This is a genomic window from Bacillus sp. J33, assembly GCF_000518885.1.
In the GTDB taxonomy this organism is placed as follows: domain Bacteria; phylum Bacillota; class Bacilli; order Bacillales; family Cytobacillaceae; genus Cytobacillus.
Map to the genome: position 1 here is coordinate 1 of NZ_JAEL01000031.1, position 54,090 is coordinate 54,090.

General features: G+C 41.8%; 45 protein-coding genes and 1 other annotated feature. Of the genes, 12 read left to right on the forward strand and 33 right to left on the reverse strand.

What is annotated here, in order from left to right; all coding sequences use genetic code 11:
- Positions 1–466 precede the first annotated feature (466 nt).
- Positions 467–1,726, reverse strand: a complete 1,260-nt coding sequence (gene tyrS, locus L634_RS0111155; RefSeq protein ID WP_026582523.1) for a tyrosine--tRNA ligase — start codon at positions 1,724–1,726, stop codon at positions 467–469.
- A gap of 85 nt (positions 1,727–1,811) precedes the next feature.
- Positions 1,812–2,037, reverse strand: a binding site (T-box leader).
- Between the two features lie 465 nt (positions 2,038–2,502).
- On the opposite strand from tyrS, the gene L634_RS0111160 reads away from it, so the two are divergent.
- The gene (locus tag L634_RS0111160; RefSeq protein WP_026582524.1) at positions 2,503–5,412 is read left to right on the forward strand and encodes a transglycosylase domain-containing protein; all 2,910 of its coding nucleotides are present in this window, start codon (positions 2,503–2,505) and stop codon (positions 5,410–5,412) included.
- 344 nt (positions 5,413–5,756) lie between these two features.
- Here the strand turns inward: L634_RS0111160 and acsA are convergent, their stop codons facing one another.
- Positions 5,757–7,475, reverse strand: a complete 1,719-nt coding sequence (gene acsA, locus L634_RS0111165) for an acetate--CoA ligase (protein ID WP_026582525.1) — start codon at positions 7,473–7,475, stop codon at positions 5,757–5,759.
- 224 nt (positions 7,476–7,699) lie between these two features.
- Here acsA and L634_RS0111170 point away from each other — a divergent pair, with 224 nt between their 5' ends.
- From L634_RS0111170 to L634_RS0111180, 3 genes are all read left to right on the forward strand, one after another.
- Positions 7,700–8,332, forward strand: a complete 633-nt coding sequence (locus L634_RS0111170; RefSeq protein WP_026582526.1) for a GNAT family N-acetyltransferase — start codon at positions 7,700–7,702, stop codon at positions 8,330–8,332.
- A gap of 247 nt (positions 8,333–8,579) precedes the next feature.
- Positions 8,580–9,227 carry an acetoin utilization AcuB family protein gene (locus L634_RS0111175; protein WP_026582527.1) on the forward strand — a complete coding sequence of 216 codons (648 nt, stop codon included), beginning with the start codon at positions 8,580–8,582 and terminating at the stop codon, positions 9,225–9,227.
- The gene (locus L634_RS0111180) at positions 9,224–10,396 is read left to right on the forward strand and encodes an acetoin utilization protein AcuC (protein WP_026582528.1); all 1,173 of its coding nucleotides are present in this window, start codon (positions 9,224–9,226) and stop codon (positions 10,394–10,396) included. Before L634_RS0111175 ends, L634_RS0111180 begins: the two co-directional genes overlap by 4 nt.
- A 193-nt stretch (positions 10,397–10,589) precedes the next feature.
- Here L634_RS0111180 and motS read toward each other — a convergent pair whose 3' ends face one another.
- The 4 genes from motS to L634_RS0111205 all read right to left on the reverse strand — a co-directional run bounded on the left by motS (position 10,590) and on the right by L634_RS0111205 (position 15,055).
- Positions 10,590–11,324: a flagellar motor protein MotS gene (motS, locus tag L634_RS0111185; RefSeq protein WP_026582529.1), complete on the reverse strand. Its 735-nt coding sequence runs from the start codon at positions 11,322–11,324 to the stop codon at positions 10,590–10,592.
- The gene (motP, locus tag L634_RS0111190; RefSeq protein WP_026582530.1) at positions 11,314–12,132 is read right to left on the reverse strand and encodes a flagellar motor protein MotP; all 819 of its coding nucleotides are present in this window, start codon (positions 12,130–12,132) and stop codon (positions 11,314–11,316) included. Before motP ends, motS begins: the two co-directional genes overlap by 11 nt.
- A gap of 149 nt (positions 12,133–12,281) precedes the next feature.
- The gene (gene ccpA, locus L634_RS0111195; protein WP_026582531.1) at positions 12,282–13,280 is read right to left on the reverse strand and encodes a catabolite control protein A; all 999 of its coding nucleotides are present in this window, start codon (positions 13,278–13,280) and stop codon (positions 12,282–12,284) included.
- Between the two features lie 698 nt (positions 13,281–13,978).
- On the reverse strand, positions 13,979–15,055 hold the full coding sequence (locus L634_RS0111205) for a bifunctional 3-deoxy-7-phosphoheptulonate synthase/chorismate mutase (protein WP_026582532.1): 1,077 nt from the start codon (positions 15,053–15,055) through the stop codon (positions 13,979–13,981).
- 271 nt (positions 15,056–15,326) lie between these two features.
- Between L634_RS0111205 and pilM the strand changes: the two genes are divergently transcribed.
- Positions 15,327–17,507, forward strand: a complete 2,181-nt coding sequence (pilM, locus tag L634_RS0111210) for a pilus assembly protein PilM (protein WP_026582533.1) — start codon at positions 15,327–15,329, stop codon at positions 17,505–17,507.
- Between the two features lie 29 nt (positions 17,508–17,536).
- Here the strand turns inward: pilM and ytxJ are convergent, their stop codons facing one another.
- The 3 genes from ytxJ to L634_RS0111225 all read right to left on the reverse strand — a co-directional run bounded on the left by ytxJ (position 17,537) and on the right by L634_RS0111225 (position 18,961).
- Positions 17,537–17,866 (reverse strand): bacillithiol system redox-active protein YtxJ, encoded by a 330-nt coding sequence (ytxJ, locus tag L634_RS0111215; protein WP_026582534.1) that lies wholly within the window; start codon positions 17,864–17,866, stop codon positions 17,537–17,539.
- Positions 17,867–17,937: 71 nt separating this feature from the next.
- Positions 17,938–18,453: a YtxH domain-containing protein gene (locus L634_RS0111220; protein ID WP_026582535.1), complete on the reverse strand. Its 516-nt coding sequence runs from the start codon at positions 18,451–18,453 to the stop codon at positions 17,938–17,940.
- 22 nt (positions 18,454–18,475) lie between these two features.
- Positions 18,476–18,961: a DUF948 domain-containing protein gene (locus tag L634_RS0111225; RefSeq protein WP_026582536.1), complete on the reverse strand. Its 486-nt coding sequence runs from the start codon at positions 18,959–18,961 to the stop codon at positions 18,476–18,478.
- 333 nt (positions 18,962–19,294) lie between these two features.
- On the opposite strand from L634_RS0111225, the gene L634_RS0111230 reads away from it, so the two are divergent.
- Complete coding sequence (locus L634_RS0111230; protein ID WP_026582537.1) at positions 19,295–20,410, forward strand: aminopeptidase; 1,116 nt, start codon at positions 19,295–19,297, stop codon at positions 20,408–20,410.
- 555 nt (positions 20,411–20,965) lie between these two features.
- Here L634_RS0111230 and murC read toward each other — a convergent pair.
- The 8 genes from murC to L634_RS0111275 all read right to left on the reverse strand — a co-directional run bounded on the left by murC (position 20,966) and on the right by L634_RS0111275 (position 31,738).
- A complete protein-coding gene (gene murC / locus L634_RS0111240; RefSeq protein ID WP_026582539.1) occupies positions 20,966–22,261 on the reverse strand; it encodes a UDP-N-acetylmuramate--L-alanine ligase in 1,296 nt (431 codons plus the stop codon).
- 430 nt (positions 22,262–22,691) lie between these two features.
- A complete protein-coding gene (locus tag L634_RS0111245; protein ID WP_026582540.1) occupies positions 22,692–23,357 on the reverse strand; it encodes a hypothetical protein in 666 nt (221 codons plus the stop codon).
- A gap of 39 nt (positions 23,358–23,396) precedes the next feature.
- On the reverse strand, positions 23,397–24,494 hold the full coding sequence (locus L634_RS0111250; protein ID WP_026582541.1) for a nicotinate phosphoribosyltransferase: 1,098 nt from the start codon (positions 24,492–24,494) through the stop codon (positions 23,397–23,399).
- Positions 24,495–24,662: 168 nt separating this feature from the next.
- Positions 24,663–28,061: a DNA translocase FtsK gene (locus tag L634_RS33830; RefSeq protein WP_034262539.1), complete on the reverse strand. Its 3,399-nt coding sequence runs from the start codon at positions 28,059–28,061 to the stop codon at positions 24,663–24,665.
- Between the two features lie 428 nt (positions 28,062–28,489).
- Entirely contained in the window at positions 28,490–29,290 is an 801-nt protein-coding gene (locus L634_RS0111260) for a DUF1444 domain-containing protein (protein WP_034262542.1), read from the reverse strand.
- Positions 29,291–29,461: 171 nt separating this feature from the next.
- Complete coding sequence (locus L634_RS0111265; RefSeq protein WP_026582543.1) at positions 29,462–29,779, reverse strand: thioredoxin family protein; 318 nt, start codon at positions 29,777–29,779, stop codon at positions 29,462–29,464.
- On the reverse strand, positions 29,776–30,798 hold the full coding sequence (locus L634_RS0111270) for a PTS transporter subunit IIC (protein WP_026582544.1): 1,023 nt from the start codon (positions 30,796–30,798) through the stop codon (positions 29,776–29,778). Before L634_RS0111270 ends, L634_RS0111265 begins: the two co-directional genes overlap by 4 nt.
- A 427-nt stretch (positions 30,799–31,225) precedes the next feature.
- Entirely contained in the window at positions 31,226–31,738 is a 513-nt protein-coding gene (locus L634_RS0111275; RefSeq protein ID WP_026582545.1) for a hypothetical protein, read from the reverse strand.
- A gap of 161 nt (positions 31,739–31,899) precedes the next feature.
- Between L634_RS0111275 and L634_RS0111280 the strand changes: the two genes are divergently transcribed.
- Complete coding sequence (locus L634_RS0111280; protein WP_026582546.1) at positions 31,900–32,346, forward strand: YtoQ family protein; 447 nt, start codon at positions 31,900–31,902, stop codon at positions 32,344–32,346.
- Between the two features lie 21 nt (positions 32,347–32,367).
- Here L634_RS0111280 and L634_RS0111285 read toward each other — a convergent pair whose 3' ends face one another.
- Positions 32,368–32,880, reverse strand: a complete 513-nt coding sequence (locus L634_RS0111285) for a DUF84 family protein (protein ID WP_026582547.1) — start codon at positions 32,878–32,880, stop codon at positions 32,368–32,370.
- Between the two features lie 164 nt (positions 32,881–33,044).
- Entirely contained in the window at positions 33,045–34,118 is a 1,074-nt protein-coding gene (locus L634_RS0111290) for a M42 family metallopeptidase (RefSeq protein WP_026582548.1), read from the reverse strand.
- 500 nt (positions 34,119–34,618) lie between these two features.
- On the opposite strand from L634_RS0111290, the gene L634_RS0111300 reads away from it, so the two are divergent.
- Positions 34,619–34,933, forward strand: a complete 315-nt coding sequence (locus L634_RS0111300) for a PepSY domain-containing protein (RefSeq protein WP_026582550.1) — start codon at positions 34,619–34,621, stop codon at positions 34,931–34,933.
- Positions 34,934–34,955: 22 nt separating this feature from the next.
- On the opposite strand, the gene L634_RS0111305 is transcribed toward L634_RS0111300, so the two are convergent.
- Positions 34,956–35,801, reverse strand: a complete 846-nt coding sequence (locus tag L634_RS0111305; RefSeq protein WP_026582551.1) for a YtnP family quorum-quenching lactonase — start codon at positions 35,799–35,801, stop codon at positions 34,956–34,958.
- 113 nt (positions 35,802–35,914) lie between these two features.
- On the reverse strand, positions 35,915–36,553 hold the full coding sequence (gene trmB, locus L634_RS0111310; RefSeq protein ID WP_026582552.1) for a tRNA (guanosine(46)-N7)-methyltransferase TrmB: 639 nt from the start codon (positions 36,551–36,553) through the stop codon (positions 35,915–35,917).
- A 211-nt stretch (positions 36,554–36,764) separates the two neighbouring features.
- Between trmB and L634_RS0111315 the strand changes: the two genes are divergently transcribed.
- Positions 36,765–37,043, forward strand: coding sequence for a YtzH-like family protein (locus L634_RS0111315; protein WP_026582553.1), 279 nt, complete (start codon positions 36,765–36,767; stop codon positions 37,041–37,043).
- Positions 37,044–37,045: 2 nt separating this feature from the next.
- Here the strand turns inward: L634_RS0111315 and L634_RS0111320 are convergent, their stop codons facing one another.
- From L634_RS0111320 to thpR, 5 genes are all read right to left on the reverse strand, one after another.
- Positions 37,046–37,819, reverse strand: coding sequence for a phosphotransferase family protein (locus tag L634_RS0111320; protein ID WP_026582554.1), 774 nt, complete (start codon positions 37,817–37,819; stop codon positions 37,046–37,048).
- Between the two features lie 468 nt (positions 37,820–38,287).
- Positions 38,288–40,441, reverse strand: a complete 2,154-nt coding sequence (gene pulA, locus L634_RS0111325) for a type I pullulanase (RefSeq protein ID WP_026582555.1) — start codon at positions 40,439–40,441, stop codon at positions 38,288–38,290.
- Positions 40,442–40,457: 16 nt separating this feature from the next.
- Positions 40,458–41,396 (reverse strand): diacylglycerol/lipid kinase family protein, encoded by a 939-nt coding sequence (locus tag L634_RS0111330; RefSeq protein WP_026582556.1) that lies wholly within the window; start codon positions 41,394–41,396, stop codon positions 40,458–40,460.
- A 33-nt stretch (positions 41,397–41,429) separates the two neighbouring features.
- The gene (locus L634_RS0111335) at positions 41,430–42,404 is read right to left on the reverse strand and encodes an NERD domain-containing protein (protein WP_026582557.1); all 975 of its coding nucleotides are present in this window, start codon (positions 42,402–42,404) and stop codon (positions 41,430–41,432) included.
- A gap of 303 nt (positions 42,405–42,707) precedes the next feature.
- On the reverse strand, positions 42,708–43,286 hold the full coding sequence (thpR, locus tag L634_RS0111345) for an RNA 2',3'-cyclic phosphodiesterase (protein ID WP_026582558.1): 579 nt from the start codon (positions 43,284–43,286) through the stop codon (positions 42,708–42,710).
- A 480-nt stretch (positions 43,287–43,766) separates the two neighbouring features.
- On the opposite strand from thpR, the gene cysK reads away from it, so the two are divergent.
- Positions 43,767–44,699, forward strand: a complete 933-nt coding sequence (gene cysK, locus L634_RS0111350) for a cysteine synthase A (protein ID WP_026582559.1) — start codon at positions 43,767–43,769, stop codon at positions 44,697–44,699.
- Between the two features lie 56 nt (positions 44,700–44,755).
- On the opposite strand, the gene dat is transcribed toward cysK, so the two are convergent.
- From dat to L634_RS0111380, 6 genes are all read right to left on the reverse strand, one after another.
- Positions 44,756–45,625: a D-amino-acid transaminase gene (gene dat, locus L634_RS0111355; protein WP_026582560.1), complete on the reverse strand. Its 870-nt coding sequence runs from the start codon at positions 45,623–45,625 to the stop codon at positions 44,756–44,758.
- An 89-nt stretch (positions 45,626–45,714) separates the two neighbouring features.
- A complete protein-coding gene (gene pepV, locus L634_RS0111360) occupies positions 45,715–47,133 on the reverse strand; it encodes a dipeptidase PepV (RefSeq protein ID WP_026582561.1) in 1,419 nt (472 codons plus the stop codon).
- A 15-nt stretch (positions 47,134–47,148) separates the two neighbouring features.
- Positions 47,149–48,117, reverse strand: a complete 969-nt coding sequence (locus tag L634_RS0111365) for a potassium channel family protein (protein ID WP_232233754.1) — start codon at positions 48,115–48,117, stop codon at positions 47,149–47,151.
- A gap of 387 nt (positions 48,118–48,504) precedes the next feature.
- Positions 48,505–49,683, reverse strand: a complete 1,179-nt coding sequence (locus tag L634_RS0111370; RefSeq protein WP_026582563.1) for an ABC transporter permease — start codon at positions 49,681–49,683, stop codon at positions 48,505–48,507.
- A complete protein-coding gene (locus tag L634_RS0111375; RefSeq protein ID WP_026582564.1) occupies positions 49,673–50,389 on the reverse strand; it encodes an ABC transporter ATP-binding protein in 717 nt (238 codons plus the stop codon). Before L634_RS0111375 ends, L634_RS0111370 begins: the two co-directional genes overlap by 11 nt.
- Before the next feature lie 302 nt (positions 50,390–50,691).
- The gene (locus L634_RS0111380; protein WP_026582565.1) at positions 50,692–51,966 is read right to left on the reverse strand and encodes a M48 family metallopeptidase; all 1,275 of its coding nucleotides are present in this window, start codon (positions 51,964–51,966) and stop codon (positions 50,692–50,694) included.
- 461 nt (positions 51,967–52,427) lie between these two features.
- Between L634_RS0111380 and L634_RS0111385 the strand changes: the two genes are divergently transcribed.
- Positions 52,428–52,649, forward strand: coding sequence for a DeoR family transcriptional regulator (locus L634_RS0111385; RefSeq protein ID WP_026041817.1), 222 nt, complete (start codon positions 52,428–52,430; stop codon positions 52,647–52,649).
- 64 nt (positions 52,650–52,713) lie between these two features.
- Here the strand turns inward: L634_RS0111385 and L634_RS0111390 are convergent, their stop codons facing one another.
- Positions 52,714–53,430 carry a pseudouridine synthase gene (locus L634_RS0111390; RefSeq protein ID WP_026582566.1) on the reverse strand — a complete coding sequence of 239 codons (717 nt, stop codon included), beginning with the start codon at positions 53,428–53,430 and terminating at the stop codon, positions 52,714–52,716.
- 449 nt (positions 53,431–53,879) lie between these two features.
- Here L634_RS0111390 and L634_RS0111400 point away from each other — a divergent pair.
- Positions 53,880–54,090: HTH domain-containing protein (locus L634_RS0111400; protein ID WP_026582567.1), on the forward strand; the 211-nt coding region annotated here is incomplete at its 3' end.

A 54,090-nucleotide genomic window follows, 5' to 3' on the forward strand; every position in this document is an offset into this window, starting at 1 on the left:
TTGAAAACTGCCGATACATCGGCAGTTTTTTTGTTTTGTTAAGGGAATCGATGAAGCTGATTTTCAAATGTTGAATTTCAGAATAGGATTCCTAAGCGGACTTTTATATTGTTGGAAACATTATCGGTATCCGCGGAATAACTGCCATTTTTGATCTCCGGGACATTTTTTCATCGTTAATCAGCCGGGTTAACTACCTTTTTGATCTCCAGGACATTTTTTCGTCGTTAATCAGCCGGGTTAACTACCTTTTTGATCTCCAGGACATTTTTTCGTCGTTAATCAGCCGGGTTAACTACCTTTTTGATCTACGGGGCATTTTTTCGTCGTTAATCAGCCGGGTTAACTACCTTTTTGATCTGCGGGGCATTTTTTCGTCATTAATCAAGCGGGTTCAGAAACCGGATTATTCCCTGCAAAGCTGCGAATAAGCACAAAAGCCCTCCTTTAACCGGAGGGCTTTATATTAATACTTAATTAAGAAATATTTCTTTTTTCCGCGGCGAATGACCGTAAATTGACCCTCAATCTTATCTTTTTCAGAAAGAGTATAGTCAAGTTCCGTTACACGCTCTCCATTTACAGAAACGGCGCCGTTCGTAACATCTTCACGGGCCTGGCGTTTTGATGGTGAAATTTTGGCAGCAACCAGCAGTTCGACAATACCGATTTCGCCGCCCTCTGAATGCTCATAAGAAGGAACATCCTTAAAGCCTTGCTGAATCTCTGAAGCAGAAAGATTTTTTATATCTCCGCTGAATAGCGCAGCCGTAATTTTAATAGCTTGCTCTAAAGCCTCATCGCCATGTATCAAGCGTGTCATTTCTTCAGCAAGTGCTTTCTGGGCTTTTCGAAGGTGCGGTTCTTCCTGAACAGCTTTTTCTAGATCTTCAATCTCTTCACGGGAAAGGAATGTAAAATATTTCAAGTATTTGATCACATCAGCATCAGCTGTATTGATCCAGAATTGGTAGAACTCATATGGAGACGTTTTTTCAGGGTCCAGCCAAATGGCTCCGCTTTCCGTTTTGCCAAATTTAGTTCCATCTGCTTTCGTAACAAGCGGAATTGTCAGGCCGTATGCTTTAGAACCTTCCGGCGCCATTTTTCGAATCAGCTCAAGGCCCGTTGTAATATTGCCCCACTGGTCGCTGCCGCCAATTTGCATCTTGCAGTTATGGTTCTCGTATAAATGAAGGAAATCCATTGCCTGTAAAATGGTGTAAGTGAATTCAGTAAAGGATATACCGGTTTCCAATCTGGAAGAAATCGTATCTTTCGCAAGCATGTAATTGACTCCCACATGCTTTCCGTAATCACGGAGGAAGGTTACGATGTCCATAGAACCTGCCCAATCATAGTTATTGACCATGATGGCTCCATTTTCACTATCAAAATCAAAGATTCTTTTAAGCTGGTTCTGAATGCAGTCCACATTATGCTGAACAGCCTCTAGTGTCTGCAGCTTGCGCTCTTCGCTTTTGCCGCTTGGGTCTCCAATAAGACCAGTAGCTCCGCCAACAAGTACAATTGGACGGTGGCCTTCCTTTTGAAAGCGCCTTAATGTTAAAAATGGCAGCAGATGCCCGATATGCATACTGTCCGCAGTCGGATCTACACCGCAGTACAAAGAAATTTTCTCTTTTTCAAGAGTATTCTCGATCCCTTCTTCATCTGTCTGCTGGTAGACGATCCCTCTCCATTGCAATTCTTCCAATAAATTCATCGATAATTCCTCCTAAATGAAGTCACAATTTTCTCAAGGCATAAATGGGTACGGTTCCAGCATACAAAAAACGCCCCTGCATATATGCAGGGACGCATGATTATATTGCGCGGTACCACCCAAATTGAGGACAAATGCCCTCCACTCTTTAAAGATAACGGAATATCCGTTCACTGCTATAACTGCTCCTGCAGGTTGACAATGAAAGCTCAGGGAGGTAATTCATCCTTCTATTTGTACCGGCTCGCAGCGTCCGCCGGCTTTCTGAAACAGGGATAGAAGCATTACTGGGTTCCCGTCAATGCCTATATTATTTTTGAGTCAGATTTCATGTTTCTTGCGTTTATGACTAAGATAAAACATTTTTATCATAAAAATTAGCACAATGTCAAATGTCTGTTCAAAAAAAGGATATTTAAGATAAATGGCGAACCCTGTCATTTAATATGTCGCAATATCGCGATTAACGGGCAGTAACTTCGGAAAAGGCCTTTGACAGTTTTACCAGGAATAGTTTTTTCCGAACTAACTGTCCGTAAAAGCCCGATTGGTTCAGCTAACCAACAGCGGAAAACACGCTGTTGGAAGTTTCACTTTATCGCAGGTTAACGGGCAGTAACTTCGGAGAAAGAACTTTAGAAGTTGTACCAGGTACAGTTTTTCCGAACTAACTGCCCGTAAAAGCCCGATTGGTTCAGCTAACCAACAGCGGAAAACACGCTGTTGGAAGTTTCACTTTATGCTATAATAGATTTGATTTTAGGGGGATTGATACGATGAAAGAAAAGTTTCAATTATTTATTGATAAATTGAGGCAAACTTCGGGCCTTTTCGGCAATAAAAAAGCAGCAAAAGGGGCGAGCATTACCTACCAGGTCGTCTGGAATCTAACCCTGCTGTTTATCATCTTGGCAGTAATTGGCGGAGCTTTTGCTGGCGGCTTGGGAGCAGGCTACTTTGCCTCACTTGTAAAGGATGAGCCGATCCGTTCCTATGCAAGCATGAAGAAAGATATTTACGACTATGAAGAAACATCGGAAATATATTTTGCCAATGATGTGTATTTAGGGAAGCTTAGAACCGATCTTGAACGTGAGGAAGTTAAGCTTGAGGATGTTTCTGAACACTTAATTAACGCAGTTGTGGCTACGGAAGATGAATACTTCTACGAACATGATGGTGTGGTGCCAAAGGCCATTATGCGTGCCCTGTTCCAGGAAGTAACTAATTCATCCGTTCAATCCGGCGGAAGTACACTGACACAGCAGTTGATTAAGAACCAAATCTTAACAAATGAAGTTTCATTTGAGCGAAAAGCAAAGGAAATTCTCCTGGCATTGCGTCTTGAAAAATTCTTTGATAAAAAAGAAATTCTAGAAGCCTATTTAAATGTTTCAACCTTTGGAAGAAATGCTTCCGGCCGAAATATCGCCGGTGTTGAAGCAGCTGCCAATGGCATTTTTGGGGTAAGTGCAAAAGAATTAACCCTGCCGCAGGCTGCTTTCATAGCGGGACTTCCCCAGAGCCCTTTCGGATATACCCCTTTTACAAGGGAAGGTACCGTTAAGGAAAATTTGGAACCGGGATTTTCAAGAATGAAAACGGTTCTTAAAAGAATGTATGATGACGGAAAGATTGACCAAAAGCAATACGAGGAAGCATTAGCATACGATCTGACAAAGGATTTTACAACACCTTCTGAAAGCCCGTTAGAAAAATATCCATACTTAACGTTTGAAATTGAGGAACGCGCAGTAAACATCATGACCAAGATTCTAGCTAAAAACGATGGATATGAAGAACAAGACTTAAAAGAAGATGATGAACTGCGCGAGGAATATAAAACTCTGGCAGACCGGACAATCCGTCAGAATGGATACCAAATCCATACCACGATCAACAAAGACATTTATGATAAAATGCAGCAAGTTAAAGATAACTACCCTTATTACGGGCCTGACAAACCGGAGACAGTTAAGGATCCTGAAACTGGCGAAAATAAGCAAATAATGGAGCCAGTAGAAGTGGGAGCCATTTTAATTGAAAATAAAACCGGTAAAATTATCAGCTTTGTCGGCGGGCGTGACCATAAACGCGAGCAGCTTAACCATGCCACAAACTCAATAAGGCAAAATGGTTCAACCATGAAGCCGATTCTAGTTTATGCTCCTGCGATGGAACTTGGCAAGGCTGCACCTGGAACAATCTTACCGGATGTGCCGTTATACCTTGCTCCAGGTTTAAACCGGCCTTGGCCTAAAAACTATACCAACACTTATAGCGGACTGGTTTCAGCAAGGGAAGCTTTAAAATATTCCTACAATGTACCGGCTGTTAAGCTTTATAAGGATATTGTCGGACAAAGACCGGCAACTTACCTGGAAAAGATGGGATTCACCTCCTTAATTGGACCGGATTATACAAACCTGGCTACAGCAATCGGCTCATTGGAATATGGAGTAACCGTAGAAGAAAATACGAATGCCTTCAGCACATTTGCCAATGGAGGAAAATTTGTCGATGCATATATGATTGAAAAAATCACTGACAAAAACGGCAATGTGATTTATCAGCATGAAGCTAAGCCTGTTGATGTATTCAGCCCTCAGACTGCTTACCTAACCATAGATATGATGAGGGACGTAATTAACAGCGGAACAGCCACTTCCATAAAAAGCAGGCTGAAGTTCGGTTCAGACTGGGCAGGAAAAACAGGAACAGGCGTAGATTTCCACGATGCCTGGTTCGTTGCAACCAATCCGAATGTCACTTTCGGCATCTGGACTGGTTATGATACTCCTAAATCATTAAAAGCTCCTGGTCCATTAAGCTACAGCTTGCGGAATAATTATTTATGGGCAGACCTGATGAATGCTGCATATGATGTAGCTCCTGAACTTGTTGATCCAAGCGAAAGCTTTAAAATGCCTGGCGGAATCGTAAGACGTTCCTTCTGTGCCATTTCTGGCCTGCTTCCATCAGAGGCATGCTCAAAAGCTGGACTCGTTGAAACAGACCTATTTAATGCAAAGTTTGTTCCAACAAAAGTGGACGATAGCCTAGGCAATGGAAAACTTGTAAGAATTGGCGATAAAAAATATATGGCTCTAGACTCAACTCCAGAAGAATTTACAGAACCCGGATTAGTACTGAATCCGGAATATATCGAAAAATTATTTGGCATTAACGCAAATCCTAGTGACCTGATTCCTAATAAAGAGCGCTGGAGGAATATTTTGACTGCCGGCAATAAGCTCCAGGATAACGGCAAGGCCCCTGCCGCACTGAACATCAAGGCTTCAGGCGATACAATTACATGGGGTGCACATCCAGAAAAGGATGTCATTGGCTACCGGGTTTATAGTGGCGGCAAAAAAGTTGCTGCCATAAAAGCTGGCTCCTCTCTCAGCTTCAATGCCGGCAACGGTTCTATACATGTGACAGCTGTTGATATCGCTGGGAAGGAGTCTTCTCCTTCCAACGTGGTGGAAATCGGCAAAAAGCCTGAGGCAGAGAAACCTAAAGAAGAGAAGCCTAAAGAGGAAAAGCCAAAGGAAGAAAAACCTAAAGAAGAAAAGCCTAAAGAAGAAAAACCTGCCGATCCCCCAGCAGAGAATAAACCGGACCCTGAAAAGCCGGAAGAACCTGGTGATGGGGAAGGAGAAGGAGAAGGCAGTACTAACTAATAATCAGCCATAATAAAGGAAAAGCTGAATTCCAAAACCGCAATTGGGGCTAGGAATTCAGCTTTTTTTATTCAAGTAATTTTGGCGTGCCGCTCTATATATCAGCTAGTTATAAATTTTATAGTTGTTGCTAAATTTAGGATTTATTCGCTAGATTTTATTGGTTGTTCGCTAAATTTAGGATTTGATCGCTAGTTTTTATAGTTTGTTTGCTAAGTTTAGGATTTGTTCGCCAATTTTCTCTTTTTATTCGCTAAGTTCACAATTAGCCAAGTTCTCTTCTGATGAAATGAAATCATAAAAAGAGAACCGCTGTATGATAAGCGGTTCTCCTTCTATTTCTATTAATCTTCCATTGTAGACAGATCGCCTGTTGGAAGGTCAAGTTCCCAGGCTTTAAGCACGCGGCGCATGATTTTACCGCTTCGAGTTTTCGGAAGCTTGTCACGGAATTCAATTTCACGCGGTGCAGCATGTGCGGCAAGGCCTTTCTTTACAAATTGGCGGATATCTTCCACTAATTCTTCAGAAGGCTCATGGCCATCTCTTAATGCAACAAATGCTTTTATAATTTCGCCGCGGACAGGATCCGGTTTGCCTATAACTCCGGCTTCCGCAACAGCCGGATGTTCGATCAGCTTGCTTTCTACTTCAAATGGCCCAACACGTTCTCCAGATGTCATTATGACGTCATCTACACGCCCCTGGAACCAGAAGTAACCATCTTCGTCCATATAAGCTGAATCTCCAGATACATACCAGTCACCTGGCATGAAGTAAGATTCATATTTTTGCTGGTTATTCCAGATTGTATGCATCATGGAAGGCCAGCCTTTTTTAATGGCAAGGTTGCCCATGCGGTTTGGAGGCAGCTCATTGCCCTGGTCATCGACAATTGCTGCTTTAACACCAGGAATTGGCTTGCCCATGGAACCAGGCTTAATTTCCATGCAAGGATAGTTACAGATAAGCTGTGCACCTGTTTCTGTCATCCACCATGTATCATGGATGCGCAAATTGAACACCTTCATGCCCCATCTGACAACTTCAGGGTTTAATGGCTCCCCTACACTTAAAATGTGGCGCAGACTGCTTAAATCAAATTTCTTAACAACTTCATCGCCTGCACCCATCAGCATACGGAAAGCTGTAGGAGCACTGTACCAAACAGTAACCCCATACTCCTCAATCATCTTGTACCAAGTCTCAGGATTGAATCTTCCCCCTACAATCAGGTTGGAAGTTCCAGTAAGCCACGGACCGAAGATTCCATATGAAGTACCAGTAACCCATCCAGGGTCAGCAGTGCACCAGTACACATCTTCCTCTTTGAGATCCAATACCCATTTGGCAGTCTGATAGTGCTGGATCATCGCATTATGTACATGCAGCACACCTTTTGGCTTGCCAGTGGAACCTGATGTATAATGCAAAATTAATCCATCCGTTCCTTCAACCCATTCAATTGAAAGTTTTCTGCTTGATTCAGCCATTCGTTTATTAAAATCAACATAAGGGCCTGTTTCCTCTATATTATCGCCTACAAGGAAAACATGCTTAAGAGCAGGCAGCTGATCAACCGGAACGCGCTCTAAAAGTTCAGGAGTGGTAATCAGAACTTTTGCTTCACTATCCTCAAGCCTGTCACGGACAGCTCCTTCCATGAAAGCTTCAAACAGCGGTCCAACAATCGCTCCTAGTTTAATGGCACCCAAAACAGCGAAATAAAGTTCAGGGGAACGAGGCATGAAGATAAATACCCTGTCTCCTTTTTCTACATCGCCGTAAGCTTTTAAGGCATTTCCCGCCTTATTGGAAAGCTCTTTCATTTCTTTAAACGTATATTTCTCGTTTCTTTGCCCATCACGATAGTATAGGGCAACCTTATTCTTTCTGAAGGATTCAGCATGGCGGTCAATGGCCTCATAGGCCATATTCATACGGCCTGTCTCTTTCCAGGAAAACTCTTTTTCGGCGTCCGCCCAGTTGAAATTTTCATATAGCTCTTCATAGCTTTTTAAATTAAACTCCCCCTGAGTAACTGGTAGCGCTTCCACTTTCATATAGTAATATCCCCCTTTTTCGTGATTTGATATTATTATAGTATAAATATTATTTTTTCTCAATTTTTAAAATATTGCAGTTGAAAAATAATTCTTATGCATTATTACATGAATTGTCACAAAGTTTTTTCAAATTGGCCTGAAATTTATTTGAAAGCGCTTTAATTTAATAGTTTTTATGTATAATAGAAGTTACAGTGATCATGTCTTTAGGCGGTGAAGTAATGGAACATAAAAAAACGTACAATGCAAAAGAGTTAAAAACAGCCAATGGAAATTTAATTATCGAAGGGCCAATCTCACCTGAAAAGCTCGCTGATTACGAATTTCATAAAGATCTGGTAGCTTTCAGGCCTCCGGAACAGCAGCATAAAGCACTTGTTGAAATTGCTGGATTGCCTGAGGGAAGAATTATAATTGCCCGAGACAGGCATACCATTGTCGGCTATGTAACTTATCTGTATCCAGATCCTCTTGAACGGTGGTCCGAGGGGAAAATGGACAATTTAATAGAATTAGGTGCTATCGAAGTCATACCTGCATTCCGCGGATCGGGGACTGGAAAAAATCTATTAAAAGTTTCCATGATGGATGATGCAATGGAAGATTACATCATCATTACAACAGAATATTATTGGCATTGGGATCTAAAGGGCACTGGATTAAATGTATGGGAATATCGAAAAATCATGGAAAAGATGATGAATGCAGGCGGCCTGGAATGGTATGCAACAGATGATCCGGAAATCAGCTCCCATCCCGCTAATTGCCTGATGGCAAGAATCGGTAAAAGAGTAGGCCAGGAATCAGTCCAGCAATTCGATCGACTGCGTTTTATGAACCGTTTTATGTATTGATAAAGGCCAATATGCTGATTTACCTCTATATTGACAGGAGCGGGACTCACAGATACAGACGCCGGGGAGGTTCGGACCGCCTACCTAAAGCAAACGTCTGGAAGAAATCAACATACAAGTTTAACAGAGCTCAATAAATTTTAAAATTTGCTTCAATTTTAAAAATACGCTTTATTCCCGCTGCGGTTTAAATTTCATTAAAGCCGAGCGTGAAAACTCCATATGGTCTATAAGGGAGGAATAAGAAGTGATTGTTGAAGAAATTATGAAAACGGATGTTACAACCCTGACAAAGGACGACAGTATAGCAGACGCCATTAAATTAATGAATTTAAAGAAAGTGCGCCATTTGCCCATAACCGATTTTGAGAACAAGCTAGTGGGTCTCGTTACTGATAGGGATATCCGGGATGCTACCCCTTCTATTTTTCATACAGAATTATTTAAGGAAGATCTTCAGAAACCATTGGAAACGATTATGAAGACAGAAATCATTACAGGGCATCCTCTTGACTTCGCAGAAGAGATTGCCGCTATCTTTTATGAACAGCGCATCGGATGCCTTCCAATATTAAAAGATAATAAGCTTGTCGGAATAGTAACAGAAACCGACCTTCTCCATACCCTGGTTCAATTGACAGGTGCACATCAGCCTGGGTCCCAGATAGAAGTGAAAGTACCTAATAAGGCTGGCATGCTTTTCGAAATTGCTGAAGTCATTTGCAAAAGGAAAGCAAATATTCAAAGTGTCCTTGTTTATCCGGATAAAAAGGATGAGAAATTTAAAATACTTGTGCTGAGAGTGCAAACCATGAATCCAACCCTTGTTATTGAAGATTTGAAAAATGCGGGCCATGAAGTGCTTTGGCCCAATCTGCCGGGGATTTCTCTATGACACATGATTCTGTTTTTGTTTATTCGGAAGAGCTGCTGAACTACAAATTCAGCAAAAATCATCCTTTTAACCAGTTAAGGCTCAAGCTGACACTTGATTTGCTAAAAAAAATGAATGCCATTAAGGATCAACAAATCATTCCGCCTCGTTCTGCTTCGGAAGAAGAGCTTTATTTAATTCATGATCCGAATTATGTTAATGCTGTGAAACTTGCCGGTCACGGCCAGCTTCCTGAAGATGTCGGAGAAAATTATGGGCTTGGAACGGAAGACACACCCATTTTTCCAAATATGCATGAAGCAAGCTCCCTTCTGGTAGGCGGGACTCTTTCTGCCGTTGATGCTGTCATGAGCGGCCAAGCAAAGCATGCCCTTCATCTAGGCGGAGGGCTGCACCATGGTTTCCGGGGAAAAGCATCAGGATTTTGCATCTATAACGATAGTTCTGTTGCCATTAAATATATTCAGGAGAAATATCATGCAAGGGTGCTTTATGTGGATACAGATGCCCACCATGGAGACGGTGTCCAATGGTCGTTTTATGATGACCCGGATGTTTGCACATTATCCATCCATGAAACCGGGCGATATTTATTCCCAGGTACAGGCAATGTAAACGAACGTGGACAGGGAAAGGGATATGGTTTCTCATTCAATATCCCAGTAGATGCTTTTACCGAAGATGACTCGTGGCTCCATGCCTACCGGACAGCTCTTCGGGAGGTTGCCGAGTTCTTTAAGCCAGATGTAATCCTCACACAAAATGGTGCTGATTCTCATTATCTCGATCCGCTGACACATTTATCATCAACCATGAAGATTTACAGGGAGATTCCTAAACTTGCACATGAAATTGCTCATGAATACTGCGATGGAAAATGGATTGCCGTTGGAGGAGGAGGCTATGATATTTGGCGTGTCGTCCCACGTGCATGGGCTATGATTTGGCTGGAGATGACTGAAAACTCAAATTCTTATGGGAATCTTCCTTTGGAATGGATAAACACTTGGAAGAAGCACGCCCCTGTGCCTCTTCCCCTAGAATGGGATGACCCGGAGGATCTATACCCGCCGATTCCCCGAAAAAATGAAATAACTGAAAAAAATGCCCAAACAGTGGACAAAGTCCTTTACCCGATCCGAAATAGGAAAATGACGGAGTCTAAGTAAAATGAAAAGGCTGACAACGGCTCGCACTTAGCCCGGATGTCCAGCCTTTTTCTAGTTTTGCCTGCCGCATCGGCCAAACTCTAATTAGTACCCCCAAATTCCTTCCTTTTTCAGCAAATAAAGAAAGGCATGGCCAATAAAAAACTGACTCAAAAGAGGATCATTCAAGAACCTTTTGAGTCAGGCTCACGTACTAATTATTTATTAAACTGTTCTCATCATATTTCGGGTCAGAGATAATAATTTCGACGCGGCGATTTTTCTCCCAATTTTCCGGCCCAGAGTTGGGGACTGCGGGCCTTGTTTCTCCATAGCCTACGGCAATAAATCTGCGGCTTTCAAGGTTATGGTTTTCTGTTAAGTATCTGATCACAGTGCTGGCCCTGGCAGCAGACAGCTCCCAATTGGACGGGTATCTATAAGTTTTAATCGGGCGGTTATCTGTATGGCCTTCCACCTTGACCAGATTAGGCATGCTGGACAAAACAGTTCCCACTTTATCCAAAAATGGAAAGGAGCCTTCGATCAGGCTGGCTTCTCCAGATTCGAACAACACCTGTTCTTGCAAAACGAGAACCACACCCCGCTCTGTCCTGTTAGCAGCTATCACATCTTCAAGACCGTTCTGATCTAAAAATGCCTGAATTTCCATTAACAGCTGATCAAGGGAGTCTCCTTGCTCTTTGCCCTCTCCAGTATTTTCTTCCATGTCTGCTGGATATTCATTGGGAATAATCGCAGGATAAAAATCAAGCAGCTGCCTATCCCGGAATGATTCGGACATGGCTTTAAATTTAATCATGTCAATCTGTGACATAGAAAATAGCAATATGAAGAATACCAATATTAGCGTTACAAGATCCGAAAATGTAACCATCCACCTGGGGGCACCCTTAGCAGGCTCAGAAGATCTTCGCCTAAGCTTCATAATCCAGTGCCTCCCCTGCAGTAATGATTTCTTCCATCTCTCTCCTTTCTTCGTAGGAAAGGAATGCACTAAGCTTTTCTTCAAGGATTTTAGGATTCTGTCCAGATTGGACTCCGATTACCCCTTCGATGATAATCTGCTTTAGAAATACTTCTTTATCTGTCTTTAAAGCCAATTTGGCTGCCATTGGCAGAAAAACCAAATTGGCCAGCAGTGAACCATATAATGTGGTTAGAAGTGCAATAGCCATATTGGGGCCCAAAGAAGCAGGATCATTAAGATTTTTCAGCATTAGGACTAGGCCAATTAACGTTCCGATCATCCCCCAAGCAGGAGCATACTCTCCTGCTTTTTCGAGGATGCTTCTGCCCTTTCGGTGCCGTTCTTCCATTGCTGTAATTTCAGCATTCATAATACCTGTAATGACATCTGCCTCAATCCCATCCACAGCAAGATAAATGCCTTTTCGAATAAAAGCATCGTCCACTTTTTCGACTTCAGCTTCAAGTGATAAAAGCCCTTCCCTCCGGGCCCGATCAGAAAGCTTTACAAATATCCCGATTACCTTCCCTATGCTTTGTTCTTTATTGGAAAAAACTTGTTTAACGACAGTGGACATATGCTTAATATCTTTCAATGGAAAACTTACAAGCAGTCCTGCTAAAAGCCCGCCAAGCACAATCAGCATGGAGGATAAATCGATAAATGAAAAGAATCCGTTCGTTCCACCATTCGACATAATTCCAAAAATCAGCATTCCCAGTCCAACCAGCAGCCCCACCGGTGTTAAAATATCAAACTTCCTCATTTTCTCTCTCCCTGATCCATTGCATTTACCTGGTCTTATTTTATATGGCCAGGCAGATTGCCGGCAGCAATTTTAAATGGCAGAAAGAAACGCCTCCAACTAAAATAGCAAGGCGTTTCTCTTTTCTACCTTATTTATCGGCAGTTTTATTATTTTGTTGAGTCACGTTCTTCAATCCGGTGCGGGAGTACCACAATTTGTTCTTCCACAGACTCCTTATTCATAAATTTTGTAAGCAATCGCATGGCAACAGCGCCAATGTCGTATAATGGCTGCACAACAGAAGTCAGCTGAGGACGTACCATTAATGCGAGGCGAGTATTGTCGGAGCTGATTACTTCAAAGTCTTCCGGAATTTTAAAGCCTTTGTCTTCTGCTCCGTGAACAATCCCTAGCGCCATTTCATCTGATCCTGCAAAAATGGCTGTTGGGCGCGGGTTCGCTTCTAATAGCTTTTCAAAAGCCTCAATTCCTGAATCGTAGGTATAATCTCCTTCAACAACCAGTTCCTCGCGATAAGAAACTTCAGCTTCTTCCAATGCACGCTTATAGCCAGCCAGTTTCTTTTCTTTATTGATTGGCTCGCGGAGAGGCCCTACAACAAGTGCAACTTCTTTGTGGCCTTTCTCTATAAATGACTTGGTCACATCAAATGCTGCTTGTTCATAATCAATATTGACCGATGGGATTTTTCCTGACTCTTCAATAGAGCCTGCCAAAACGATTGGGACCGGTGATTTTTCAAATTCTTCAACATGCTCTGACGTAATATTGCCGCCCATAAATACAATCCCATCCACCTGTTTTCCAAGCATCGTATTGAGCAAGTGCAGCTCTTTTTCTATATTTTGGTCAGAGTTGCTCAAAATGATATTGTATTTATACATCGTTGCAATATCCTCAATACCTCTTGCCAGTTCAGCAAAAAATGTGCTTGAAATATCAGGAATAATCACGCCGACTGTGGTTGTCTTTTTACTTGCCAGTCCGCGCGCTACAGCGTTCGGACGGTATCCCAGCCGATCAATTACCTCCATGACTTTCTTTCTTGTTGCAGGCTTTACATTCGGATTTCCATTCACGACACGAGAAACCGTTGCCATTGAAACATTTGCTTCTCTTGCCACATCGTATATTGTTACGTTCACTACAAAGTCACTCCTTCTTTATATAGCGGTCACTTCTATTACTTTCTATTTTACAGCAACACTACATAACCTACTCATTTTTTATCCTATTTTGTGATTGGATACACATGTTCAATTATGTATTTAATCATACGACAGTCCAGGAATTGCCGCAATGTCAAGGCTTGTTTTTTTGAAAAAAAGCTTCAATTTGTAATTATACATAATGCATTCTTACATTTTCCTGGTGATTTCCTCAACAGCCACTTGATTTTTCAGGCAATTCAGAAGTCTTCTTCCGGGTTCATTTTGAATAAGCATCCTTAAATAGATGCCCTGCAAAGGAAATTCGGCTCCATTATCAGGGGCTCGCCCCATCCCATGCATCGCTGTTTTCGTAAAATTTATTGCTTTTCAGGACTAGCTAAGGTTAACCAACTGAGTTGTTTGCAGCGGAAAGCAATTAACTCCTCAAAAATGAATACGCCTTTTCTTACGACGAGGTGTTTATTCAAAGAGCTCTTCCAAAGTCTGCTCTGAAGAGAGGGAAATGGAGACCACACAGGCGAAGCCGAGGAGACTCTCATTTCTCCCGCGGAAAGCTTGAATGCCCCGTGCCAAGGGGAAAGAATAACAATGTATGATAAAAGAGCCTAATACAAAGAAATAAACAAAGAAAAAAGCCTTCTGCTGTTGACAGAAGGCAAAATAATTTAAGATTAAACTCTTAGCAGAGTTGAAGATTGAAGCTCAGACATAAACTGATCAAACTGATTCAAATCCATTTGCTGGGCTGAATCAGACAGGGCAACAGCCGGATCCGGATGCACTTCCGCCATTACACCATCTGCTCCGATAGCCAATGCAGCTTTAGCCGCAGGAAGCAGCAAATCTCTGCGTCCAGTTGAATGGGTAACATCAACGAGTACAGGCAAATGCGTTTCCTGTTTCAGGATTGGCACTGCAGAAATATCTAAAGTATTTCTTGTTGCACGCTCGTATGTGCGGATTCCCCGCTCACATAGAATGATTTGTCCATTGCCTTGGGACATAATGTACTCAGCTGCGTTGATGAATTCTTCAATTGTTGCTGCAATGCCGCGTTTTAAAAGAACTGGTTTATTTACCGCGCCTGCTGCTTTCAAAAGTTCGAAGTTTTGCATATTCCTTGCGCCAATTTGAATCACATCAATATAATCTACAGCCGTTTCAATATCATTTGGGCTTACTATTTCAGAAATAACCGCCAAATCGTATTCGTCTGCCACTTTTTTTAATATTTTCAGCCCCTCAAGGCCCAGCCCCTGAAAATCATATGGAGATGTCCTAGGCTTATAAGCCCCGCCTCTAAGAAGCTTAAGGCCTTTTGCTTTTACAGCCTCAGCCACTGTTGCAACCTGTTCATATGATTCAACCGCACAAGGGCCAAATACAAGATGCGGATTGCCGTCTCCCACTTTTTCCCCTTTTAGGTCAACAATTGTATTCTCAGGCTTCTTCTTTCTGGAAACAAGAAGCGCTTTTCTATGGTCATCTTTTTGCAGCTCAAGGCCTGCTTTGAAAATCTCCTTGAACATATGCTCAATCGTTGAGTTTTCAAAAGGACCGTCATTATGTTCTTTAATCAAGTCCAGCATTTTGCGTTCGCGGACAGGATCATAACGATAAACCCCTTGTGTTTCCTTCACTCTTCCGATTTCTTGAACAAGTTCTGCTCTTTCATTAATCAAGGATAATAGCTGGAGGTTCAGCTCATCTACCCGATTGCGCAGTTGATCTAGCTCTTTATTGCTCATTTCCTGTCCCTTCCTTTCAATTCTGAATTTGAGCCGCAATTTTTATAAGAAACATCTATTGAGCGAATATAATTTATCATTCGTCAAGTGAAACATTTCCATTCTTTCTCTTTTACGGCATCTTGATATGTGATACATTTTTTATAATTAGAGTTATTATATATGAATTATTCAGACATGTCACGAAAAATTTCTTTATTAATTAAACGCTTTTAAGTAATAAAGCGTTATTAAGCTATTTTATGACAAAAAATAAAGAAGGTGTATCGCTTTGTACGAACAAAAAAAGCTTTTTGCACTGGATATCGGTACGCGTTCTGTGGTTGGCATAATTCTCGAAGAACACGAGGGCCAGTATCACGCTAAAGATATTGTCGTAAAGGAGCATACTGAACGGGCAATGCTTGATGGCCAAATTCATGATGTTGTGGCTGTTTCAAGGATTATATCTGAAATCAAAGCAGAGCTTGAAACAAAGCATGGGCCTTTAAAAAAAGTATGTGTAGCTGCTGCAGGGAGAGCGCTAAGAACAGAAAGGGCACAAGCTTCCATAAATATTTTTGGAAAGCCAATGATGCAAAAACAAGATATTCTGCATCTTGAATTAAGCGCTGTTCAACAGGCCCAGGCAATGGCTGCCGGCAATCACGAGTTTGAAAAAAGCCATTATTATTATTGTGTAGGCTATTCTGTTCTTTATTATCGCCTGGATGGAGAAGAGATCGGAAATTTGATTGACCAGCAGGGTGATGAAGCTTCCGTTGAAATTATTGCCACTTTTTTGCCAAAGGTTGTGGTTGAATCACTCATTGCTGCACTCCAAAGAGCAGGACTGGAAATGGAGGCATTAACCCTTGAGCCTATCGCAGCAATTAATGTGCTCATCCCGCCATCCATGAGGCGATTGAACGTCGCTCTTGTTGATATTGGAGCCGGCACATCTGATATTGCTGTCACAGACATGGGCACAGTAATTGCATATGGCATGGTGCCTATTGCCGGCGATGAAATAACTGAGGCAATCAGCGACCAGCTGCTTTTGGATTTTCCTTTAGCCGAGAAGGCTAAAAGAGATCTTCAAATCAATAATAGCATTAAAGTAACAGATATTCTCGGATTTGAAACTGAGATAAGGAAAGAAGAATTAATAGCACAGATTTCACCTGCACTAGACCGGCTGGCAGATGCCATTTGCCATGAAATTTTAAACCTGAATAACACCTCTCCTAAAGCCGTTATGCTTGTAGGCGGAGGAAGCCTAACCCCAGAGCTGCCTGCAAGAATAGCCAGGAAGCTTGACCTGCCAGTGAACAGGGTTGCTATCCGGGGGATTGATGCCATAAGTGGCCTGACAGTTTCAGACATGATTGATAAGGGACCGGAATTGGTTACACCAATAGGCATTGCCATTGCAGCCCAGAAATCGCCTGTACAATATTGTACTGTCTATGTAAATGAACAGCCTGTCCGTCTTTTTGAAGCAAAAAAGCTGACTGTAGGTGATTGCCTTCTCGCTTCAGGCATCAAAATAAAAAATCTATATGGAAAACCTGGTCTTGCCATGATTGTCAATATGAATGGACAAAACATAACTATTCCTGGAAGTCACGGGGAAGCTCCAAAGATTCTGCGAAATGGCACTACAAGTGCATTGGATGATGAAATTTCATCAGGAGATCTCATAACAGTTGAGAAAGGCAGGGATGGGCAGCAAGCAGTAGTAAAGATTGGGGATTTAATTGATGACATCCCTGCCAAATCCGTTACCATTAATAGCCAAGAGTATACAATCAAAGCTGAAATCCTATGTAATGAAAGGTCTGCAGCAGCTGACCAATTGCTAAATGATCGCGATAAAATTGAATGCCATATTCCTGAAACAGTGGAAGAAGTCCTTCAAGCTTTGGGTTTAAATGATCTGCTAAATGAGCTAAAGCCTTTTCGAATAAATATGAACGGAAAAGAGACCTTTCTCCCGCGTATTTCAGGGAAGGTTCTTAGAAACGGCATAGAAATAAACCCTTACAGTATAATAGAACACGGAGACATCCTTATAATTGAAAGGAGGAAAGTACCGACTGTTAAAGAAATTGCAGAATTAAAACAAATTATGCTAGCCGAAAGTATCCCTGTTTTTTTCAATGGGAAAAAGATAGAAATGAGCAGAAACGTTACCGAGTTTCAAAGAGAAGGAAAAGCCATGGCTGAGAACGATCGAATTCATGATGGAGATATTCTGAATGTCGTCCGCAAAACATTAGGCCCTTTCATATTTCAGGACTTATTTGGCTGCGTGGAAATAGATATGCCTAAAGACACAACCGGTAAGTTCGTGCTATTAAAAAACGGGGAAAAATCAGCTTTTCATGAAACGATAGAACCCGGAGACGAACTGAAAATAGTTTGGCCTGCAATAAATAAAAAGAGCTTAAATGTGGATTCACACATTTAAAAGTAAATAAACATCCGGATTCCGGATGTTTATTTATTATTCTCTAAAGCTTTCTCCAAGGAGTCATATGTAATTTTCCAATGGGACGCATGCCATGCTACATCTCCATTTTTAAACAAAATGGCTTGGGGGGATTCATGTTTAATATGGAAAGTCTCAGCAATATGATTAGATAGAGGGCGGTCCTCCTGAACAACCAAATAATAAGCATCTAATGTTTTATGCTCATTTACAAAGCGTTCAAATTCTTCATAAGCTGCTCCGCTGACAGGGCATGTTGAACTGTGTTTTAAAAGCAGCAGCTGCTCTCCTGTTTTTACAGCTTGATCGAATGCTTCATTGCTCTCAAACTTTTTCATCTTCTTACCTCCCTAAAAATAAGTGACGGTGAAGCAATAGTATCACTTCACCGTTTTCAAAACAAATAATATTAATTATATTTTTGCTCTGTTTCGTCAAAAGCTTTTTTCGTTTCTTCAAGCTTCATTTGTATTTCCGCATCATTTACCGGGGCATTGCCTGCGGTCTGAAATGATTCGTCATTGATGGATTCCGAGGCTGATCCAGCATCTTCCATAACACCACTTGCAGCTTGTCCATTCGCATTTTGCACTTCTTTCATGCTTTTTACTTTGTTGACTAATTCGTTGGATTGCTTTGAAACGGTTTGAGTCAAAGCATTTGTTTTTTCCTTTGCAGCGCTTGCCAGTTCACTTCCTTTTGTCATAGCTGTTTCACGGAATTGGCCTGATTTTTCTTTTAATAGTGCTGCTTTTTCATTTAAATCGCTCTGAAGCTCTTTCCCCGATTTAGGCGCCAGGAATAGGGCTGTTGCAGCGCCAACCATACCGCCTATTAAAGCCCCGATCATAAAATCCTTCGCATTGATATTTTCCTCTGACTTTGACTGATTTACATCAAATTGGTTACGCTCCTGGTTATTCATACTCCTTATTCCTCCTCCAATTCTAGTGTCTTGCTCTTTCTCTTTGGCGTTCGGGCGGAAGCATTTTTTTCTCATCGACATTGTACTGATAAGGGGCTTCTTTTCTCATTCTCCACTTATCTTTAATTTCGAGAAGAACATTGCTCCACTGTACCACCTGTGAAATTTTATCTTTATTTTGTTCAAGCTGTGTGTTTACAGAAGATGTGATTTTCTGAATAGATCCGTTAAATTTGCGGACAGAATCCCCAACTTCTTTCACCGCGTTTACAACACTGTTCAGGTTTTCAGACTTTTGCTGAATGTCAGTTGCCAGCGTATTTGTTTTATGCAGCAGGACCGTCGTTTCCTTTGTCACACCATCCAATTGCTTTTCAAGGCCTGCTAATGTGTGTGATACATTATCCAATGTTCCCTGCAGGGATTTTAACGTTTTAGCCAGATAAATGACTAAAACAAGGAATGCAATAGCAATTACCGCTACACTTAAATATAAAATAATTTCCAATTCATACACCTCCGGTTTTCTGTATACTCCCTTATTACCCAGATGCACTGCCTCTAAACCAGGCGTACATTAAATAGATTCCATTTTCACTGCCCAAATTCCTTCAATAAAGTGAAACTTCCATCAGCAGGGATCTTTTTCCATCCTCCATTTGGAATTCGCTCTTGACTTTCGAGTTCTTGAAGGGGAGGTCTTGCTGCCGTTAATGCGGGATAAATTCTGCCTTCCCTTCACAAAGTAAATCTTAGCACAGTTGGAAATAAATCAACAAAATCTTTAATTTCGGTTACAATAATATTTGTCGGAATATAAAAGTGTTGGAGGGATGAAGAGATGAAAGATCCTCGTATTGAAAAACTGGCAAAAAACCTGATCAATTATTCCATTCGTCTGCAAAAAGGCGAGAAAGTCCTTATTGAAAATTTTGGGCTTCAAAGAGAATTGGTAACTGCCCTTGTTAAGGAAGCATATGAGGCTGGCGGCTATCCTTTTGTATTATTAAAAGACCACCAGGTAGACCGCTCTCTGTTAATGGGAGCACAGGAAGAACAATTTAATATGATGGCCGAGTTTGAAGCCAACGTGATGGCAAAGATGGATGCATACATAGGACTGCGCTCAGGGGATAACATTAATGAACACGCAGATGTACCTGACGATAAAATGAAAATTCATGGCTCAACAATCGGTAAAAAAGTTCATCGGGAAATTCGTGTACCGAAGACGAAATGGGTTGTGCTGCGCTATCCTAATTCTTCAATGGCCCAATTAGCTAAAATGAGCACAGAAGCATTCGAAGACTTCTATTTTGATGTATGTAATTTGGATTACGGTAAAATGGACAAAGCAATGGATAATCTTGTGGAATTGATGAATAAAACGGATAAAGTCAGAATCACTGGCCCTGGCACAGATCTGTCTTTCTCTATTAAAGACATTCCGGCAATCAAGTGTTCTGGCCAGATGAATATTCCTGACGGAGAGGTGTATACGGCTCCAGTAAGAGATTCAGTTAATGGGGTCATTACTTATAACACTCCATCCCCATACCATGGATTTACCTTTGAAAATGTAAAGCTGACATTCAAAGACGGGCAAATTATTGAAGCTGACGCCAATGACAGCGAACGAATCAATAAAATCTTTGATACCGATGAAGGTGCACGTTATATCGGTGAATTTGCCATAGGGGTCAATCCGTATATCCATCATCCAATGCAGGATATTCTGTTTGATGAAAAAATTGACGGCAGCTTCCATTTCACGCCTGGCCAGTGCTATGACGAAGCCTACAATGGCAACAAATCCAATATTCACTGGGATATGGTAAACATTCAGCGCCCTGACTACGGCGGCGGTGAAATTTATTTTGATGATGTATTAATCCGTAAAGACGGACGTTTTGTGATTCCTGAGCTGGAAGCGCTTAACCCGGAGAATTTAAAATAAGAAAAGCGCAAGAGCCTTGCCCACGAAGGAACGCAGACTAAAAACGCCACGTCCTGTGGCAACGTCTGCATGACCCCCATCCTGCGGGCCTCAAGACGAGCCTCTCGGAAAGGCGTTCTTTGCCTTTCTGGGCGGCAGGCGACTGCCCAGGGACGACTTATGCCCCGAGTCCCTAGGAGCCGAAACTAGACAAGCTTGTGGCCTCGAGGGGGTAGGCGCTGGAGCTAGAAGTTATCGAAGTTCAAAGTTATACTTTATTATCTTTTGGCTCTGTTAAATTTGCCTGTTGATTTCAGCACGAGGCACTCAAGCGTTAGCGGGCGGTCCGACGCTCCTCGGTGTATTCGCAACTGCGGGGTCTCCTGCTGACACGCTTCTCCCGCAGGACATTGAATAGGCTTCCTCGAATGAACACCGCGTCGTAAGAAAATGCGTTAGCATTTTCGCGGGATTAGTACCTTCCGCTCCAATCAACAGGGTGCTAAAATCAACAATAAGCTTTAACACAGCCAATCTTTTAAAAAAGGATGCAGCCATTAAAGGCGCATCCTTCTTTTATAGCTGATTTTCATATGCCTGCTGGAACTTTTGAATATCTCCTGCTCCCATAAACATAATAACGCTATCTGTATGATTTTTTAGAACAGCCGTTTCTTCTTCGTTCAAAATCTCAGCATCCGGAATTTTCGCTTTTAAATCTTCAATCGTGAGCTTTCCATGGTTCTCACGGGCTGAGCCAAAGATTTCGCATAGATAGACTTTGTCTGCCAAATTCAAACTTGCTGCAAAGTCATCAAGAAACGCCTGGGTTCTGGTAAAGGTATGAGGCTGGAATACTGCCACAACTTCCTTTTCCGGATATTTTTGCCTTGCAGCCTCAACAGTAGCTTTTATTTCTGTCGGATGGTGGGCATAATCATCAATAATAATTTGTGATTCTATTTTCTTTTCGGAAAACCTTCTTTTAACTCCTTCAAAAGAGAGCAGCTGCTTCTGAACAATCTTTGCATCAATTTCCTCGTAATGGCAAAGTGCAATGACAGCAAGGGAGTTTAACACATTATGGTCACCATATGCTGCAATGGAAAACGTTTCATAGAAGGTATTTCGCACGAACACATCGAATGTTGTCCCTTCAGTTGTTTTAACCACATTACGCGCCTGGAAGTCATTGTCCTCGCCAAAGCCATAAAATACTACGGGCACTTTAGCCTGAATTTTTTGCAGCTGCTCATCATCACCGCATGCAAAAATCCCCTTGTTCACCTGCCATGCCATCTCCTGAAATGCAGAGAAAACATCGTCAATATTGGCAAAGTAATCAGGGTGGTCAAAATCAATATTTGTCATAATTGCATAATCAGGGAAATAAGAAAGGAAATGCCTTCTGTACTCACAGGCTTCAAATACAAAATATTCCGCTTCTTCGTCCCCTTTGCCGGTTCCATCTCCAATAAGGAATGAAGTAGGCTTTGCCCCCCTCATCACATGAGCAAGCAATCCTGTTGTGGACGTTTTTCCATGTGCACCTGTAACCGCAATGCTCGTGAATTTCTTCATAAAGTCACCTAAAAAACGGTGGTAACGAACAACAGGCAAGCCAAGCTTCATTGCTTCCTCAATCTCTTCATGCGTGTCCGGGTATGCATTCCCGGCGATTACCGTCATGCCGGGCTGTATATTTTCTTTTTGAAAGGGAAGGATCTTTATTCCTGATTTTTCAAGGGCTACCTGAGTAAAAAAATGTTTTTCGAAATCGGAGCCCTGAACTTGATAATTCATATCATGCAGAACTTGCGCCAATGCACTCATTCCAGACCCCTTAATACCTACGAAATGGTAAATAGTCATATAAAGAACCTCCAACCATCGTATATCTGTAAAACAGTATATGACATATATCTAGATTTGCGCACATCCCTTATGGGACATGCTTAACTGACTGTGTAAATAAGATGTTCAAAAAAGTATGTAACAGTTGTCCTTTTTATTGAAACACACACTTTAATGTATTGCATCATTATAACATTATTTAAATATAAAAACTATGTAACGTATTGCCAGCTATTTATTCCCAAAATAAAGTGAAACTTCAATCATTGGGGGCTTTTTCCATCCCCCAATAATTGTTAGTTGAACCTGTCTAGCTACAGCACCTAGGAGCTCGAGTCATAAGCCCTTGGTCAAGGCGCTTCCGCTTTTTGGTCAATCGGGCTTTTACAGGCAGCTGGCCACCCCACATATCCTATATTGTCCCCCTCAAAATCTTGAAGTGGGGGTCTTACTGCCCGTTAATGCGGGATAAAAAAGATAAAACATTTGATTTCAAAAAGGACCTCCAAGTTAGCTCAGGGAACTTGCTCTTTGCCTCCAAATAGGCTTCCAGCATTATCTCTACCAGCTTATTATCCTTAACAGGCAAGATCGGCCCTATTGGGAAATCATAAATTTGAATTGGGATTTTTCTAATGAGAAACCATTTGCCAGCCGGCATTTCAGGAAAGTCCCCTTTTATATGCCTCATCTGGAACTGGCGTCCATCTTCTGCCCCTGAAGCAGTAATCACTTTATGACTGTGATTTATAACCCTGACAGGCTCAACTGCAGATGTTAAAAAGAGAGCCCCTTGGATTAAATCGGGCTCTGAAAGCTTCCGGGAATTGTTTTTCAAAAAAAGGCTGAACATGGTTGAACCCTGTACCGTTTTATAATCAAACAGCAGCCAATTTTGAAATACTTCGGATTGCAGTACCGAAAAAGGTGTTTCAGGAGAAAGGCCGAGCGTTTTTCGGAATAAATGCTTTGCCCGGACTTTTTCTCTGATGTTTGCAGTCCGTTCAGTATAATCCATGGCCAGATCATATAATTGAGCAGCATTTTTCTCTCCCTGCAGCTGCTTGGCCTCTCGAAAAGAATTAAGATCCAAAATTGAGCCGTCCATATCCATATTGGATGCTCCTTACTTTGTTTTGAAGATATTTATCATTTATTCAACTTTTTCAAGGCGAGGGTTTGGCCGGTATCGGCGGCCAGCCTTTGCAGCATGCTTTCCATCAATCATGACATTATCACCTGTAAATCCAGTCGTGATTTTTAGCAGACTGCTTCCGACTCCATAGGTATCTACTGGAACGCCCCGTTCTTCAAATTCACGAATACGGGATTCTGTAAAACCTCCGCTAACCACAATTTTTACATGTCCAAATCCTTCATCATCCAATGCTTTTCTTAAGGCAAATATAAGCTCGGCATTCACTCCCCGAGGATCAAAGGTTCCAAGCAGATGCTGATTCCTTAAGAAATATTGGTCAATCATTGTTCTTGAGGTATCTACACGCACACCTTTAAGGTCTTCTCCAAAAGCTCTTGCTACTTTCAATGAATCTGTGATTGCGTCGTTATTATAATCAACCAATGCAACCAGTTCATCTTCAGGAAAAGTTTCCTGATAAGCCTTTGTGGCAGCTACGATGTCACCCTCAAACATTTGAATCAATGCATGGGGCATAGTCCCCATTCCTTTCTTTCCCCACCACTCGTTCATTGCATGTGTAGCCTGGGCAGTCGCACCGCCAATAAATGCGGCATATCCGTCTCCAGCCTGGGTAATAAAATGATCATCACGGTCTCCCATGAAAATGACCTGTTTTTGAACCCCTGAAGCACCTGCAGCTTTCACCACATTATATACATTCGTCGCAACGGAAGTTCTTCTGGCCAGAATTCCATCAATGATGCCTTCCAAATAACCGAAATCCTGATATCTTCCTGTTATTGTCAGGACCGTTTCAAACGGAGAAATTTTATCGCCATCCTTTAGTGAATAAATTTCCAGATCATCGGGACGATCTGCAAATGTTTTAAGAAGGGCAATGACTTCATCAGTTCCGCACAAAACTGCATGGTTTTTCTGGAAGAACTGCATCGTAACTATTTTATCCTCATGATATTTTTTAACTATTTCCCTGGTCTTGAGAAAATAAACTGCTGAAAACCATCCATCTCTTACACGTTCATCAAATTTAAATGTCTGGTTTGTCAGACGTTTTATTTCCCCATTTACCTTCATTTCAATTTCCTTCATCCTAAAGCTCCTCACAAACATCAAGAAAGCAAGAGCGCCTGCCGGCCTGGCGATTCAAAGGAGCAGGCTTCTAAAGCTGTCAGCTGGCCCAGCTTCAGAAAGGCTTTCTTATTTTATCAAAGTTGTTATATTTATTATTTAATACATGCAAGTAAAGAATACCATGTATTAATTTATTGTACTAGTGTCTTGTATGGATTCGAGGTCAGCTTCGGTAATGAGAACATCCCTCGGCTTGCTGCCTCTATTTTCAGAAATAAAGCCCTGCTGCTCCATCATATCAATCAATCGGGCTGCCCTGTTATACCCTATTTTAAATCGCCTCTGCAGGCTGGAAGTGGACGCCGCTCCCTGATCTACCACGTACTCGCATGCTTCAAAAAATAGTTCATCCTCTTCTTCAACTATTTGAGCCTTCTTTAATAGCTCTTCCTGCTCAAATAAATAGTCCGGATCACGTTCCCTCCGTACATGCGCAACCACATCATCTATTTCTTTATCTGAAACAAATGTCCCCTGAATCCTTACTGGCTTGGAAGATCCATTTTCAAGAAACAGCATATCACCGCGGCCCAGAAGCTTTTCCGCCCCGCTTATATCGATAATCGTTCTGGAATCAATCTGGGACGATACGGAGAACGCAATTCTCGTTGGAACATTTGCTTTTATTAACCCAGTAATAACATCTACGGATGGACGCTGGGTTGCGATGATAAGGTGGATTCCGCATGCCCGGGCTTTCTGGGCTATTCGGCAAATCGCTTCCTCTACGTCTGCTGGAGACATCATCATTAGGTCTGCAAGCTCATCGATCACGATAACCATGAATGGCAGTTTTTCCGAGTAGCGCTTATGCTCCTCTGCCAGTTCATTAAAACGGTTTATATCTCTTACTCCTGCATGGGCGAATAACTCATATCTGCGCTCCATCTCTTCAACAGCCCATTTCAGGGCAGCTGTAGCCGCTTTTACATCTGTAATAACCGGGCTGACAAGATGGGGAATCCTGTTATATGGCGCAAGTTCGACCATCTTTGGATCAATCAGAAGCAATTTCAGTTCATCAGGGTTTGCCTTGTACAGCAGGCTGACAAGTACTGTATTAATGCAGACGCTTTTTCCAGATCCTGTTGCTCCTGCAATCAATCCATGAGGCATTTTTCTTAAGTCAGTGACAATCGGCTTGCCTGAGATATCAAGCCCCAGTATAGCTGTCAGAGGCGATTCACTATTTTGAAATTCCGGTGTATTAATGATTTCACTGATAAAAACTGGCTTGCTGCTCTGGTTTGGAACCTCAATCCCAATTGTATGCTTGCCTGGAATTGGCGCCTCAATCCGAATATCCCTTGCAGCAAGGCTAAGTTTAATGTCATCTGAGAGATTCGTAATCTTATTTACCTTTACACCTGGTTCCGGCTGCACCTCAAATCTTGTAACAGAAGGCCCTTGTGTCACATTGACAACCCTAGCCCTGACATTAAAATTTTTCAATGTGGAATTCAGCATTTGTTCCTGCTCATATAGCCAATCGGTAGTCTCTTCCTTGATAACGGGCGGTATCAGCAGTGTTTGAGATGGAAATTCGTAATATGAGATTTCATGTTCTTCTTCATGATTGTTTGCTGGCTGCTCATCTCTAGCAGACTCTGTTCCTGGTGATTGCTGATTTTGTACAGCGACCTGCTGAACCGGGCTATCAGCTTGGCTCGATGTTTCAGTATAAACATCCTTGCAGTCCCCGGCTTTTTCGACAGCTGCAGCGGATTGCTGCATATTTTCTACCGGAAATCTGGCAATACTACTTTTTTTTTGATGTTCTTCCCCAGGCCTGATTTGTGATTCCGCTGGCTTTTCCACCTTCTTTTGCTGGTTTAGTTTTTTTCTGTCATTGTTTAGCATGATAACATTGAACGGAATATGGCCCCTGCTTGAAGACTTCTTCTCTGGCTGCTCTTTATCTGCCGGCTGTGCTTCTGCGGACGAATCTTCTATCTCAGATTCAACTATTTCCTGTTTCTGCTCCGCATAGGAAAGTTCTTCAGTTTCAGTATGTGCCACTGGCTTATCTGTATTTGCATTATCTACACTATGCTCGCTTGATGCCGGACTTGCTTGGAACATCGGATCTGCTGTACGTTTAGTGCCTTCTAGCTGCTTATGCTTAGCCCCTTCATTTACTTGAGGATCCGGCTGCTCTTCCAGGATGTTTTCAGAAACTGTCTGCTCTTTAGAAAGTTCATGCTCCTGGACTGCTCTGCTTTCCAACTCTGGATTATCCGGTAATTCTTCGCTCGTGTCAGATTCCTGGTGCAATCCTTCACTGGTTTCCAGGTTGGGAATCATTTCTTCTAGTTCGGGAGTGTGTTCAATAGCTTCTTGTTCTGATTCTTTTTCCGGATGTCCTGCTTCCTGTGGAGGTTCAGCTATAAAACTATTGGACTCTTGATCATTTCCGCTCTCAGCAGATCTGGACTGAACTTCATTTTCAAAACTTTGGTCTGGTATATCGGTATTATCTTGCTCTAAGTGCACATCAGCTTCAGGAGCATTCACTTCATTTTCTGGCACTAAAGGTTCATTATGTTTTTCTGCTGCTGGCTTGGAAACCTCTTCGGTAATTTCTTTCTTGCTCTCCTGGACAATAGAAGCTTCTTCTTTAAGTGCATATTCCAGTAAATCACTTATGTTAGCAGCTTTTTTGTTTTCAGGAGCTATTTTCAAGTTTTCCATTTCATCGTTTACTTGCTCGTCTTGGTCTTCCCGTTCATCTGCCTCATTAGATTTATTAAACTCAGAATGCTGATTCGATTCGCTGTCCTCTTCAGGCACTTCAAACATTAAGTCAGATGCTCCACCAATTGTATACTTTTTAGTTTCAGACTCTACCGTTTCCAAAGCTGCTGCCTGAGCGTGGAACGCCTCTAATTTATCTGAAATTGTGTCTTCCTGTGCTGCTTTTCTCTCAATATTTTCTACTGTTTTTGGCCTTTGTGAAGGCATCTGCTGAATTTTGCGCATCACCTCATCATATGTAAGTTCTTTAGGTTTATTTTCGGATGCCTCATTATCTGACTTGTTCTTTGAGGAACCTGGCCTTGGTCTCTCAAATCCGTAAATAGGCGACGGTATTTCTGTTGGCTGGAATGGCCTCTTCTTATTGGCGGCTTCTCTTTCATTCCTCGTCAATACTCGATCTTCTTTTTTGGCCGGAGCTGGAGCTGGGGCTGCGGGCTTTCTCTGCCTCTCTCTTTCTGCCGTTCGGGGCTGCCTCTTTTCAGGCTTTCTTGCCTGCTGATCCCGCTTTTCAGCAGGACGAGGGCGAGGACGAGGTCTTTTACTCTCCTGTTCGCCTTCATGATCGGGAATTACCGGAAAACGGAACTGCCCTTTCGGATACTGATAAAGCACTTTAGCATCAACATCCCTTGAGCTTTCCTTCGTGTTCTTGGACTGTGGCTGTATATTCTCATATTCTCGCTCTTCAGTATACTCTTCTAAATTTTCATATTCATATTCATCTTCATCATTTCTGAACATGTGGAACAGCTTTTTGATCCAACTCATTTATATCAACTCTTTCTATTTTAAACTTAATTAGTCTATCTTTCTTATTTTATCAGGTATTCATGGTTTTTGAATAATAAAAGCCAGAGATGAGTCCATTTAAAGACAGAATGGGTAAATTTACAAACAATCTTAAGGTTTAAGGCATACTTTCGACTCAGGTAACTGATGAAAGGTTCATAGAGATTACTGTCAGACTTATTGCCCAGGGTCCATAATGGCGAATCGCTGATATTATGCTTTTTTTCGTTTATATCTAAAGGATTTTTTCTAATAGATTGTTGGTTTGCTTATGAATTTTGCCCGTTGATTTCCGCTACTGGCACTAAAAGCTTTCCCAGGGGGAGGAATGCTTCCTATGGCTTAAATGATGGAACCATGCACTTTAGAAAATACAAAAGGACCACAGTGATGTGATCCTCTAGCTGCTACTTCTTCTTATTTTTGCCCAAAATAAAGATTGGTTCAAACTCTCCGTCTTCGTATAAAAACGATAATGATGTGATTGGGACACGGCCGCTCGCGAAGAAGCTCATGGTCATTTGGGCCAGGACGTCATAGCCGGTTTCATTTTTAATGTCTGCTATGATTAGGACATCCTGATGGGGAACAGCCACTGCCATAGATCCTTCCACTTTTAGCTCCATTTCTTTAATGAAAGATTCATTCAGGATTCGGCTGGCATCATATCCATCATTCTTATTAAGAAAATAAAAGGTATTCCCTGCAACAGTATCTGCCTTCATATCTGTTGGCAGGGAACGGACATTAAATAATGCCGTTTCTTTAATCCTCTCCGGAACCCATCCCTCTTTTTCCATAAGCTGTATGTCAATAAGGCGATAGGTTTTGCCCAGGTCAAGGGCATAATAGATTCGTGTTTCAGCAGTATGGTCATCTGTTAAAAATGGAACACCCTCCTGTGATTCACTTGGGAATGAGGTTGAACGGATTACTGGGAAGATGTTTTTTTCATGCCCAGACAAGTGAGCATCTTCCGCCATCGCTTCCAATCCTTCCTCCACATAATAAACGACCTCATCAATCGCCTTTTCTTTTTGTTCCTGCCATTTGACAATAATTCCTGGAAGAGAGATGGTAATCCCTTTGCCAGTCTCTTTATTTTCAATGCGTAGCTGGTCCTTTTCCCTGTTAAAAGAGAAAGTGCGATTTTCCTTTGCTAGCCGCTTTTCCAATTCATTCTTCATTTTCCTGCTGTCCATTTTCATAAATAAGCCCCTCCTTATGGGGATTGATTCCGATTAACATTTTACACTAAAAAACCCTCCTTCTCAAAAGAGATGCAGGAGGGCAGAAAACCAGAAGCGCCTTGGTCACCCCCGACACCCCGAGGGAATCGGCGCTAAATCAATGGTACGATTTCAAAAATATAAGCAGCCTTATTTTTCAAGTGTTTCAATGAAATTCTCAATTTCTTCCTGTGTTTTGCGGTCTTTGCTGACAAAGCGCCCAAGCTCCTGGCCATCCTTGTAGCCAATAAAGCTTGGGATGCCGAATACATTAAGCTCGATGCAGAGATCAATGAATTGATCGCGGTCTGCATAAATAAAATTATAGCTGCTATATTTATCTTCAATTTCTGGCATGATTGGATCAATCACTCTGCAATCAGGACACCAATCTGCTGAAAACATAAAAATATGCTTTCCATGGCTGCGGAGCTCATTAAATTGCTCCATTGATTCTAATTTTTTCATTTCTTTTCTCCCCCTGTGTTGATTTTCATGTCACCGTATTGGATCCAGCCTTTTTTCCTCATATATTCAGATATTACCAAGCTGATAAGAGCTGGTCCAATAATATGCAATACGATCACTTTCATCCAAATGTCTGAACCAAACCCCATGGTTGTAAAAGTCATAATTTGGCCCACAAGTCCGCTTGTGCCCATCCCTGCTCCGGCAGCATTATTCTCCAGAATCCAAATTGTCGTTCCAATTGGTGCCAGGATTGCTCCTGCTATGGTAGGAGGAATAAGAATCCGCGGATTTCTGATGATATTCGCTACCTGCAGCATGGAAGTTCCAATTCCTAGAGCAATAAATCCGCCAATTTTGTTTTCCCTGAAGCTGCTGACTGCAAAGCCCATCATTTGTGCCGCACATCCGACTGTTGCAGCACCTGCAGCAAGGCCATGAAGGTCCAGCATTAGTGCGATAGCAGCTGAGGATATTGGAGCTGTCAGCGCCAGGCCCATCAAAACAGCAACGATAACCCCCATAATAATAGGCCTTTGTTCAGTGCCCCACATAATCAGGCTGCCGAAGCTTTTCATTCCATAATCAATTCCAGGGCCAATTAATGTTGCTACAGCATACCCGACAGCAATTGTAACCAGCGGTGTAACAATAATGTCCACTTTTGTTTCTTTGCTGACAAGCTTTCCAATTTCCGTTGATATAACCGCGGCCACAAAACTTCCAGCTGGCCCGCCTAGTGCGGCCCCTGCTGCCCCGCTTGCTATCGCCGAAAATACAACAAGCGGCGGCGCGTTCAATCCATATGCGACAGCGACACCAATCGCAGGGCCCATAAGCCCCATAGCCAAAACGCCCATCTCGCTCACATACTCTGATCCAAATTGATCTCCGATTGTTTTAATAATCAATCCAATGATCAAGGAAGCAAAAAGTCCCAGCGCCATACTGCTTAAGGCATCAATAAAATATATTTTGGCTGAAAGGGAAACCCCTTTTCTGTCCAGAAAGGCTCTCATCATTATCCCCCTATGTACACGTTTTACAACTATAAAGATAACACATGTCAAGACACTTGTTATACACAATTTTTTCGTATTTTTATTGTTCTATTCAAGAGCCTATTCTATGATACTTTATCTGTTTTATCATAAATTGTTGTTTTTACTTATAATTCTGCCCGTTTATTTCAGCAAGGGGCACTCAGCGAACCCGCGGGAGGAATGAGTGCCTCCCCGGCTTCGCCTGCAGAGTCTCCCACTTCCCTCACTTCCCGCAGGACATTGGAAAAGCATCCTTGAATAAACACCTCGTCGTAAGAAAATGCGAATGCATTTTCGAGGAGTCAAGTACCCCTCCGCTACAATCAACTCAGTTAGTTAAACTAAGGTTGCATTTAAAACTACTCTAATACTCATAAAAAAAACGAAGGGCCATGCCCTTCGCTTAGTTCTTCACCTTTACGGAATTGATGATTTCCATCATCGTTGCGGCGTCAGATGATAAATGTTTGGTTTTGGATTGTGTGGATATTTTTACGCCGCCAATGCCGACAATCAATTCATTTTCGTCTTTTTTTCCACTGTTAATTAATAAGAAGCCCCTATAGCCATCTTTGGTATAGGTCTCATTAACATCATATTCTTTTTTCTGATTGACTGTTGCATCGTAGACAACCTCACTGTCAGGCCCTTCATGCGGATTGTAAAAAAGAATATACGTCTTTGAGCCATTTTTTAAAATGATATTATTAGGGCTTTCCTCTTTAACCTCTACTCCGAAAGGCAAATAATATTCTATATTGTCACTCTTATGATTGGTCTTTTCAGGTGTTTGGCTGAATGCTTCCTCTGCAGCATCCTTTGCGGCATCTTGCTCTTCTTCTAATGATGCTGAACAGGCACTGAGCAGAATAACCGAAATGATTAAGAGCAAGGCTGCGGCAATTTTCATTTTCATACTAAAGTCCCCCTTGCCAGGAAATCTATCATCCTTTTCTATCATACATTTCTTCTTAATAGTCTGACAACCCTTCATCCTGGAAATGAGAGCCTTTTCAATGCGTAACTTCTTAGAAGAAATGTTAAAATATAAGAATCATGCATAAAGGAGGAAAAAGAATGGAAATTACCGTCTATTTAGCGGGTGAAATTCACTCTAATTGGCGCGATGAATTAAAAGAGAAAGCAAAATCACTGCAGCTGCCTGTTCATTTTTCCGGGCCAATGGAGAACCATGACCGCTCTGATATGATTGGAGAGGAAATCCTCGGAAAACAGCCTGACGCTATCCTGCGGGACGAAGCTGCATCCAGCATCAATAATTTAAGAACGCAGCTCCTCATGCAGAAGTCAGACCTTGTGATCGCTTTATTCGGAGAAAAATATAAGCAATGGAATACCGCTATGGATGCAAGTGCAGCAATTACCCTTGGCAAGCCGCTGATCCTTATCCGTCCAAAGGAGCTGCATCACCCATTAAAAGAACTTTCAAGCAAGGCAAATGTTACAGTTGAAACAGTCAATCAGGCATTGAAAGTACTATCCTATATTTTTGAAACTGAATAAGAAAAAGGGGCAGCCGAGTGGCTAGCCCCTTTTTCTATACTCATATTGTCCAATCAGGAGCTGCATCACATGGGAGAACATGTCTGCACGATTTACTCTCCCATTCGTAAAAATCCCGACTGCTCCTTCATTTTTGCGGACATTCGCCTTTTCAGCATAATCATCCATAACCGGCCCAAGCTCTTCACCAGCAAGAAGCCTTGCCGATACCTCTTCAGGAAGCGGGATCCGTGCCCCACCGCCGATAATAGGAGGTTTTCCCTCCTCTGCAAGAGCACCCCAGTTGCATAGGAATAAACCGTATTCTGTTTCCTGCACTCCGCCTTCCAGTCCAATGCCAATTTGCCCTCCAGCTGTTTCAAGAGCCCCGAAAGCTCTGTTGATTGCTCCTGTAATCGTTTCTTCATCAGAGAAAGGCTGGGTGCTTACACCTGATTGCACATCCTTAGAAATAATTTCTGCTTCATAGCCGCTAAAAGCCGTTTGCACCGCCATTATTTTAGCAGGATTTTTTGAACCAATGATGATTTTCATAAGCTGCTCCTTTCCGAATAACGCAAGGCGCCTAGACCATGGAAAGCAGCTAAAAACGCCGCGATCTCCCAAAAGCTGCCGTTGCGTGAGCTAGACAGTTCCCAAACTTCAAATTTGTTTTAATCATTGGAAAAAGAGACAGCATGGCTGTCTCCAAATAAACGTTAACAGTTTTGGCGAATCGTATCTACAGTGGAACGATCACAGGATTTAACAAGCTTTACAAGAAGCTCTTTTGCTGCTGCATAGTCATCAATATGGACAATCGAAGCATGTGTGTGGATATAACGTGAACAGATTCCAATTACCGCACTGGGAACCCCTTCATTGGAAATATGAACTTTACCAGCATCTGTTCCTCCTTGAGATACGAAATATTGATATGGAATGTTATGCGTTTCTGCCGTATCCAGTATAAACTCCCTCATTCCGCGGTGTGTTACCATTGAACGATCCAGGATACGAAGAAGGGCTCCCTTTCCTAAATGGCCGAATTCATTTTTGTCCCCAGTCATGTCATTAGCTGGACTCGCATCCAAAGCAAAGAAAATATCAGGGTTAATCATATTCGCTGCTGTCTGAGCACCCCTTAAGCCTACTTCTTCCTGAACAGTTGCTCCGGAGTATAGGACATTCGGCAAAGTTTCAGCTTGAACTTCCTCCAGAAGTTCGACAGCCAATCCGCAGCCATAGCGGTTATCCCAAGCCTTAGCCAATATTTTCTTATCATTCGCCATTGGGGTAAATGGACAAATCGGAAGAATTTGCTGCCCAGGCTTGATGCCGATTTTCTTCGCATCCTCCCGGTCATCAGCTCCGATATCAATCAGCATATTCTTAATTTCCATCGGCTTGCTGCGCTTTGCTTCATCCAAAAGGTGAGGAGGGATGGAGCCAATTACACCTGTAACAGGGCCATTATCGGTAATGACCTGGACTCTTTGCGCAAGCAAAACCTGGCTCCACCAGCCGCCGAGTGTCTGAAAACGGATCATTCCATTATCCGTTATGGAAGTAACCATGAATCCGACTTCATCCATATGACCTGCCACCATAACAGTCGGTCCATTTTCATCGCCTCTTTTTACGCCAAAGATGCCGCCAAGCTTGTCCTGTACGATTTCATCCGTATACTGGCTGATTTGCTCGCGCATGAATTTTCTCACTAAATGTTCATTTCCGGGTGCTCCAGGCAATTCAGTTAATGTTTTAAAAAGCTTTAGTGTTTTTTCGTTCATTTATCTGCTCCTTTAACACTTGCCAAGATTGGCTGTGAAGATATGTATAATTTCATTTTACAGAACTTTCATACGTCTTTCCACCATTTCAGAAGGTAAACTTCGACAGTCTAAATTTATCTGCATATATAAACCATAAGTTTTCAAAGGCAACATGTTATTTATTTTAGTATCAGCCTTTTTTTGGTAAGATAGAGTTTGGAAGCACTTATTCGAATTGGCTCTTTTCTCATAAATTGTTGTTTTACTTATAAATTCAGCCCGTTGATTTCCTGCGGGCACTTGCTTTCCGCGGGGAGGGTTGAGAGCCTCCTCGGCTTCGCCTGTGGGGTCTCCCATTTCCCTCTCTTCTGAGCAGGAGTCAAATCCCTCCGCTGCAATCAACTAAGTTGGTTAACCTTAGTTAGTCGCCCAAAAAGCAGCAAATTTTACGAAAATAGCCTTCGAATTTAATAAAACATGACAATCCACATTTGATCATCCGCCTTGGAGGTGCAATTATGAACTGGAAATCATTTATTTTAGGGGTTGCGGTTGGTTTAGCCAGCGGCTATGCCGCAAGGGAACTGTTATCGGAAAAGACATCTGTTTCTCCTGAAAAAGCTTTGGCAAACGCAAAGGAAGCATTCAAACAGGAAGGGCCCATCAGTGGTTCATGGATTCAAATGAAAGCAGAGCCTTATGAAAAAGGGCATTTGAAATATCAGGTTTATAAAGGCGGCATTTCGAGGTTTTCAGGCGAACAGGCAGAGCAATATGAATTTATTGCTGATGCTGCGACTGGAACGATATTGGACATTTTTCCTCTTCATTAAAAAATCCCCAAATGGGGATTTTTTAATTGCGGCCTCTTTCCAATTTATCTATTAAGCTTTTCCCTGTTCCATCCCATTTGACAGCCCGGTAAAATGCATCATGATAAAAGGTAAACCAGGCATTGTTTTTTAATCCATATTCCATCCATTTTTGTTTGGCGCTGATGGAATCCATCGGATAATCATCGTAAGCCAAAACCCATAATACATTTTGGTGGGCATGGGTTGGCATGATATCAGCCATATGGACAATCGTTTCGCCGCCATCTTCAATTACAATAATGGAATGCCCATCGCTATGGCCTCCGGTATGCACCATTTTAATAGGGCCAAGAGTCCACTCTCCATCAAACACTTCTACTTGATTCTGAATAGCCTCCCAGTTTTCTTTCCAGTATGTATTCCTCGAGCGGATGTTTGGATTTCTCATTTCTTCCCATTCCACAGCTGAAGCGATAATTTTGGCATTTGGAAATACAGAAGCAAACCCTTCCTCTGCTGGTTTTGTCAGTCCGCAAGCATGATCAAAGTGAAGATGTGTCATTAAAATGTAATCGATATCCTCCGGAGTCAGGCCATGCTCTGCCAAGTCCTGCTCAACAAGAGACTCTTCAAGAGCCCCAAAATTGCGCCTCTGTTTTTCATTTAATTTTCCATTCCCCAGCCCTGATTCCACCAATATATTTTTCCCATCAGCCTGAATGAGAATCGGGTCAGTTCTTAATTCAATTTGATTTTTTTCATTGCATGGATATTTTCCTGACCATAAAGGCTTGGGCACAACCCCAAACATAGCACCTCCATCAAGATATGTAACTCCGCCGCGAAGCCAGGAAAGCTTTATGTTTTGCAGTTTCAATGTTTCCATCATTCTCTCCTCCAATTCTCGATTTAATTTTATAGTAACATTTAAGCGCTTACTTTTAGAAATATTTAAATTATTATGCAAAAAAAAGCCTACCCATATGGATAGACTTCAATTTATCGATACTGAACTTCGCACCGGTAGATGCGGCTTCCTTTTGCTGAAAACTTCTCTTCATACTCCGTCATGATGTTTCCTTCAAAGTCACTGTTGTGAAGATCAAGGCTTACATAGGTAAGCAGCATCCCATATTCTGAGAAACTCTTCAGAGAAGACTCAAATAGACCTTGATTATCTGTTTTAAAATGAATTTCTCCTTTATCCACCAGGATATCTTCATATATTTCCAGGAAGGTTCTATATGTCAGCCTGCGCTTGGCATGGCGCTTTTTCGGCCACGGATCTGAGAAGTTGAGGTAAACACGGTCAACTTCGCCTTTTTCAAAGTAATTCCGAAGGTCATTTGCATTCACATTCAGAAGCTTTACATTAGGAAGTTCTTCTTCAATGATACGGTCCAATGCAGTAACAATGACACTATCAGCAAGTTCAATACCTATATAGTTGGTGTCTGGATTCGCTTTTGCCATGCCTGTGATAAAACGGCCTTTTCCTGTTCCAATCTCGATATGAAGCGGCTGGTTCTGATCGAATGCTTCATTCCACTTTCCTTTATATTTTTCAGGTTCAGAAATTACATATTGAGGGTATTCGGCTAATTTATCCTTAGCCCATGGTTTATTTCGCTGTCGCATATTGACACTCCCAAAAATTAATATCGTTCAAACAATATCATGCAAATTGCAGTGATGCAACTTTATTTTTCTTTGGCTTAGTTTACCCATTTATAGGCTAAACAAATAAATGCCACTATGCCCCATGAATAAATAGAAAAAGGAATCCACAACCTAGATGTGAATTCCTTTTGTTTTGTATCTTCAGATTCAGGAAGAAAGGGTGTTTTCAATGCCGCTTGGACAGCAGGACCAATTAAATTTATTAAAAGATATATTAAGCAATCATCAGACAGATTGCTGTGGCTCTGTTTCAGAATGTGAACAATTGGAACGGCTTGTTAAATCTTTAATGGTAAATGGAAATATTAATCAAAATGTCAAAACAGTATTAGAAGAAATTTATGAATACAGCCAGCATGGCATAAATTCTTCCCAATTGGATAATCACATAGAATCACATCAGAATGAATTATCTCAATGGGTTCATGAGATCGATCAGCTTTCCTGAGTTTAAAGGAGCTCATCCAAATAGGATATCCACTTATCCATTTCCTGGTACCTGAATTTATTTTTATGCCACTGAATGGACGTAAGTGTTTGGGCGATGACGTACCATTTCATGCGGAGCATCAAGTCATCCGTCAATTCGATGCCATAACGCTTTACCCAATTAGACCACTCTTCTTGAGGGATATACCAATATAACAGCATCCCTAAATCTATGGCTGGATCCGCTATCATAGCACCATCCCAGTCAATCAGGTACAGCTGGTTGTTTTCCGAAAGCAGCCAGTTGTTATGATTTACATCGCAATGGCAAACCGTTTTATCCTGACATTGTATATTGGCGACCTCATTCTTAAGGAATTCAATCGACTGAATAACCGCCCTCTGCTGCTTTAAATCGGAATCCAATTCTTCCTCGATCATATGCAATAATGTTTCCGGCTGCAGCGGTGATTTTCCAAGCCTGGTCAGCATCCCCAGTAAAGGTTTAGAAGAATGAATTTTTTTCAGCAGCTTAGCAACTCTTTCCTGATTCATGTCGGAAGCTTTAAGCTCTCTCCCATTTAGCCATTGCTGCGCAGTAATAACATCCCCATTCTCCATCCTTTTCGTCCATACAAGCTTCGGGACAATCCCTTCAGCAGACAGAACAGCCAGAAATGGCGAGGAATTCCTTTTTAAAAATAGCCTTTGCTCTTCATGCTGGGCATAAAAGGCTTCCCCCGTCGCACCTCCGGCGGGAATAATCTCCCAGTCATGTCCAAATAAATGTTCCAAAGTTGTTCACCTGCAATTAGTAAGCCATTTTGTCAAACAGCTATAGTTGAAAAACATAAGCCCTGATTTTGGCAATCAAACTATTCTGCAAAGCCGATCTGCAGAAAAGCTATCTATACCGAATAAGCAAAAAACTCGTATGCATTATGGGTTATATTCAAAATCATTCATAAGCACATAAAAAGCCTGTTAATCCGGTAAAGCAAATTAAGCACCTATACCACACAGGGTAAACAGGCGAAATACATTTTATATGAGACTGCCTCTTAATAGGCATAAATTGTTGATATCGTAAAATAAAAAAAGAGCTATTGATGCAAGTTCCTCACAATAGCCATCTTTATAAATTTTATTCTTACTGGCTTTTTTCGTCAAGTGCATCTATTTAGGTTTCCGGAATATCCGTGAAAAAATGGAGAAAAAACTTCCCCAGCCTCTATATTCCAGTAACAGAAAGGAGGAAAAACCCTAAACCTCCTTCCTGGAAATCAATACATAAGAACTTATTGGACTTAAAGTAAACTTCCCGGCAGCTCTCCCCTTTGGCATTAGCCCGGCACTTTCAGCATCCGCTAGAATTTCCCACTCACCATCCGGCAGAGAAATTACCCTTTCTGCCACAGAAGGATTAAGCAATACTGCAGCCCTTTTCCAATCGGCATTTTCATCGAAGCTGATTAAAACAAAACCAATCAAAGGGGCGCTTACGTCCATAAAGCGCATGGATTTCCGGATTAAATCTGCACTGGAAAGCCTGAAGAGCGGAATATTTTTTCTAATCTCAATGATCCCTTTAATATATTCAACATTATCCGAGTAACGGCTCTTTCTCTTCCAGTCCAGCTTATTAATGGAATCCGGGGCACGGTAACTGTTTCCATTTCCCTCTTTCGTCCTAAAAAATTCCTGGCCGCTGTGCAGAAATGGTATTCCCTGAGAAAGAAGGACAATGACTGTTGCCAGGCGGTGTTTTCTTTGCTGAATGTTTTCTTCCAACCCTTCAGTGCATACAAGGATTTTATCCCAAAGAGTATGATTGTCATGCGATTCCACATAATTTACGGATTGTGAAGGAGAATTGAAAATTCCCTTTTCTTTTTTTTCGAGGCCGATGCTGCCTGCCAATACATGCTTTGCGGCTTCATAGTAATGTTCATTTCCTAATGCGTATCCTTTATCATACAAATTAAAGGTGCTGCCTTTTATGGAATCCCGAAACCAGTCATTAAATTGGCCAATTCCAGGAAGCTTATCCTGATTGCGTATGTTTGCTTTTTGGTCATCCGGAATGGGCGTATTCAATTCCCAGCCTTCACCAATAATAACGGCAGCGGGATCAATCGAATCTGCGGTTTCCCTAATCCTGTTCATGGTTTCAATATCGAGTATACCCATTAAATCGAACCTGAATCCATCAACCTGATATTCCTTCATCCAAAACTCCACAGAATCAACAATAAACTTCCTGGCCATAAGCCGTTCTGAGGCAAAATCATTTCCTACTCCAGTGCCATTGGAAGGCAGTCCAAATTCGTTGTGGCGAAAAAAATAGCCGGGGACAATTTTTTCAAAGGAAGATTCCTCCCGGATATAGACATGATTATAAACCACGTCCATAATTACCCTTAGCCCCTCGGAATGAATAGAGTTAACCATTGCTTTTAACTCCCGTATTCTCGAATAAGGATCGCCGGGATCTGTTGAATAGCTTCCTTCGGGTGCATTAAAATGCAAAGGGTTATAGCCCCAGTTATAATCCGTTTTGGGACCTCTTTCATCTACTCCTTCAAAGTCGTGGATGGGCAGAAATTCAATATGGGTAATTCCGAGCTGCTTTACATAGGAAAGGCAGGTCGGCTCCCCGTCTCCCCCCTTGGTGCCTGCCTCTCCAGCTCCAAGGTACATGCCTTTCCTGACAGCTCCGCTGTCAGGATGGATCGTAAAGTCCCGTATGTGTGTTTCATAAATGATTGCATCTGTTGGCTGGATAAGCGCCGGGAGTTCAGGCTTCACCATTTTCGTTTTTTCCAAATCGACTATTGCCCCGTATTCGCCATTAACCGCAACAGAAACCGCATAAGGATCAACCGCTTCTCTCCATTCAAGATTTACACAGACAAGGAAGGAATATAAATAACGATCAAGATTGCCAATAACTTCACAGCTCCAAACTCCTTTTTCCCCTCTGGCCATCTCGACAGTTTGAGCTTCATCATTTCGATTTGCTTTAAGCTTAAGCTTCACTTTTGTTGCAGTAGGTGCCCAGAGCCTGAAAATCGACTTTTCTTCCGTATAAGAAAAACCAAGTGGACCTTCATAGAAAAATTTCTTATCAAATTGCTCCGTTCGAATAACGGCCCCCATTTGCAGATCCGTTTTCCCGCCATATTCATCCACTATCCAGTACTGTTCCCCTATTGACAGCTCCCGGTCTATCCGGCATGTATATTTTATGGAATCCTCAATAGGCAAGCTATTCAGTATGTCCATTGGAATTTCTTCTGTACCTGCCAGCAGGAAAAACCTTGATGAACGTCCCTGATGATATTGGAAAGGAAGTAAGATCGTAATGATGTGCATTTCATCTAAATATGCATAATAATTTCGTTCAATCGATATCATTTCGAGCTCATCTCCTTTACTTCCGCTTCTTCTTCAAAAGAACAGGAAGGGCATTCCTGCATACAGATACTGTCATCGGAGTAAATCCCAAGAATTCCCCATCCGCATGGGCTGGGATAGGCTGCGAGGACCGAATGCTGATCTCTTTCCCCTGAAAAACTGCAACCTCTTTAAGAACGATATGCTTCCCATTAAATACTGAAGAAAAAACAAACAAAAGCTTTACCCTTGATATATTGTGGACAACCGTAAGATTTAGAATACCGTCAAAAGGATTGGCATTAGGGGAGATTTTCATTCCGCCTCCATAAAAAGGCTGATTGGATACGGTTATAAACCACGCAGAATCAAAGAAGTGCTTTTTTCCATCAATCTCGACTTCAAGTTTCGAGCACTTATAAGTAAACAGTTCTCTTATCAGGAAAAGGACATAAACGAATTTGCCCAGTGATAATCGATTTAAATGCCCTTTTACTTTTGAACTGTTAACTTTTTTTGCAATTTGGGCATCGAAGCCAGCACCCATATTATTAATAAAATATGTTTCTTTTTCTCCTGTGTGCCTAATCAAACCCATATCCGCTCTGACCGGCTGGATTCCCGTTATAATCGCATTTAATGCAGCTTCTGGATCTTTAGGAAGGCCAAACCCGCGCGAAAAGTCATTTCCTGATCCTCCAGGGATGAATCCAACATTCACATTTAGGTACATGGCAGCACCATTTACAACTTCATGAAGAGTTCCGTCCCCGCCAACCGCAATAAGATCCAATCTCTTTCCTCCGGCTTTTTCAGCATAAGATCTGGCCAGTTCCTTTGCATGTCCGCGATATTCTGTAAAGCTGGCAGAATAAGTAATGTTTTCCTGCTTTAGCACCTGTTGAATTTTCAGCCAGACTTTTTGGCAATAACCGTTTTTGGCCTGCGGATTAATGATAAAAATGGCGGGTTTCATATTAAGCATTCCTCAGCAGCAGCTGCTGTATATTTACTCATTTGGATTCTCCCATTCCAGCCTTTTTATGGATGTAGTCTGGCAATATTGAAGCAAGGCCTGGGCTCCCTTAAGCTGGACATGCTTGAGAGGAAAACGCTGGTTTCTCATTGTTTGAAACCATTTCTCATAACCTCGCTTTTCTATAAGCTGAACGTCAAAAGGGGCCGTCGGATAATCAATATAACCGTTTCGGCACAGGACGGCCTTATGAATCGGCAAATCAATATCATGGAGCTCAAATATTTTGCCGACAATTTTTTCTGTCCTGTTTAACGCGAGCAAAGGATTAAGAAATTTTTTTTCCCCCGCTGATCCCTTTTTAGTCCAGAATCGATCCTTTGACCCTGCAAATACTGCCAAATCCTCCTCCTCCAAAAAGCTGATGCACCAGGTATCTGTCGGACTTATTAAGATGGATTCTGTTTCAACAGGTGCCTGTTTCAGCAAAAAGACAGGATTGTACATGGTAAGATACGTATCCGGAAATCTTTGCAGGAAGTATTTTAGCTTTTCATCATAATAGTATCGCTTATCAGGAAATGATTTTTCTGTTAAAGTGGATGTAGCCCATTTCATTTGAAAACGGTAAAGCTGATCGAGAAAATGATGTTTTAAATTCTCAAGCGTATCTAGATGCGCCGTAAAGGAAGCTTCAAATGCAAATTCATCTTCTATTTTTTCTTCTTTGCTATATTCTTCAGCACTATAGTCTTCTTCTTCCTTTTTTCCGCGCTTTAATAGACTCTTTAACTTACCCATAAAAGGTTCCTTCTCTTCATCAGGCCAGCCACTGCTGATGTTTGAAAGCTGGGGCTCCGGGTCAAATCTGTATAATTCATTTGATTCCCATGCCTTATGCCACTTTTCCCATTGTTGCTTCTTCAGCCTGACAAACCTGGAAGGATAAACAAAAATATCCTGTTCATACCGTGAAACATAGTCCTGCAATTTAATTAACTGTCCCATTTCTCCTAGCCCTGCTTTCGTAAAAAACTTCTATATATATAAATTGCTTTTTTAATCTAGGGGATGTTGTTTTCCGCTGCAGAACTTAAGCTTCCGCTAAGGCCGCAGCTTTTCGTACTATTTTGCTTTTAAGGTTTCCCATAAGCAGATTTTACCCGCAGGACTTTGAAAGCATCCCCGAACAAAACACCGCACGAAGGAAGTGCAAATGCCTTCAAGATTTTTTCCACCTTCTGCTCTCAGCACCGCTAAATCGATGATGAGCTTAACAGCAAAAATTTTTTATAAGGTATGTATATCATTTTATTCGGCCAAAAGCGGAAAGATGGCAATACTTTCGTATTTTGGTGTTTTGTCTAAGTGTGTACGGTAAAGGACCACCTCTGCAGCGTCAAATTCAAGTGCCTTTTCCTTAAAAGGATTATATTGATCAATTGAGCTTTTTTGAAATGCCTCCGTACCCACCCATTTTCTTGCCAATGTGATATGGGGCTTAAAAGGCCTTGTCTCTAATTCAAACCCCGCATCCTGGCATGCGGAAAAAACCTTATCCCTTACAACATGGAGCCTTTCCTCACACTCAGTGTCGCACCAAAAAATTCTTGGTGAACTTTCTTTTCCAAAAATGCCTAAGCGATTGATGAATAGCGGGAATGCCTTAGTGCCTTCGAGTGAATCGGCCACTAACTTTCCTGCTGTATTAAGCTTGTGCTCAGGCGCTGATCCAAGAAATGCTAATGTAATATGATAATCCTCATGATGAACCCAGCGGCTAAAGGGCAATTTTTCTTTCAGCTCTTTACAATATTCATTGAGTTGTTTCTTTGTCTCGGAAGGCAATTTTACCGCAAAGAAAAAATGCGCATTATCATGATTTCCCACTTGACTCTACCTCCATATTTTTTCCTATTTTATCAAACATCACTTAAAATTGGCAGATACTTTATAACTGCCATCCAACTCTCGTATATTTTTGGCTGTGTTAAAGCTTATTGTTGATTGGAGCGGAAGGTGCTAATCCCGCGAAAATGCTATCGTATTTTCTTACGACGCGGTGTTCATTCGAGGAAGCTTATTCAATGTCCTGCGGGAGAAGCGTGTCAGCGGGAGACCCCGCAGTTGCGAATGCACCGAGGAGCGTCGGACCGCCCGCTGAACGCTTGAGTGCCTCGTGCTGAAATCAACAGACAAATTTAACAGAGCCATATTTTTATAAACCTAAAACCCTTTGATTTGATTGGAATAGTCTGTTTTAGGTATGATGAATAGGATAAAACATAATTATAGATTTCCTATTAATGGATGGAATTAAACGGAGCCACACAAAATAAAAGCATCACCTTTATTGAAAGGGAGAGACAGATGAAAATAGTCAATAACCTTGCAGATTTAATAGGCGATACCCCGCTTGTAAAATTGAATAGGCTTGCTCCTGAAAATGGTGCAAGCATTTACGCAAAGCTTGAATTTTATAATCCCAGCAGAAGTGTAAAAGACCGTGCTGCCTTTAACATGATTGTTGAAGCAGAGAAAGCTGGCAAATTAAAACCAGGCTCAACCATTATCGAACCGACAAGCGGAAACACAGGCATTGGCCTTGCGATGAATGCTGCAGCCCGCGGCTATAAAGCAATTCTTGTTATGCCGGATACGATGACAGCTGAGCGCATTAATCTTTTAAAAGCTTATGGTGCAGAAGTCGTCCTGACGCCTGGGGATGACAAAATGCCGGGTTCCATAAAGAAAGCAAATGAACTGGCTGAAGAAATACCAAACAGCTTTGTGCCGATGCAATTTGAAAACAGTGCAAATCCGGATGCGCATAGGCATTCGACCGCTCTGGAAATCATCGACGGCATGAAACAACTTGGAAAAAATCTTTCCGCATTTGTTGCTACCGCAGGAACAGGCGGGACCATAACAGGGACTGGCGAAGTTCTAAAAGAGCATTATCCCGGTCTGGAAGTTCATGTTGTGGAGCCAAAGGGCTCACCTGTATTATCTGGCGGACAGCCCGGAAAGCATAAACTTGTCGGCACAAGCCCCGGGTTTATTCCGGAAATATTAAATACGGATGTTTACGATGAAATTCATCAAATTAAAGATGAAGAGGCATATGAGACAACGCGCCGAATGGCAAGGGAGGAAGGCATTCTTGTCGGGCCATCGTCAGGAGCAGCCTGCTTTGCTGCCATCCAGTCAGCAAAAAGGCTAAAGCCGGAAGATGTTGTCGTATTTATCGTCTGCGATACAGGAGAGAGATATCTATCCAGCGACCTTTTCCAATTTGAATAAACAGACTTGAAAACCCCGGGAGCTGCCCCGGGGTTTTCAGTGTGGCTATTGCTATGTTATCTTAATTTAACCGTCAGACTTCCGCACTGCTCTTCAATTTCTTTCTCAAAAAGATCTTGCAAAGCCTTTGTGACTGGTCCTGGACTTCCGCTGCCAACAGGCTTCCCTTCGATCTCAATGATAGGTGTAATTTCAACAGACGTGCTGGACATGAATACTTCATCTGCCAGTTTTAAGTCTTCCAGTGTAAAAGCTGTTTCTTGAAGCGCAATTCCATTTGTATGGCATATTTCATTGATTTTGCGGCGGGTTATACCGTTAAGAATCAAGTTTGTTGCTGGATGTGTGTAAACCTTGCCGTCCTTTACAATAGCAATATTTGAGGAGCTTCCTTCTGTTACCGTGTCACCGCGATGCTGAATAGCTTCATAGCAGCCAGACTGTGCCGCTTTTTGCTTAGCCATGATGTTGCCTAACAGATTAAGGCTTTTTATATCACAGCGGAGCCAGCGCACATCTTCAACTAAAAGTGCTTTAACACCATTTTTCATGCTTTCAACAGGCCTTGAAGTTTCACGTGTATAGGCTGTGAATGCAGGAAGCACATCTGCACCAGGATAAGCATGATTTCTCGGCGAAGCGCCTCTTGTAAATTGCATATAAACAATACCCAGTTCCAGTTTATTTTTCACAATCATCTCTTTAAGCAGCTGCTTTAGCTCTTCAACGGAATAGGATATGTTCAGCTCTATTTTCTTTCCGCTTTCCAGAAGCCGCTCAAGATGCTCTTCAGCGGTGAACATTTTGCCATTGTATACGCGGATCACTTCATAGACGCCATCCCCAAATTGATAGCCCCGGTCTTCAATATCGACCTTTGCTTCGGAACGATTAATAAATTCCCCATTCAAAATGACATATTCCATACTCACTGCCACTCCCCGTATCTGGTTTCTTTAAATAAGCTATTTGCTTTTTATCTCAAATCTTTCCGCCATCATATCAGGTTTTAAGTCTATTTCGCAAGCTCATATATAGCCTGCGCATAAATTGCTGTTGCTTTTAACAGGTCTTCGATAATCATATATTCATCTTTTTGATGGGCAATGTCTTCCCGCCCTGGAAATAGCGGGCCAAAAGCAACTCCAGACTTCAACGAGCGCGCATAGGTGCCTCCCCCGATGGATAACAGCTCTGCCTTTTCTCCTGTCTGCTGTTCATATACTTTTTTCAATGTTTGAATCAGGAAATCATCCTCTTCTACATGATGAGGCTTCGAATCAGTAAAGTTTTCCAGTCTGAAATGCTCTTTGTCAATTAAGGATTGCAGCTTGACCTTTGTTTCTTCCATATCAGTTGTAACAGGATAACGCACATTAAAGCAGAGACGGCCTCCATTTTCCTTTGTATATGACAGTTTGCCGACATTGACGGTTAAATCGCCCGTAATTTCATCCGCATATGCGATCCCCAGCTTCCTTCCTCTGGAATCATCACAAAGGTAGCGGGTTACAAACTCAAAGTATTGGCATGCCTGATTATCTATCTGAAGGGAGGCAAGAAATGATGCCATTAGAATGCCGGCATTTTTCCCATTATCAGGTTCCATGCCATGTGCGGACACTCCCTTAAGCTCGAGGATCAATTCTCCATTATCAATGTAATACTTTCCTTCCAGCTCCGTCTTTTTGAGAAAATCAATATACCTTTGAACTACTTCAGTCTGCTCAAAATGAACAACAAGGCTTGCTCTTGCAAAATCCGGAACCATGTTATACCTTCTGCCAGACTGAAATGAGATTACTTCAGCCAATACCTCTTTTTCTGTTTCTTTGCAGGTTCCAGTCTGGACGAGATCGAAATCAGAGATTCCCTTTTCCGCGTATATGATTGGGAAATCAGCATCTGGAGCAAATCCCATTGACGGCATTTCTTCATGTTTAAAGTAATGTTCCACACAGCGCCAGTCACTTTCCTCGTCTGTCCCAATTATCATACGGACACGTTTGCTTAAAGGCAGCTCCATTTCCTTTACGATTTTCATGGCATAATAAGCGGCCATCGTTGGGCCCTTATCGTCTATTGCCCCTCTGGCAAAAATCTTGCCATCGCGAATTTCTGCATCAAATGGATCGCTTGTCCATCCGTCTCCTTCAGGAACAACATCAACATGGCAAAGTACTCCCACAATCTCTTCGCCTTCACCAAATTCAAGATGTCCTGCCAGATTTCCAACATTTTTCGCTGTGAAGCCATCCTTTTCGCCTAAATCCAGCATAAAATCCAGAGCCTCTTTGACACCCTCTCCCAGCGGTGCCTCCTCTGCGGCGTTTTCTTCATCCAGGATACTTTTAATTCTCAGAAGTTTTTGTGTATCTTGAATTAAAGTATCTTTTCTTTGATCAACTTCTTTTTTCCAATCCAGCACGTTCATCAAATTTCCTCCTTATTATTGATCTGCTGCCAATTTTGAATATGTATCATGATCACAAATAATATATAAAATGGCTCCTTGTGGTATTTTCTCATCCAGCCGGCGGTTAATATTCATATCCTGGCCCGAGCTGATTAAGGTTGCCCCCTGCTCAAGCAATTGATGAAAAGCATCCCGGTAGGTTACCCACTTCGCTGATGCAGGAATCTGATATAAATCCTCCCCCACTTCACGGCTCATCAGCTGTGAATAGATCGTAGTCGCTCCATTGGAAAGGACTGCCTGTGCAGCCATTCTCGAGATCATTTCATCAGAAATGATAAATTCATCAACCGAAACATGCTTAAACAGATCCATATGTTTTTCAACCTTTAATTCAACTGTGATGTGAAGATCGCCTGCAAGACGCTCAATACCAGTAGCAATTAATAAAGATTTCCCATCTGTCAGCTGGTTATCTTCAATCGAGTCATCAGCAAATATGATAACACTTTTAGCTTCTTTAATATTGGCCATTTCAAGTACTGCCTCATCAGCTGCATCTCCATGGACAAAATGGACATTATCATGTTTGACCGGCGTTTTGTCCAGCATGGCAATGAGCACAATCTCTTTTCCAGGATCAGCCAGCCTGATTTCTTCCAAAGCATGCTCCGCTTTTTTAGACCAGCCTGCAACTACAATATGATTTTTCCCATTATAACTCATTTTCCCCTCCTCCTGCTTAATACGGAATTGAGCAAAGCCTTCTACTAATTTTCCAATTACAATTCCGATCAGGCCAATTCCGATCAAGTACAAAAATACAGCATAAACTCTTCCGGCAACTGAGACAGGATAAAAATCGCCATACCCGACAGTGGTTACTGTCGTCATAACCCACCAAAAAGAATCAAAGTAATTCGTAAAGGTCCCAGGTTCTATAAGAGTCATAAGAATGGTACTAAACAGGATCAAAAATCCGCTTGAAATAAAAATCAGCAAGTTATTAAGCGTGTATAGCTTCTTAAGAAATCTCCTAAATAAAATGGTTCATCCCTCCTTCTGCAACAATAACATTATAAAGTGCTTCCATCAGTGGGGGGCTTTCATTCCCCACCGATGGTTAGGGCCCGTATGATGCGGATCACTCAGACGCTGCCGCAGGACAAGGAAAGCTGCGGCAAATCCATACATCGTATTGACCGAAAGCGTTAGCTTATGGGAGGACGTGGCGTATTAGTCTGATTTCTGGTAATTGGGCTTTTACGGGCAGTTTGATCCCCCTCCTAATCCTTTATGATTCCCTCGAAAGCCTTGAAGTGGAGGTCTAACTGCCCGTTAATGCTAAATAAAGAATTATAGCTGCAGTATCCTCCAATTATGAATCCCCTATTCCACAAGGACTCCAAATTGGGGCAGAAAGATCAGCCAGCATGCCAAAAACAGTCCTAAAATGATAATAGCAAAAGAGAAGAGCGCCAACACAGTCCTTTTCCTTGCTGTAAAATAGAAATCCATTTCACTATACCTTTTGGCAAGCGGATGTGACATGATAGCCTTATCCCAAGTAATGGACAGCCATGAATAGGTTAAAAACAGAAATATACACAGCACAATTCCTTTTATCCATAATGGCGGAATCACAATGATGCCTGCAGCGCTTATGGATATGATTTGAAAATAGCTGACAATATACGATGGATTGCGGATAAAGATCTTTAGAAATAATTCAGCAAGCCCGGTAACGGGTGTCCTATTTCTAAAAATCCGTTTTGATTTCCGGAATAGAAGAGGTTTTGTCCGCATGGAAAAAGCAGGCTTTTCCATTTCAGGCGCCATCATAAAAATCCATTTAATATACTTTGTTTTTTCCTCCTGTTCCTGTATTATTTCATAATCTATAGCTGAGACCCTATTTAATAGCCGGAATACTCGCATAATAGTGCCAGCAAGGAGTACTGCTGCTGTCATGTAAACCGCTAAATCGGCTCCAAGGTCCCAAAGGGAATAAACGAGCTGGGAGAACCAGCTAAATAAGACAAACACCAAAAACCTTATAATATATTTTTTAAGTTTTCCTTCGATCCTTTTTAAATGATAGGAAACTGACATAATCGTCCACTTCAATATAATGAAAAAAATCAGCAGAGCAATAATTTGCCTCTCATCCAAAAAATAACTATTCCTTAAAAAGGGAAGAAGAAGAACAATCATTCCTGCAGTCCCCGCTGCCTGAAAAAGAAATGAATAGGCAAATCCCCATCTTCTCATTCCCAAATAGAGATTTCTATTCTTAACAAGAAACACTTTATCAGCTTCCTGTACAAATGGCCGGATATTTCCCAGCCATGAAAAAATATATAGCAAAAAGAAAAGCAAAAACATAGGCAGGCTTCCAGCCCATTCTGGTGTTTCAATCCACCAGGAACGGTAGACCATTGTAAAAATAGCCGCTCCCGGAACAATGAGATACACGATAATCGTCCAATCCGCTATAGACCGAAGGACGCCATATTGATACTTCCAGCTCCTGATTAGCCTTCGAATAAATAGATCTCTACTCTTCATTGACTGTTTCCTCAGCAATATGATGGAAGCAATCGTAGAGTGTGCCTGCCGGAAGGCCGCATTGTCCCCTTATCTCATCCAATGTGCCTGAGGCTTTCAGCACGCCTTCATGCACAATTAAAAATCGGCTGCAAACCTTCTCTGCGGTATCCAGAACATGTGTGGACATAAGAACTCCTGCGCCTCTTTGCCTCTCTTTTTCAATAGATTCAAGAAACAGTTTCATAGCATTCGGATCAAGGCCAATAAACGGTTCATCAATAATATAAATATCAGGGCTGGCAATCATGGCAAGAATCAGCATGGCCTTTTGCTGCATTCCTTTCGAATAAGAACCAGGAAACTTATGGGCATGTTCAGACAGCTTATACTGATTTAAAAGTTCATCTGCCCTATCCTTGTATTCATGATCCGGAATTCCTTCTACAGCAGCCATAAAATCCATATGCTCCCATAGTGTAAGTTCTTCGTAAAAAACAGGGCGTTCAGGAATATAAGAATATTTAACCCCTTCCTGAAAATCTACTAATCCCTTCTTATGCTCCAGCAGCCCCAGAATCGTTTTAATGGTCGTGCTTTTTCCGGCACCATTTGGCCCAATAAGGCCAATTAATTCGCCTTTCTTTATTTCGAAATGAATATTATGTATAATCGGGATCTCATTTTCATAGCCTGCAGAGATAATATCTACATTTAATAAGTTCATAATACCCTCCTCCTGACTATACTTACGGGTAAGATTGGAAAAGGTTTACTTTTTTTTGATATTCTTTTAAAATATTGTCTCCTGTTTTAATTCCTGCTGCACGCACTCTCTTTCCGCAGGCTTCCAGCGCTCCCTGGCCTATTACGCCATTGGGGTCTCTCTTGACCTTCTGCAGGACTTTGAGCGAGTAAACACCCCTTCATGGTCTCTCCAATCAAGACAGTGTTCAAAAATCGCTTTAACAATCCTGAAAAATTTTGAATGCATGCACAAAAAAACTGCCCCAGCAAGGAGCAGTGTTATCATTGCTGAAGCAATTCCAGCAATTCTTTATTATCAAAGTCTTTCGCGTAATCATAGGCTGTGTAGCCCTCTGAATCTTTCAGACCCGGATCCGCACCGAACTCAAGGAGAAGCTTAGCCATTTCAACGTCTTCATTAAATACAGCACTCATTAAAGGAGACGAATCATAGCTATCCAGCGTGTTGGGGCTGGCACCATTTTTAAGAAGCAAAGAAGCACTCTCCAAGTGGCCATTATAAACAGCCCAATGAAGGGCAGTGGAGCCCTCTGCATCTGTTTCCTCAATATCAGCACCCTCTGCAAGCAAAGAATGAATCATGTCCGTATCATTTTCACTTGCTGCATTCATCAAAGGTGTAGCACCTTCAATTCCCATAACAAATTCAGTCCATAAATCCAGCTTTTCCATTGATTTAAAACCAATCCATATTCCCGAAGCGAGAATAGTTAACGAAAGAATCGAACCAGCAACCCCCAGCCAGACTTTACCCTTAGGCTCTTCTATGTCAGGTGTCGCATCCTCGGCAAAAAACTTGGATAATGCATAAATTCTTTTTGGGAGATGCGGGTGGGTTGATAATTTTTCATTTAGCCACACAAAGAAGCCAGTCTCTGTTCGAATCTGCTCCATATATGCCTGTTTGTCGACCTCATGATAAAGATCTTTTCCAATTGCAAGCATGGTTAATGCATCTCTTGATGATTCGAGTGATTGTATATAAAAAGCTGCATAGCGATCACAAGTATATTCGCAAGCTCTTAAATAAGCATTTCCAAGAAAGGGAACCCACATGGCAGGGAGAAGGAGAATGCTTATGAGAACGTGTTTTCTTTTTAAATGAGCAAATTCATGGGCAAGGACGAACAGTACTTCCTTTTCTGACCCTTTCTCAACCAATTCAAAAATGCCGGAATATAATACAACCATATTTTTTCTAAAAAACCTGGCTGCAAAGGCATTTAAAATACCTTGCGACTCTATCACATAAATATCAGGCAGTTTTGCAAGCCCCATTTCCTTTGCGGTTAACACTGCTTTTTCATATATTTCTGGAAACTGCTTTTCACTGATTCTTACTCCATTCCTTCTAATGCCGCCCATCATGATTCCATGGAGCAGGACAGAAACAGCTATGACTGCAATAATAATGATAATCCCAACGATTGAGAATGCGAGAAAAATATAAGATAAAATACTAAATAAAACGACAAAGGCAAAATAAATATTCTCTTTCGGATGTACCAGCCGATCCCTCAGGGAATGCCACTCCATGATGCTCTCTTCCTTTCCTAGTCCTTTTAATTCACCCATTGATTATAATCAAAAAATAAATTTTTAGGATATAGAAAAATTTCTCAATGTTTTTGAATCTTCAGTACATATTACAAGCCCCCTATACCATAAGGTATAGTAATAAGCCCTTTCCCTATGATGTTTAACAATTAGGATTTAGGGAAAATGAACATACATTAAAAAGGAGGGGGATGTACAGACTATAAATGTGGGTGCATTATAAAAATTTTGTAAATTTGTACCCTTAAAGTAGAAATTATCAGATAATAGCGTTACAATATAGTCAGAGGTATGACATCTAGACTAAAAATAACCAGAATACAAAGGAGTTGTCTGGGGAAAAGAAAACTACATACTTTTGAGGGGGATATCCCTTCAATGTAGCTGTCGGTTGCAGGGAATTTGCCATGGGGTTTGAAAAAAGGATAGGGAGTGGTTTTTTGAAACCTTCAACTAACCGGATGTTAAACCGTGTAAAATCCGTCTACATGTTTATCAGTAAGCGCGGAACTGTAACAACTCAGGAGCTTGTAGAGGAATTTGGTATTACTCCTCGCACCATACAACGAGATTTGAATGTCCTGGCCTATAATGATTTGGTTAAAAGCCCAAGCCGAGGCAAATGGACCATTACACAAAAGAAAGTAAAGATGTCTTCTTAGCACAAAGTATAACTAACATAATAGATTGAAAAAAATCGCCCCTTTTAGGGCGATTTTTTTGTCTTTACTTCACCTCATAATTCATCAGCATTTCCACTTCTTCTGTCAATTCCCGGTACTCTCCAAGTTCCAAGGTTTCATCAAGCTCGAGCGGGCCCATTGAAAGCCTCTTTAAGTAAATGACTCTCTTTCCGACTGCCTCAAACATTCTTTTCACCTGATGGAATTTTCCTTCTGTAATGGTTAATTCAATATCGGAGGTGATGCCTGACTTTACTATTTTAAGGTCTCCCGGTTTCGTTTCATAGCCGTCATCCAATATGACTCCTTTTTTAAAAGCAGCAATATCGTCATCCGTTACCTCGCTGTCAATGACAGCAAAATAGGTTTTAGGAACATGCTTCTTAGGAGAAAGCAGCCGGTGGGCCAGCTGGCCGTCATTTGTAAGCAGCAGAAGTCCTTCGGTATCCTTATCCAGACGCCCAACAGGAAACGGGGAAAAAACAAGATCCTCCATTTCGAGCAGGTCCACAACCGTTTCAAACTGGGAATCTTCAGTTGCCGAAATCACACCAGGCGGTTTGTTCATCATTAAATAAATGAATTCCTTATACTCCACTCTTTCACCATTGATAATGACAACATCCGCTTCAGGATTTACTTGATGCTTTGGATCTTTCACTTTTTCATCATTAATGGTTACGGCCCCATCCTTTAATAGCTTCTTAACATCTTTACGGCTGCCGTAGCCCAAATTGGCCAGCATTTTATCAATTCTCATGGTTGACCTCCATTCAAATTCTAATTAATGGGCTTCTGTCCATGTCACAGCCGCCCGGTTTACATAGACTAATATCATACTTTCGAATGAATGCGAAAGAGGAGATGTTCACTATGTATCCCCGCCAGCAAGGCATATATATATCCCTCTTCCCGGTTTTTCGCCAGGTTATCCTGGATATCCGAGTGGAGGGAGCACTGATAGGCGACTCGAACGCCTAGAGCGTCAGGTGGAGCGGCTTGACCGCCAGGTAGATCGGCTCAATCGAAGACTTGAGCGGATTGAAAGGCGCCTCGGAATAAGCGAAGGCGGATATGGCCAGTATTAAATGAAAGAAAGGTCTCCTTTTTTGAACTATACCCCGGATAGCGGACACTGATAAAAAAGTGCCCCTATCCGGGGTTTTTTGTGTTTCAATAGATTTAATGAATAGGGACGGAGGATTTATCATGAGTAAGAATATTTATAATGATTTCCAAATGAAAGAGCTTGAAAAGAATCCTAATGTGTTGAGGACTTCTGAAAGGTCAATCTCCTATAGTTCGGAATTTAAGATAAAAGCAGTGACGGAGTACAAAAATGGGAAAACACCATCGCAAATCTTTATTGAACAAGGCTTTGATCTTGAGATGATTGGCAAGGAACAGCCCAAACGTTGCC

What these genes read in the sequence shown, in the direction of transcription:
- tyrS (WP_026582523.1), bottom strand. Translation starts at nt 1,726, where the DNA reads ATGAATTTATTGGAAGAATTGCAATGGAGAGGGATCGTCTACCAGCAG.
- L634_RS0111160 (WP_026582524.1), top strand. Translation starts at nt 2,503, where the DNA reads ATGAAAGAAAAGTTTCAATTATTTATTGATAAATTGAGGCAAACTTCG.
- acsA (WP_026582525.1), bottom strand. Translation starts at nt 7,475, where the DNA reads ATGAAAGTGGAAGCGCTACCAGTTACTCAGGGGGAGTTTAATTTAAAA.
- L634_RS0111170 (WP_026582526.1), top strand. Translation starts at nt 7,700, where the DNA reads ATGGAACATAAAAAAACGTACAATGCAAAAGAGTTAAAAACAGCCAAT.
- L634_RS0111180 (WP_026582528.1), top strand. Translation starts at nt 9,224, where the DNA reads ATGACACATGATTCTGTTTTTGTTTATTCGGAAGAGCTGCTGAACTAC.
- motS (WP_026582529.1), bottom strand. Translation starts at nt 11,324, where the DNA reads ATGAAGCTTAGGCGAAGATCTTCTGAGCCTGCTAAGGGTGCCCCCAGG.
- motP (WP_026582530.1), bottom strand. Translation starts at nt 12,132, where the DNA reads ATGAGGAAGTTTGATATTTTAACACCGGTGGGGCTGCTGGTTGGACTG.
- L634_RS0111205 (WP_026582532.1), bottom strand. Translation starts at nt 15,055, where the DNA reads ATGAGCAATAAAGAGCTAGATCAACTGCGCAATCGGGTAGATGAGCTG.
- ytxJ (WP_026582534.1), bottom strand. Translation starts at nt 17,866, where the DNA reads ATGAAAAAGTTTGAGAGCAATGAAGCATTCGATCAAGCTGTAAAAACA.
- L634_RS0111220 (WP_026582535.1), bottom strand. Translation starts at nt 18,453, where the DNA reads ATGAATAACCAGGAGCGTAACCAATTTGATGTAAATCAGTCAAAGTCA.
- L634_RS0111230 (WP_026582537.1), top strand. Translation starts at nt 19,295, where the DNA reads ATGAAAGATCCTCGTATTGAAAAACTGGCAAAAAACCTGATCAATTAT.
- murC (WP_026582539.1), bottom strand. Translation starts at nt 22,261, where the DNA reads ATGACTATTTACCATTTCGTAGGTATTAAGGGGTCTGGAATGAGTGCA.
- L634_RS0111245 (WP_026582540.1), bottom strand. Translation starts at nt 23,357, where the DNA reads ATGGATATGGACGGCTCAATTTTGGATCTTAATTCTTTTCGAGAGGCC.
- L634_RS0111250 (WP_026582541.1), bottom strand. Translation starts at nt 24,494, where the DNA reads ATGAAGGAAATTGAAATGAAGGTAAATGGGGAAATAAAACGTCTGACA.
- L634_RS33830 (WP_034262539.1), bottom strand. Translation starts at nt 28,061, where the DNA reads ATGAGTTGGATCAAAAAGCTGTTCCACATGTTCAGAAATGATGAAGAT.
- L634_RS0111260 (WP_034262542.1), bottom strand. Translation starts at nt 29,290, where the DNA reads ATGAAAATGGACAGCAGGAAAATGAAGAATGAATTGGAAAAGCGGCTA.
- L634_RS0111265 (WP_026582543.1), bottom strand. Translation starts at nt 29,779, where the DNA reads ATGAAAAAATTAGAATCAATGGAGCAATTTAATGAGCTCCGCAGCCAT.
- L634_RS0111270 (WP_026582544.1), bottom strand. Translation starts at nt 30,798, where the DNA reads ATGAGAGCCTTTCTGGACAGAAAAGGGGTTTCCCTTTCAGCCAAAATA.
- L634_RS0111275 (WP_026582545.1), bottom strand. Translation starts at nt 31,738, where the DNA reads ATGAAAATGAAAATTGCCGCAGCCTTGCTCTTAATCATTTCGGTTATT.
- L634_RS0111280 (WP_026582546.1), top strand. Translation starts at nt 31,900, where the DNA reads ATGGAAATTACCGTCTATTTAGCGGGTGAAATTCACTCTAATTGGCGC.
- L634_RS0111285 (WP_026582547.1), bottom strand. Translation starts at nt 32,880, where the DNA reads ATGAAAATCATCATTGGTTCAAAAAATCCTGCTAAAATAATGGCGGTG.
- L634_RS0111290 (WP_026582548.1), bottom strand. Translation starts at nt 34,118, where the DNA reads ATGAACGAAAAAACACTAAAGCTTTTTAAAACATTAACTGAATTGCCT.
- L634_RS0111300 (WP_026582550.1), top strand. Translation starts at nt 34,619, where the DNA reads ATGAACTGGAAATCATTTATTTTAGGGGTTGCGGTTGGTTTAGCCAGC.
- L634_RS0111305 (WP_026582551.1), bottom strand. Translation starts at nt 35,801, where the DNA reads ATGGAAACATTGAAACTGCAAAACATAAAGCTTTCCTGGCTTCGCGGC.
- trmB (WP_026582552.1), bottom strand. Translation starts at nt 36,553, where the DNA reads ATGCGACAGCGAAATAAACCATGGGCTAAGGATAAATTAGCCGAATAC.
- L634_RS0111315 (WP_026582553.1), top strand. Translation starts at nt 36,765, where the DNA reads ATGCCGCTTGGACAGCAGGACCAATTAAATTTATTAAAAGATATATTA.
- pulA (WP_026582555.1), bottom strand. Translation starts at nt 40,441, where the DNA reads ATGATATCGATTGAACGAAATTATTATGCATATTTAGATGAAATGCAC.
- L634_RS0111330 (WP_026582556.1), bottom strand. Translation starts at nt 41,396, where the DNA reads ATGAAACCCGCCATTTTTATCATTAATCCGCAGGCCAAAAACGGTTAT.
- L634_RS0111335 (WP_026582557.1), bottom strand. Translation starts at nt 42,404, where the DNA reads ATGGGACAGTTAATTAAATTGCAGGACTATGTTTCACGGTATGAACAG.
- cysK (WP_026582559.1), top strand. Translation starts at nt 43,767, where the DNA reads ATGAAAATAGTCAATAACCTTGCAGATTTAATAGGCGATACCCCGCTT.
- dat (WP_026582560.1), bottom strand. Translation starts at nt 45,625, where the DNA reads ATGGAATATGTCATTTTGAATGGGGAATTTATTAATCGTTCCGAAGCA.
- pepV (WP_026582561.1), bottom strand. Translation starts at nt 47,133, where the DNA reads ATGAACGTGCTGGATTGGAAAAAAGAAGTTGATCAAAGAAAAGATACT.
- L634_RS0111370 (WP_026582563.1), bottom strand. Translation starts at nt 49,683, where the DNA reads ATGAAGAGTAGAGATCTATTTATTCGAAGGCTAATCAGGAGCTGGAAG.
- L634_RS0111375 (WP_026582564.1), bottom strand. Translation starts at nt 50,389, where the DNA reads ATGAACTTATTAAATGTAGATATTATCTCTGCAGGCTATGAAAATGAG.
- L634_RS0111380 (WP_026582565.1), bottom strand. Translation starts at nt 51,966, where the DNA reads ATGGAGTGGCATTCCCTGAGGGATCGGCTGGTACATCCGAAAGAGAAT.
- L634_RS0111390 (WP_026582566.1), bottom strand. Translation starts at nt 53,430, where the DNA reads ATGAGAATTGATAAAATGCTGGCCAATTTGGGCTACGGCAGCCGTAAA.